Annotated in this window: 47 protein-coding genes and 2 tRNA genes (1 of these 49 running past the window's edge); 15 read left to right on the plus strand and 34 right to left on the minus strand. The window is 64.6% G+C overall.

Going from position 1 to position 57,671, the window contains the following annotated elements; genetic code table 11:
- Window positions 1-111: 111 nt before the first annotated feature.
- Together R3P95_RS18225 and R3P95_RS18230 are read right to left on the minus strand one after the other, a co-directional pair.
- On the minus strand, window positions 112-1,041 hold the full coding sequence (locus R3P95_RS18225; RefSeq protein ID WP_317549083.1) for a rhomboid family intramembrane serine protease: 930 nt from the start codon (window positions 1,039-1,041) through the stop codon (window positions 112-114).
- A gap of 24 nt (window positions 1,042-1,065) precedes the next feature.
- Window positions 1,066-1,602 carry a peptidylprolyl isomerase gene (locus R3P95_RS18230; RefSeq protein ID WP_149408198.1) on the minus strand — a complete coding sequence of 179 codons (537 nt, stop codon included), beginning with the start codon at window positions 1,600-1,602 and terminating at the stop codon, window positions 1,066-1,068.
- A 94-nt stretch (window positions 1,603-1,696) separates the two neighbouring features.
- On the opposite strand from R3P95_RS18230, the gene R3P95_RS18235 reads away from it, so the two are divergent.
- Complete coding sequence (locus R3P95_RS18235; RefSeq protein WP_149408195.1) at window positions 1,697-2,077, plus strand: hypothetical protein; 381 nt, start codon at window positions 1,697-1,699, stop codon at window positions 2,075-2,077.
- On the opposite strand, the gene R3P95_RS18240 is transcribed toward R3P95_RS18235, so the two are convergent.
- The 15 genes from R3P95_RS18240 to dnaA form a co-directional block, all read right to left on the minus strand.
- Window positions 2,072-3,703 (minus strand): alpha/beta hydrolase, encoded by a 1,632-nt coding sequence (locus R3P95_RS18240; RefSeq protein WP_317549084.1) that lies wholly within the window; start codon window positions 3,701-3,703, stop codon window positions 2,072-2,074. The two genes, R3P95_RS18235 and R3P95_RS18240, sit on opposite strands and share 6 nt — an antisense overlap.
- Before the next feature lie 119 nt (window positions 3,704-3,822).
- Window positions 3,823-4,788: a GGDEF domain-containing protein gene (locus R3P95_RS18245; RefSeq protein WP_317549085.1), complete on the minus strand. Its 966-nt coding sequence runs from the start codon at window positions 4,786-4,788 to the stop codon at window positions 3,823-3,825.
- A 238-nt stretch (window positions 4,789-5,026) separates the two neighbouring features.
- The gene (locus tag R3P95_RS18250) at window positions 5,027-5,977 is read right to left on the minus strand and encodes an acyl-ACP desaturase (RefSeq protein WP_068047542.1); all 951 of its coding nucleotides are present in this window, start codon (window positions 5,975-5,977) and stop codon (window positions 5,027-5,029) included.
- A gap of 409 nt (window positions 5,978-6,386) precedes the next feature.
- Window positions 6,387-6,459 (minus strand) — tRNA-Ala (locus tag R3P95_RS18255).
- Window positions 6,460-6,649: 190 nt separating this feature from the next.
- A tRNA-Ile gene (locus R3P95_RS18260) sits at window positions 6,650-6,723 on the minus strand.
- Window positions 6,724-6,832: 109 nt separating this feature from the next.
- Complete coding sequence (locus tag R3P95_RS18265) at window positions 6,833-8,224, minus strand: DUF3566 domain-containing protein (RefSeq protein WP_317549086.1); 1,392 nt, start codon at window positions 8,222-8,224, stop codon at window positions 6,833-6,835.
- Complete coding sequence (gene gyrA / locus R3P95_RS18270) at window positions 8,225-10,768, minus strand: DNA gyrase subunit A (RefSeq protein ID WP_068047539.1); 2,544 nt, start codon at window positions 10,766-10,768, stop codon at window positions 8,225-8,227.
- A gap of 68 nt (window positions 10,769-10,836) precedes the next feature.
- The gene (gene gyrB, locus R3P95_RS18275; protein WP_094638409.1) at window positions 10,837-12,879 is read right to left on the minus strand and encodes a DNA topoisomerase (ATP-hydrolyzing) subunit B; all 2,043 of its coding nucleotides are present in this window, start codon (window positions 12,877-12,879) and stop codon (window positions 10,837-10,839) included.
- Window positions 12,880-13,136: 257 nt separating this feature from the next.
- Complete coding sequence (locus R3P95_RS18280) at window positions 13,137-14,234, minus strand: PDR/VanB family oxidoreductase (protein ID WP_394855443.1); 1,098 nt, start codon at window positions 14,232-14,234, stop codon at window positions 13,137-13,139.
- A gap of 32 nt (window positions 14,235-14,266) precedes the next feature.
- The gene (locus R3P95_RS18285) at window positions 14,267-15,184 is read right to left on the minus strand and encodes a metal-dependent hydrolase (RefSeq protein ID WP_317549088.1); all 918 of its coding nucleotides are present in this window, start codon (window positions 15,182-15,184) and stop codon (window positions 14,267-14,269) included.
- A 169-nt stretch (window positions 15,185-15,353) separates the two neighbouring features.
- Window positions 15,354-15,917, minus strand: coding sequence for a DUF721 family protein (locus R3P95_RS18290; RefSeq protein WP_269596185.1), 564 nt, complete (start codon window positions 15,915-15,917; stop codon window positions 15,354-15,356).
- Complete coding sequence (recF, locus tag R3P95_RS18295; protein ID WP_317549089.1) at window positions 15,914-17,164, minus strand: DNA replication/repair protein RecF; 1,251 nt, start codon at window positions 17,162-17,164, stop codon at window positions 15,914-15,916. Before recF ends, R3P95_RS18290 begins: the two co-directional genes overlap by 4 nt.
- A complete protein-coding gene (gene gnd, locus R3P95_RS18300; protein ID WP_068047712.1) occupies window positions 17,165-18,091 on the minus strand; it encodes a phosphogluconate dehydrogenase (NAD(+)-dependent, decarboxylating) in 927 nt (308 codons plus the stop codon).
- 65 nt (window positions 18,092-18,156) lie between these two features.
- Window positions 18,157-19,341, minus strand: a complete 1,185-nt coding sequence (dnaN, locus tag R3P95_RS18305) for a DNA polymerase III subunit beta (RefSeq protein ID WP_317549090.1) — start codon at window positions 19,339-19,341, stop codon at window positions 18,157-18,159.
- Between the two features lie 584 nt (window positions 19,342-19,925).
- Entirely contained in the window at window positions 19,926-21,458 is a 1,533-nt protein-coding gene (dnaA, locus tag R3P95_RS18310) for a chromosomal replication initiator protein DnaA (protein WP_068047705.1), read from the minus strand.
- Window positions 21,459-22,079: 621 nt separating this feature from the next.
- On the opposite strand from dnaA, the gene rpmH reads away from it, so the two are divergent.
- The 9 genes from rpmH (at window position 22,080) to R3P95_RS18355 (ending at window position 30,225) form a co-directional block, all read left to right on the plus strand.
- Window positions 22,080-22,223 (plus strand): 50S ribosomal protein L34, encoded by a 144-nt coding sequence (gene rpmH, locus R3P95_RS18315; RefSeq protein ID WP_026347786.1) that lies wholly within the window; start codon window positions 22,080-22,082, stop codon window positions 22,221-22,223.
- Window positions 22,224-22,253: 30 nt separating this feature from the next.
- Window positions 22,254-22,634, plus strand: a complete 381-nt coding sequence (gene rnpA / locus R3P95_RS18320) for a ribonuclease P protein component (RefSeq protein ID WP_149408166.1) — start codon at window positions 22,254-22,256, stop codon at window positions 22,632-22,634.
- A complete protein-coding gene (gene yidD / locus R3P95_RS18325) occupies window positions 22,631-22,960 on the plus strand; it encodes a membrane protein insertion efficiency factor YidD (RefSeq protein WP_068047696.1) in 330 nt (109 codons plus the stop codon). The genes rnpA and yidD overlap by 4 nt, the downstream gene beginning before the upstream one ends.
- Before the next feature lie 4 nt (window positions 22,961-22,964).
- A complete protein-coding gene (yidC, locus tag R3P95_RS18330; RefSeq protein ID WP_317532991.1) occupies window positions 22,965-24,056 on the plus strand; it encodes a membrane protein insertase YidC in 1,092 nt (363 codons plus the stop codon).
- Between the two features lie 25 nt (window positions 24,057-24,081).
- Window positions 24,082-24,756, plus strand: a complete 675-nt coding sequence (locus R3P95_RS18335) for a Jag family protein (RefSeq protein WP_317532992.1) — start codon at window positions 24,082-24,084, stop codon at window positions 24,754-24,756.
- 1,703 nt (window positions 24,757-26,459) lie between these two features.
- Window positions 26,460-27,137: a 16S rRNA (guanine(527)-N(7))-methyltransferase RsmG gene (rsmG, locus tag R3P95_RS18340; RefSeq protein ID WP_317532993.1), complete on the plus strand. Its 678-nt coding sequence runs from the start codon at window positions 26,460-26,462 to the stop codon at window positions 27,135-27,137.
- Window positions 27,138-27,218: 81 nt separating this feature from the next.
- Window positions 27,219-28,229: a ParA family protein gene (locus tag R3P95_RS18345; RefSeq protein WP_094669609.1), complete on the plus strand. Its 1,011-nt coding sequence runs from the start codon at window positions 27,219-27,221 to the stop codon at window positions 28,227-28,229.
- A gap of 4 nt (window positions 28,230-28,233) precedes the next feature.
- Window positions 28,234-29,310 carry a ParB/RepB/Spo0J family partition protein gene (locus R3P95_RS18350; protein ID WP_317532994.1) on the plus strand — a complete coding sequence of 359 codons (1,077 nt, stop codon included), beginning with the start codon at window positions 28,234-28,236 and terminating at the stop codon, window positions 29,308-29,310.
- A gap of 234 nt (window positions 29,311-29,544) precedes the next feature.
- On the plus strand, window positions 29,545-30,225 hold the full coding sequence (locus R3P95_RS18355; RefSeq protein WP_269596181.1) for a GNAT family N-acetyltransferase: 681 nt from the start codon (window positions 29,545-29,547) through the stop codon (window positions 30,223-30,225).
- Between the two features lie 34 nt (window positions 30,226-30,259).
- On the opposite strand, the gene R3P95_RS18360 is transcribed toward R3P95_RS18355, so the two are convergent.
- The 8 genes from R3P95_RS18360 to R3P95_RS18395 form a co-directional block, all read right to left on the minus strand.
- A complete protein-coding gene (locus tag R3P95_RS18360) occupies window positions 30,260-31,453 on the minus strand; it encodes an N-acetylmuramoyl-L-alanine amidase (protein ID WP_068047669.1) in 1,194 nt (397 codons plus the stop codon).
- A gap of 136 nt (window positions 31,454-31,589) precedes the next feature.
- Complete coding sequence (gene trxA, locus R3P95_RS18365) at window positions 31,590-31,922, minus strand: thioredoxin (protein WP_068047667.1); 333 nt, start codon at window positions 31,920-31,922, stop codon at window positions 31,590-31,592.
- A 34-nt stretch (window positions 31,923-31,956) separates the two neighbouring features.
- Window positions 31,957-32,946: a thioredoxin-disulfide reductase gene (gene trxB / locus R3P95_RS18370; RefSeq protein ID WP_094638551.1), complete on the minus strand. Its 990-nt coding sequence runs from the start codon at window positions 32,944-32,946 to the stop codon at window positions 31,957-31,959.
- A 126-nt stretch (window positions 32,947-33,072) separates the two neighbouring features.
- Window positions 33,073-33,801, minus strand: coding sequence for a hypothetical protein (locus tag R3P95_RS18375; protein ID WP_317532995.1), 729 nt, complete (start codon window positions 33,799-33,801; stop codon window positions 33,073-33,075).
- A 59-nt stretch (window positions 33,802-33,860) separates the two neighbouring features.
- Window positions 33,861-34,442 (minus strand): RNA polymerase sigma factor SigM, encoded by a 582-nt coding sequence (sigM, locus tag R3P95_RS18380; RefSeq protein WP_094687344.1) that lies wholly within the window; start codon window positions 34,440-34,442, stop codon window positions 33,861-33,863.
- Between the two features lie 99 nt (window positions 34,443-34,541).
- Entirely contained in the window at window positions 34,542-38,735 is a 4,194-nt protein-coding gene (locus R3P95_RS18385; protein ID WP_317532996.1) for a murein biosynthesis integral membrane protein MurJ, read from the minus strand.
- Window positions 38,732-41,143: a glycoprotein gene (locus R3P95_RS18390; RefSeq protein ID WP_317532997.1), complete on the minus strand. Its 2,412-nt coding sequence runs from the start codon at window positions 41,141-41,143 to the stop codon at window positions 38,732-38,734. Before R3P95_RS18390 ends, R3P95_RS18385 begins: the two co-directional genes overlap by 4 nt.
- Complete coding sequence (locus tag R3P95_RS18395) at window positions 41,140-41,700, minus strand: NUDIX hydrolase (protein WP_068047657.1); 561 nt, start codon at window positions 41,698-41,700, stop codon at window positions 41,140-41,142. The genes R3P95_RS18390 and R3P95_RS18395 overlap by 4 nt, the downstream gene beginning before the upstream one ends.
- Window positions 41,701-41,803: 103 nt before the next feature.
- Here R3P95_RS18395 and R3P95_RS18400 point away from each other — a divergent pair, with 103 nt between their 5' ends.
- Entirely contained in the window at window positions 41,804-43,270 is a 1,467-nt protein-coding gene (locus tag R3P95_RS18400) for a CCA tRNA nucleotidyltransferase (protein WP_317532998.1), read from the plus strand.
- 53 nt (window positions 43,271-43,323) lie between these two features.
- Here the strand turns inward: R3P95_RS18400 and R3P95_RS18405 are convergent, their stop codons facing one another.
- From R3P95_RS18405 to R3P95_RS18415, 3 genes are read right to left on the minus strand one after another with little or no spacing between them, the layout of a single operon-like run.
- Window positions 43,324-44,823 (minus strand): DUF4185 domain-containing protein, encoded by a 1,500-nt coding sequence (locus tag R3P95_RS18405; protein WP_317532999.1) that lies wholly within the window; start codon window positions 44,821-44,823, stop codon window positions 43,324-43,326.
- A 59-nt stretch (window positions 44,824-44,882) separates the two neighbouring features.
- Window positions 44,883-46,169, minus strand: a complete 1,287-nt coding sequence (locus R3P95_RS18410) for an MFS transporter (RefSeq protein WP_317549091.1) — start codon at window positions 46,167-46,169, stop codon at window positions 44,883-44,885.
- Between the two features lie 24 nt (window positions 46,170-46,193).
- Window positions 46,194-47,126 carry an NAD-dependent epimerase/dehydratase family protein gene (locus tag R3P95_RS18415; protein WP_317549092.1) on the minus strand — a complete coding sequence of 311 codons (933 nt, stop codon included), beginning with the start codon at window positions 47,124-47,126 and terminating at the stop codon, window positions 46,194-46,196.
- Between the two features lie 118 nt (window positions 47,127-47,244).
- Between R3P95_RS18415 and R3P95_RS18420 the strand changes: the two genes are divergently transcribed.
- Window positions 47,245-47,934 (plus strand): TetR/AcrR family transcriptional regulator, encoded by a 690-nt coding sequence (locus R3P95_RS18420; RefSeq protein WP_317549093.1) that lies wholly within the window; start codon window positions 47,245-47,247, stop codon window positions 47,932-47,934.
- 55 nt (window positions 47,935-47,989) lie between these two features.
- A complete protein-coding gene (locus tag R3P95_RS18425) occupies window positions 47,990-48,607 on the plus strand; it encodes a YqgE/AlgH family protein (RefSeq protein WP_068047637.1) in 618 nt (205 codons plus the stop codon).
- A gap of 11 nt (window positions 48,608-48,618) precedes the next feature.
- Here R3P95_RS18425 and R3P95_RS18430 read toward each other — a convergent pair whose 3' ends face one another.
- Genes R3P95_RS18430 through R3P95_RS18445 form a run of 4 tightly spaced genes read right to left on the minus strand, consistent with a single transcriptional unit; the run spans window position 48,619 to window position 52,417 of the window.
- The gene (locus R3P95_RS18430; RefSeq protein WP_317549094.1) at window positions 48,619-49,980 is read right to left on the minus strand and encodes a glutamate decarboxylase; all 1,362 of its coding nucleotides are present in this window, start codon (window positions 49,978-49,980) and stop codon (window positions 48,619-48,621) included.
- 36 nt (window positions 49,981-50,016) lie between these two features.
- Entirely contained in the window at window positions 50,017-51,018 is a 1,002-nt protein-coding gene (locus tag R3P95_RS18435) for a bile acid:sodium symporter family protein (protein ID WP_317549095.1), read from the minus strand.
- A gap of 9 nt (window positions 51,019-51,027) precedes the next feature.
- The gene (locus tag R3P95_RS18440) at window positions 51,028-52,008 is read right to left on the minus strand and encodes a DUF1648 domain-containing protein (RefSeq protein ID WP_317549096.1); all 981 of its coding nucleotides are present in this window, start codon (window positions 52,006-52,008) and stop codon (window positions 51,028-51,030) included.
- A 4-nt stretch (window positions 52,009-52,012) separates the two neighbouring features.
- Window positions 52,013-52,417 (minus strand): SdpI family protein, encoded by a 405-nt coding sequence (locus R3P95_RS18445; RefSeq protein WP_094611645.1) that lies wholly within the window; start codon window positions 52,415-52,417, stop codon window positions 52,013-52,015.
- A gap of 68 nt (window positions 52,418-52,485) precedes the next feature.
- Here R3P95_RS18445 and leuS point away from each other — a divergent pair, with 68 nt between their 5' ends.
- On the plus strand, window positions 52,486-55,308 hold the full coding sequence (leuS, locus tag R3P95_RS18450; protein WP_317549097.1) for a leucine--tRNA ligase: 2,823 nt from the start codon (window positions 52,486-52,488) through the stop codon (window positions 55,306-55,308).
- An 80-nt stretch (window positions 55,309-55,388) separates the two neighbouring features.
- The gene (locus tag R3P95_RS18455; RefSeq protein WP_317549098.1) at window positions 55,389-56,663 is read left to right on the plus strand and encodes a lipase family protein; all 1,275 of its coding nucleotides are present in this window, start codon (window positions 55,389-55,391) and stop codon (window positions 56,661-56,663) included.
- 20 nt (window positions 56,664-56,683) lie between these two features.
- Here the strand turns inward: R3P95_RS18455 and R3P95_RS18460 are convergent, their stop codons facing one another.
- Window positions 56,684-57,109 (minus strand): pyridoxamine 5'-phosphate oxidase family protein, encoded by a 426-nt coding sequence (locus R3P95_RS18460; RefSeq protein ID WP_317549099.1) that lies wholly within the window; start codon window positions 57,107-57,109, stop codon window positions 56,684-56,686.
- Between the two features lie 66 nt (window positions 57,110-57,175).
- Window positions 57,176-57,671: the 3' end of a TetR/AcrR family transcriptional regulator gene (locus R3P95_RS18465; protein WP_317549100.1), read on the minus strand. The gene runs 692 nt beyond the window's last position; the window shows 496 of its 1,188 coding nt (coding positions 693-1,188); its start codon lies off the right edge, out of view; it ends in the stop codon at window positions 57,176-57,178.

Genomic DNA, 57,671 nt, shown 5'->3' on the forward strand with positions numbered 1-57,671 from the left:
CCATCGCCCGCGAAATATTCGGCCTACTGAAGCCCACACCCAGCCCTTGACAGACATAGGAGCATCATTCAGTGGACTTTTGGGGGGTCAATGTCACATCGAGTGGACTAGCTAGAGGCCCATCTGGGCGCGCAGGTCGAGAACGCGGATCGCGATGATGCCCAGGGACACCAGAGCGACGGCGATGACCGAGAGCCATGCCATGGACAGGCCGGCCCTGGTTCGTTGTTGTCCCGTGTCTCGGGTTCGGTTGGACAAGAACACCAGACCGGCGGTGGCGGCGGCTCCGGCGACGAGTCCGCCCATGTGTCCCCACAGCGAGATGCTGGGGATAGAGATGCTGATGAAGATGTTCACCGCGATGATGACGAGGATGGGTGCTGGGCTTCGCTTGAGCCGCAGCAGGATCACGGCCTGTGCGCCCAGTAGACCGAAGACTGCACCGGACGCGCCGACAGTCAGCGTCAGTGGGTTCTCCAGCAGCATCACCGACGCGCTTCCTCCGAGCAAGGAGAGGAAGTAGACGACCAGGTAGCGGGTTCGACCGAGCACGAGTTCGACGTCACGGCCGATGATGTACAGCGCGAACATGTTCACGAGCAGGTGTATCGGCCCGTAGTGGACGAAGCCGCTGCCGATCAGCCGGAACACGTCGCCGTTCGAGACGAGCAGGCTGTTGAGAGCCCAACCGCGGGCGAGCGCGGATCCGGAAGTGTTGTTCATCGGATCGCCGGATTGCGCCACCGTGATGGCATAGACGATCACGTTGACGGCTATGAGGGCGTAGGTCAACGGAGTCTTGGCGGACCGTGCCATGGGTGCACCGGCGACGGTCTGCGCAGTGCGGACGTTCTTGTTGCCTTCTCGCACGCAGTCGACACAGTGCTGTCCGACCGCGGCGGCCTGCAGACACTGCGGGCACGCCGGCCTGCCGCAGCGAGAGCAGGCCAGGCCGGTGGGGCGATCGGGATGTCGGACGCACACCGACTGGGGTGGGTTGGGCTGGTCGCCGTACGCGCCACCCCAGCCGGGGTTCGTCATCTTGTCGAAAGTCCTTCGGTCAGATCAAGCGATGGTGACGTTGTTGATGACGACCTCGTCCACCGGGCGATCTCCGCGGCCGACCGGCGTGCTCGAGATCGCGTCGACGACCTTCTTCGACGCCTCGTCGGTGACCTCACCGAAGATGGAGTGCTTGCGGTTGAGGTGCGGGGTCTTGCCGGTGGTGATGAAGAACTGCGAGCCGTTGGTGCCGGGGCCGGCATTTGCCATGGCCAGCAGGTACGGGCGATCGAAGGAGAGCTCCGGGTGGAACTCGTCCTCGAACTTGTAGCCCGGTCCGCCTGCACCGGTGCCGGTGGGGTCGCCGCCCTGGATCATGAAGCCGTCGATGACGCGGTGGAAGACCGCGCCGTCGTAGAACGGTCCGCTCTTGGCACCCGACGCGTTCTGAGTCGTGTACTCCTTGGATCCGTCCGCGAGACCGACGAAGTTCGCGACGGTCTTGGGGGCGTGATTGCCGAACAGTTCGATGACGATATCGCCGCGGTTGGTGTGCAGCGTGGCCGTTTGGGTCTTGTTTGGTGAAGTCACGCCCTCCATCGTGCCATCTCGGGTGATCGGGCAGTTCACAACGGGCATCGAGTCGGGTGTATCGGGAGGGTTCAGCGGGGCCGTGTTGTGGAACAGTGAGGGTATGACGAGCACAACGAAGCCCGACCGGGTTCGGTCGACCAGAGGTACCGCAGCGTCAGCACTGCTCGGTGCCGCATCCGCCGCGAGCAAGGGCCCGGCCGGAGTCGGCCTGCTTCTGGCCAAACAGGGTTACGGACTGGCCCGCAAGCAGGCTGCGCAGCGGCGGGCAGTGACCGCGGAGCGAATCGCCCAAGCGAATCGCACCCGAGAGCTCGTCACGGTCGACTCGGGATCACGTCGGACCCGGCGAGTTCTGGTGTTCGGCGCCGTTGCTGCCGTTGCGGGAGGTGTCGTGTTCTTCCTCGGTCGCCGTCGCAACGAGGTGCCGCCGCCCGCCGATGTTCCGCCGAGCTTGGCCGACTACGACGACACGTCGTCATAGGTACAGCACCTCCTGCAGTAGGTCGAACAGCCCCGGCCTCGTTCTGATCACGGCCTCTGCGCTGCGGTCGGCGACGACCAATGCCGTGTTGTGGCCGCTGGCGGAGCTCTCGGTGAGATAGTCGCTGTGCCCGATCGAGCGGCCGGCACTGTCGGTTTGCTCCGTGGACAGCAGAGTGACTCCGTCCAGCGCCCCTGGATCGCGGCCGAATGCACCCAGGTCGGCGACGATGTCGCCCGTGGCCTCCGCCGCGAAGACGTGTCCGACGGGAAGCTGGAGATCGGCGAGGCTGTGTGTGCCGAGTCCCGGTGAACCGAGAGCCACGAAATCGTCGACCCCGGTGTCGTCTCGAAGTGCAGTTGCCGCGGTGAGCGATCCGTACGAGTGGGCCAACACCGACAGATGCGGATCGCTCGTCCGTGCGGCGTCGAGACCGTTCAGGAACGGGACCAGCCGATCCGCTCCTGCCTGCGCAGCCGAATCCGAGGCCACGGTCCGGTCCGGATCGAGCAAGCTCCACCCCAGCTGTGGTGCCTGGTAGTCCAGCCAGGTCACTGCAGCCGCAGACTGCGCCGGGTCCTGCGAAACAAGCTGCTGCACAGTGTTTTTGACGTTCTCCATGTCGTCGTCGTAGCGGAGCAGATTTCCGTGCACGGTCGAGCCGAGACCGGGCACGAAGACGGCGATATGGGTCGCCGTGTCGACATCTCCCACCGCGACGGCCGCCATCGTCTCTTCGTACGAGGAATTGTCGAGGACCAGGAGCTGCCGAGCCCCCAGCGCCAGCGTCGCGTCGATCGCATCGAGTGCTGCCAACCGAGTGCGCGTTTGTTCGAGCCCGGCGTCGGCGTCGCTTAAAATGCCGCCGAATACGTTGTCGGACAACTCTTTCTGTAGCTCTACCTCGACGGCGCGAAGGCGGATACGCTCTGCGGCCAACACCCGCCGATTTGCGCTGTCACGCACCCGACCCGGCAGGCCGTCGAGATTGCCGATCAGCGCCGGCTGTTCGACCAGCAATCTGGTGCGTGCCGCAGTCGAGAGTGCGCTCCAAAATGCAGCATTGGCCGCCGGTGTGCCGTCGCGCGGCACCCAGGCCGCAACTGCCGTCGCAACGGAGGCTGCGGAGGTTCCCCCGACGAGGCGTCGGGCAAGGACGGCGTCGAAATCCGTGGCCGTACGAATCAGCTGTGCGATTCGTTCGGCGAGCTCCTCACGGCACCGCCGTCGCTCGCGCATCGTCGACCACAAGTCAACCAGTGCAACCGAATACGACGCTGCAAGGTCGAACACCGAGCCGTCGGATGCGACCGCGAATCGCTCGTCCGCCGCCGTCCGCTCCACCGAGCGGAGCGCAGCGACCAGGCCGGCCATGTCGATCGAGGCATCCGCGGTGCATGTCGCTATCCGAAGCAACTCGGCTGCGGCGTCTGCCAGATCCGACCGGATACGTCTCATCGCCTCCCGCGCAGCCTCGGCCGCGGGACCGGCCCACCCGTCTCCCACGATGTCGTCGGTAACCGAGTCGTGCACGGCGGCAACCTCCCGCCACCGGTGCATCAGGCTGTCGGACGCCGCTACCAGCACGCGGCTGTCCCAAGATCTGAATTCGTTCAGAGTGACCATTGCGTATCCCCCGCAGCATCGTCGTTTCCGACGAGTCAACGCGAAAAAAGCACCGCGTCGGAAAATCTATCCCCAGCCTGTGGATCAAATCTGGGGATCAACGATGCGTCGAGTGAGCGCTACTGCGCAATTCTGCGAATGGGGCCGCTGTAACCGGCGTCGGGATCGGACGGCCGACTGGTCCTCGGCGGCCTGCTTCGCTTTGCCCGGTACAGATCGGCGTCGGCTGCCCGATAGATCTCGCCCCATCGGCGACCCGCGGGCATGCAGGCCAATCCGACGCTCCACTCCGCGCGGTGAGCCCGACGCAGACGCTCGATGATCTGCCAGGCCTCCTTCTCGAGAACCCCAGGCATGAACAGCACGAACTCGTCTCCACCGAGCCGACCCAGAACGTCCCGTTTGGTCAGCTGACCCTTCCAGGCCTTCGAGACGCGAGTGAGCAGGACGTCACCGGCAATGTGGCCGTACTCGTCGTTGATCTCCTTGAAATTGTCCAGATCGAGCACTGCCAGGCTGACCGACAATCCGCGAGCAGCACACGCGGGCAACATCTTCTCGATCTTGGACTCGAACCCGAACCTGTTGAGCAGACCGGTCAACGCGTCGTGCGTCGCGGAATACCGCATCCGACGCGCGAAGACACCGAAGACCTCCGTCGCGCCGACGATGCCGAGCGCGACGAGGATGTAACTGATGAACGGAGTTCCGTACGGCGCGATCGCCGCTCCGATGACCGCCGAAACAGCAAGCACGGCAACCCAAATGCCTGCGCTACGTTCTGACCAGAACGCGCCTATGTGCATACCGAGGAACATGGCCGCCTGCACGCAGATCAAGAACGCAGGCATGGTGTCGCTACTGCCCAACGCACAGGCGAGTGCCATCACCGACAACGCAGTCGCGAACCCCACCGCCTGTTTCGGGCTCGGCACACCCGCCCTTGCCAACACCACGATCGCCATCGGACCCAGCAACAGAGCCAACGCGGCCAGAACCTGCTGGGCACCGGTCAGATTCGACCACGACGCAATCGCGCTGGCAGCGTAGAGAACCGTCGTGACCGCAGCGAATACAGCAAGCATGCGGCCGGACTCGTCGAACCTAGGCCTGCTCACCGGTCGATTCCCACCGTGCAGGACCATGATTCGGCCGACCGGAGGCAGCGTTCACCGAAGAGAACACCACCACTCACCCGATACCCCCCAGGCACCATCGGCCCTCCCCACGCACTACGGCCATCGCCTCACATGACCCAACGATGCCCGGACTCTAACACCTCCGAGACCCGATCACGACTCTGGCCAGCGAAAGCGCAGCAGGTCAGGACGCCTTCTCGGCGCGCGCTGCCTCCCTGGCAAGTAGTCGATCACGTGACTCCTCGAACTTGGTTGCCTTCTCGGCCAAGTCCTCGACGAACGCTGCGAGACGATCACGATCCCGCTCGCCCTCGCCCGTGAAATCGTTGCGCTCGAAGATCTTCCACTTGCGCAGGACAGGCATCAACACCTCGTCCAGATGCTGCCGGAGATCGTAGATCCCGTGCTTGGCCAAGGTCATCGCGTTCTTGCGGAAATTGGGCATGTTCAGGCCGGGCATCTGAAAGTCGGTCGCGACATCGGTGATGGCGCGGACCATCTGATCGGGCACCAGATCCAGCGACGCCTCACCGAGGTTCCGATAGAAGATCATGTGCAGGTTCTCGTCGGCAGCGACACGAGCCAACATTCGATCCGCCACCGGATCCCCGCACGCCAGTCCCGTGTTTCGATGCGACACCCGTGTCGCCAACTCCTGGAACGTCACATACGCCACCGAATGCAGGAAATTGGCACCGTCCATCGGCGCATCGACACCAACCGTCATGTGGTGCATTCGAGCCCGCTCCAACTCGACGGGATCCACCGCACGAGTCACCACCAGATAATCGCGCATGACGATGCCGTGACGATTCTCCTCCGCAGTCCAGCGCCCCACCCACGTCCCCCAGGCACCGTCCAACGAAAAATTGTCTGCCAGCCCCCGGTGATACGACGGCAAATTGTCCTCGGTGAGCAAATTGGTGATCATCGCCGTGCGCGCCAGTTCCGACAGCGACGACTGCTCGAGCGACCAGTCCTGTCCACCCATCGCCGCGAAATTGCGACCCAGATCCCACGGAACGTAATCATGCGGATGCCATTCCTTCGCCATCGACAGATGACGATTCAAATTGGCTTCCAACGTGCCGTCGAGTTCCCTCAACAGCTCTTCATGATCGAGAACGCGCGTCATCTGCGGGACTCCTTCGAGATTCGAGATTCCCGAATCGCCGATCGATTCGAGACAGTGGCGAACACCGCCCGCCGAGATCGAACGACGGCACACCCCCCTGCGGTGCGCCGTCGCGACCATTCACGTCGATCCGAGAACCGACGTCCTTGCACAGCGACCACGCTAAGGACCGAACCATCGATACGACACCGAACCGACGACTGTCTGGACATGTGGGCGCCGAAACACAGATCGCCTTGGGTCCAATCACAACCGGTCAACCTGAGTGGCCGGGGAATCTCGCGGCTCGATGGCACTCAATGTGACATCCAGTGGACTTTTCGGGGGTCAATGTCACATCGAGTGGACTTGGGGGGTCGGCTGGAGAGACGAAAAAGGACGCCCACCGAAGTGGACGTCCTTTTCTTTGTGGAGCCTAGGAGATTCGAACTCCTGACATCTGCCTTGCAAAGGCAGCGCTCTACCAACTGAGCTAAGGCCCCGGGTGTTGCCGGTAATCGTGGACGAACTCTACACGTCCACTCCGAGCGATTGTCACGCGGTGGGGATGCTGTGCCAGACGCCATCCGAGCTGCGCTGCGAGCGCACCTTCGATACTGTCAGCACTGCGATCACCGCCGATGCGACAAGAAGAAGGATTTTCATGTCCTGCCTCTTTTCGTTCGTTCGGTGTGGGCCTAGGAGGACTTGAACCTCCGACCTCTTCCTTATCAGGGAAGCGCTCTAACCGCCTGAGCTATAGGCCCTCATCACTACTTCGGGCCGAAGAAAAGCTCTCCTCGAACCGAGGGATGAGGTTACCGTATCGGGCCGCTGTCTTCCAAAACGGCCCGATACGGCTCTCGATGGTGCAGGTCAGTCGCGGTCTGCCAGTGTCACTTCGACGCCACCGACCAGGTCCGACGACAGGTTGTAGATGAAGGCGCCGATGGTGGTGAGAGCAGTGAAGAGTACGACATTGATCACACCGATCACCGCTGCGTAGCCGAACACCTGCCCGGCACTGACGAGTCCTCCGCCGCCGGATTCGTTGACGATCTCGGTGAACGCACTGTTGAGACGTTCCCAGACGCCCATGCCGTCGAGCACGGCGTACAGCAAGCCGACGGACACCATCCACACGAAGAACAGTGACACTGCGATCACGAGGGCGATCTTGAGCGTCGACCAGGGATCGATCTTGCGGATCTGGATGGTCGCCCGCAGGGGGTCGCCGTCCGCACTGGCCACGGCCGTGATGGCTGCCGGTGCTGCGCGCTCGGACTGGGACGGCTCCGGGTGCCGGACGGCAGACAGGTCCGGCATGTCCTTCGCCAGATCCTTGCGTTCGATGTGCCGTGTCGGTCCGTCGATGACCGCAGCCTTCGACCGGGCAGCTTCTCGCCGTTCGGTCTTGTCCTCCGTCGACTCACGCTGAGTGGGCTCGGCGGCCGTACGTGCATTCCGGTCGAACTCACCGTTCGGTGGCAGTGCCGCTCCGCGTCCGGACAGATTGGTCTGCGGCTGATTCTGCGGCTGCTGCCGGTCCGTTCCCTGCGGTGCGGGCCGCTGCGCTGCTCCGCGCTGCCACGGCGAGGTTCCGGGGCCGGCCTGCGGATCGTCGTTCTGTTGAGCCGGCATCGCCTGAGTTGCTGCGGGACCTGCCTGATCCTGACCCCGAGCGGGCTCGGATGCACGAGATCCGTCACCGGTGGCAGCCGAGTCGGCGGATACCTGCGGTGTGCGGACGGTCTCGTTGGGCGAGGCCGAGGGCTGCTGTCCCGACGGCTGCGGTTCTGCCTGCCGAGGAGCTTGACCGGCCGGCGCCTGCCGCTGCGGCGGTTGGCCGTTCGGCGGCGGACCGACGGGCCGTCCGGGAGCCTGCTGACCCGGACCTGGCTGACGGCCGGGAGCCTGCGGCGGCTGGGACTGACCGGCAGGAGCCTGTCCCTGCTGGGGTGCAGGCGGACGCTGCGTGGCGGCCCCCGGCGGTCCCTGAGGTGCAGGCGGTCGCTGCGGGGGCGGGGGTCCCTGAGCCGGGCGTGCCGGACCGTTCGGATTTCCGGGTGCTGGTCTGATCGGAGGACGAGCACCCCCCTGCGGCGCCGGGCCACGGCCCGCGGCGGGCGCGGGACGATTGGCCGGCTGCGGGCGGCTGCCCGGGCGAGCTCCCTCGGGCGGCGCGGGACGCGCGGGCTGCTCGGCCTCCCGGCTGTCCGGTCCACCGCTGGGGCCGGGCCTGCTACCAGGCCGGTTGGGAGTGCTCACTTACGACTCCTTCGCTGCATCGTCTTCTGTGCCCAGAGAATCCGGTTCGATCTCGTCGGCGTTGCGCGCAATCGCGAGCAGGGTGTCGCCTTCACCGAGATTCATCAACCGCACGCCCTTGGTCTGTCGGCCGGCCTTCCGAACCTGCTTGGCAGCGGTCCGGATCACACCACCACTGGACGTGATGGCATACAGCTCGTCCTCGTCGTCGACGATGAGAGCTCCCACCAGCGTGCCACGCTTCGGGTCGTACTGGATTGTCAGCACTCCCTTTCCGCCCCGGCCCTGCTGCGGGTAATCCTCCATCGCGGTGCGCTTGGAATAGCCACCCGACGTCGCGACCAGCAAGAACTTGTTCTCGCTGACGACGTTGAGCGAGAGCAACGCGTCCTCGCCGTTGAATCGCATGCCCTGCACACCCGAGGTGGCGCGACCCATCGGGCGCAGCACTTCGTCGGTGGCCGAGAACCGGATGGACTGACCCTGCGCCGAGACCAGCAGCAGATCGTCGTCCGAGGATGCGAGAACCGCGCCGACCAACTCGTCGTCGCCGCGCAGGTTGACCGCGACGATGCCGCCGCTGCGGTTGGAATCGAAATCCGTCAGACGCGACTTCTTGACGAGACCACCCTTGGTGGCGAGCACCAGGTAGGGGGCATCCTCGTAGGTCTTGATCTGGATGACCTGGGCGATGCGTTCGTCCGGCTGAAAGGCGAGCAAGTTGGCGACGTGCTGACCACGGGCGGTTCGGTTCGCCTCGGGCAGCTCGTAGGCCTTGGCCCGGTAGACGCGACCCTTGGTGGTGAAGAACAGGATCCAGTCGTGCGTCGAGCAGACGAAGAACTTGCTGACGATGTCGTCCTGCTTGAGGCCCGCTCCCATCACTCCCTTGCCGCCGCGCTTCTGCGAGCGGTAGAGGTCGGTTCTGGTGCGCTTGGCGTATCCGGTCTCGGTGATCGTGACGACCACGTTCTCCCGCGCGATCAGATCCTCGTCGTTGACGTCCCCGTCGGCGGCGATGATGCGCGTGCGACGGTCGTCGCCGAACTTCTCGACGATCTCGGCGAGCTCGTCCCGCACGATCTGTCGCTGACGCTCCGGCTTGGCCAGAATGTCCTGCAGGTCTGCGATGGTGCGTTCGAGTTCTGCCAACTCGTCGATGATCTTCTGACGCTCGAGGGCTGCGAGGCGCCGCAGCTGCATGTCGAGGATCGCCTGAGCTTGGATCTCGTCGATGTCGAGCAGGTCGATCAAGCCCTGCTTGGCGAGATCCACCGTCTGCGACGCACGAATGAGCGCGATGACCTCGTCGAGTGCGTCGAGAGCCTTGACCAGGCCACGCAGAATGTGAGCCCGCTCCTCCGCTCTGCGCAGCCGGTACCGGGTACGCCGAACGATCACGTCGAGTTGGTGGGTGACGTAGAAGCGAATCATCTGATCGAGGCGAAGCGTGCGCGGTACGCCGTCGACGATGGAGAGCATGTTCGCGCCGAAGCTCGTCTGCAGCTGCGAGTGCTTGTAGAGGTTGTTGAGCACGACCTTCGCGACCGCGTCGCGCTTGATCGTGACGACGATGCGCATACCGACTCGGTCGGACGACTCGTCGTCGATCTTGGAGATACCGGACATCTTCCCGTCCCGTACCTGCTCGGCGATCGAGGTGATCAGGTTGTCCGGGTTGACCTGGTAGGGCAGCTCGGTGATGACGATCGTGGTGCGACCGTTGGAGTCTTCTTCGATCTCGACGACGCCGCGCATCCGGATCGAACCGCGACCGGTCGAGTACGCGTCCTGGATACCCTGGCCGCCGACGATGAGTCCGTGGGTGGGGAAGTCAGGGCCCTTGACGCGTTCCATGCACGCGGCGAGGGTTGCTTCCTCGTCCGCCTCGAAGTTGTCCAGGGCCCAGAACACCGCATCGCCCAGTTCACGCAGATTGTGCGGCGGGATGTTGGTGGCCATACCGACGGCAATGCCGTTGGAGCCGTTCATCAACAGGTTCGGCACCCGCGACGGAAGTACCGTCGGCTCTTGGGTTTTGCCGTCGTAGTTGGGGATGAAGTCGACGGTTTCCTCGTCGATGTCGCGCAGCATCTCCATCGCCAGCGGGGTCAACCGGGCTTCGGTGTATCGCATGGCTGCGGCACCGTCGTTGCCACGCGAACCGAAGTTGCCCTGGCCGTCGACCAGTGGGTACCGCATCGACCACGGCTGAGCCAGACGCACCAGTGCGTCGTAGATCGAGGTGTCGCCGTGGGGATGGTAGTTACCCATCGTTTCGGCAACGGGGCGTGCGGATTTGACGTAGCTGCGGTCAGGCCGGAAGCCCGAGTCGTACATCGCGTACAGGACGCGACGGTGCACCGGCTTCAGGCCGTCACGCACCTCGGGCAGAGCACGACCGACGATGACGCTCATGGCGTAATCGATGTAACTGCGCTGCATTTCCTGCTGGATGTCGACCGGATCGATCCGGTCTCCGCCCTCGGCGTTGGTGGTCGAACCCGGCGGGGGTCCTACCGGCGGTTCGGTGATGTCAGACATGCAAATCTCCTCGAGAAACGGTCACCTCCACGCACCGAGAAACCTCATCGATGCGTGAAGGGAAGTGACTAAACGTCAAGAAAGCGAACATCTTTCGCGTTGCGGGCAATGAAGCTTCGGCGTGCGGAGACGTCCTCGCCCATCAGGACGCTGAACAGTTCGTCTGCCGCGGCCGCGTCGTCGAGGGTGACCAGACGCAGCACTCGCACAGCCGGGTCCATCGTGGTTTCCCACAGCTCCTTGGCGTTCATCTCGCCGAGGCCCTTGTAGCGCTGGACGCCGTCCTCGACGTTGATCTTGCGCTTGTTGGCGATGCCGGCCTCGAGCAGTCCGTCGCGTTCACGATCGGAGTAGGCGAAGTCGGGTTCACCGCGGCTCCACTTGAGCTTGTACAGCGGCGGCATGGCGAGGTAGACGTGACCGTTCTCGATCAACGGACGCATGAACCGGAACAGCAGAGTCATCAGCAGCGTCGAGATGTGCTGACCGTCGACGTCGGCGTCGGCCATCAGCACGATCTTGTGATAACGCAGCTTGGTGATGTCGAACTCGTCGTGGATGCCGGTTCCGAAGGCGGTGATGATCGCCTGGACCTCGTTGTTCTTCAGGACGCGGTCGATGCGAGCCTTCTCGACGTTGATGATCTTTCCGCGCAGCGGCAGGATCGCCTGGAACATCGAGTCGCGTCCGGATTTGGCCGAGCCGCCTGCGGAGTCGCCCTCCACGATGTAGATCTCGGACTTGCTCGGGTCGTTGGATCGGCAGTCGGCGAGCTTGCCGGGTAGGCCACCGATATCGGTTGCGCTCTTGCGGCGCACCATCTCTCGGGCCTTTCGCGCAGCCATCCGGGCCTGAGCAGAGGAGACCGCCTTGTTGATGATCGTCTTGGCGTCGGCCGGGTTCGACTCGAACCAGTGCGAGAGGTGCTCGTTGCAGGCCTTGAGGACGAACGATCGGATCTCGGTGTTGCCCAGCTTGGTCTTGGTCTGACCCTCGAACTGCGGCTCACCGACTCGGACCGAAATGACCGCGGCGAGGCCCTCGCGAATGTCGTCGCCGGTCAGCTTGATGTCTTTTTCCTTGACCAGCTTCTTCTCGAGGGCGTACTTGTTCACCGTCGAGGTCAACGCGGTGCGGAAGCCCTCTTCGTGGGTACCACCCTCGTGCGTGTTGATGGTGTTGGCGAAGGTGTGCACCGACTCGGAGTAACCGGCGTTCCACTGCATCGCGATCTCGACCTCGTGGCCTTCACCCTTGCCGGTGAAGCCCACGACCGAGTTGTGGATCGCGGTCTTGGTGCGGTTGATGTGCTTGACGAAGTCGACCAAGCCGTCGGGGTAGTGGTACGTCCGCTTGCGGACCTTGGCCGGCTTCGCGTTCGCCGCATCGGCCTGCTCTTCCTCGGCGGTCTTGGGAGCCTCGGCGGTCTCGCCCAATTCCTCCTCGGTGGCGTCGGTCGCGGCCACTCGCTCGTCGGTGAAGTTGATGGTCAGTCCCTTGTTCAGGAACGCCATCTCCTGCAGGCGGCGGTGCACGGTCTCGAAGCTGTAGTCGAGAGTCTCGAAGATCTTGCCGTCGGCCCAGAAGCGGACGGTGGTGCCGGTCTCGTCGGTGTTCCCGACGGTTTCGAGCGGTCCGGGCTTGGCGTAGTCGTAGGTCTGGGTGTAGCGGTGACCGTCACGCGCGATCTGCAGTTCCACCTTGGTCGAGAGAGCATTGACCACGGAGATGCCGACACCGTGCAGTCCGCCGGACACCGCGTACGAATCGGAGTCGAACTTGCCGCCGGCATGCAGCTGAGTCATGACGACCTCGACGGTGGGGACGCCGGAGGAGTGCATGGCGACGGGAATTCCTCGACCGTCGTCGGTGACCTCGACGCTGCCGTCCACGTGAATGGTGACGCCGACGGTGGAGGCGTAGCCGGCCATGGCCTCGTCGACGGAGTTGTCGACGACCTCCCAGATCAGGTGATGCAGGCCTCGTTCACCGGTGGAACCGATGTACATACCGGGCCTTTTACGAACCGCCTCCAGGCCCTCGAGGACCGTGATGGACGAAGCGCCGTAATCCTTGCTGTTCTCGTTGTTACCTGACTTCTGGGCAGCCACGGTTAGCTGGTTCTCCTTCTACGCGTCCACTACCCCGCTCACACCCCGACAGGGTGCTACCGCAGGGGCGAGCGCAGTCGATTCCGGCCGCGCCCGGGTCCATGCGTTGTTCCGGGCTTGATGTCGTACCGGTCCATAGTACTGGTTGCCTGCGACAGCATGGGCACGATGACACCCCTAAAAGGCCTCTGATTGCTTCACAGGCGCATTTTCAGGGTGCCGGGCGACAAAGATGAAGGGTAAATGCAGCGGCTCGGCTAGAGATCGAGCACGATCCGTTCACCCTCGGAACGGGACACGCAGATCAACATCTCGTGTTCCTGCTCCTCGGCGGTGAGCCGGTTCTCCCGATGCTGCGGTGTTCCGCTGAGTACTCGAACGCGACACGTCCCGCAGAACCCCTGCTGGCAGGAGTACGCCACATCGGGCCTCAGACGCCGAATGGCATGCAACGCAGTCTCGTCCGGAGCCACTGCGATGATCTGTCCGGAATCGACGAGCTGCACCTCGAACTCGGCACCGTTCTTCACCGGCGGCGGTGAGAAACGCTCGAAGTGCAGATGCGTTGCGGGCAACGAGTCGAACGACGCCCGAACCAGATCGATCATGGGCGGGGGTCCGCACACGTAGACCGAACCGCCGGGCGCCGCGGCACCGAGCAGATCCATGCTCGACGGCATCCCGTCCACATCGTCGGTCCGCACCGTCACGCGGTCGGCGTCCCAGCCGGCGATCTCGTCGAGGAACGGCATCGATTCACGTGACCGGCCGCAGTAGACGAGGTGCCAGTCCATCCCCGTCTCTCGAGCGCGACGCACCATCGAGATGATGGCTGTGATGCCGATTCCTCCGGCCACGAACACCGCGTGCTCGGACTGTACGAACGGAAAACCGTTGCGCGGCCCGCGAATTGCGACCTCGGTGCCGACCTGCAGATCGTGCATCTCACGCGATCCGCCGCCGCCGTCGGGCACCAAGCGCACCGCGATGGAGTACGAGTCGGCATTCGGCTGCCCACACAACGAGTACTGCCGACGGCGTCCGGACGGGAGATAGAAGTCCAGATGCATTCCCGGTGCCCACGCGGGCAGCACCTCACCGTCGGCGGCCGAGAAGGTCAGTTGGACCACCTGCTCGTCGACGCACAACACCGTGCGCGAGACCAACGTCAACAACCGGGTCCGAGCCACGGGCGGCGCAGCGAACGACGCGTCGTAGTCGTCACCGTCCAGCAGAGCGAACCATTTGTCGAGCGCATCGGTCACCAGAGACACGGTCTGATCGGGCTCGTCGCGGCCGTACAGATTCTTCGGAATGGTGCGTCCCGCCCGGAACGAGTCCACCATCTGTGCCATTGCGCCGAGCTTGCTCCGCAACGTGCGTTTGGTCATCGATCGGCGGACCGAGCTGCCGGTGAGGTGGCCAGATACTGCACTGCCTGCGCCGTCGAACCTTCCTGGGAAGGGTGGTAGGTGCGCTTGAAGTAACGCAACGACGCCTTCACCATCGACATCGGGGTCGGGAACAGGCCGGCATGGGCAACTCGACGAAATTCTCGGAACGACGGTGTGCGCTGCTTGGGTGGCAGGTGCGCCAGCGTCGGGTCCTGGCTCATCAGAAAGCGAACACCGCGGGTCCAGAACCACACCAGGGTGGGCGCGATGACGACGTAGGTACGAATACGGCGGGCCGGGCGGACGTCGAAGTACCGCATCACCTCGTAGGCCACCGACCGATGCTCGACCTCCTCGGCTCCGTGCCACCGCAGCAGATCCAGCATGATCGGATCGACGTCGGCCTCGTCCAACTCCGAGGCATTGAGCACCCAATCGCCCAGGAAAGCGGTCAGGTGTTCTGCGGCAGCGATGAGGGCGAGACGTTCGACCAGACTGTTCTGACCGTGACCGGACCTGTTGCCGAGAGCACGGCCGAACAGGAATTTCATCTGATCGACGTACGGGTCGACATCGATGCCGTGTGCCCGAAGCTGATCGTGGATATCGGTGTGCGCTTGCGCGTGCATGGCTTCCTGACCGATGAACCCGATCACGTCGTCGCGCAGCTGATCGTCGTGGATCAGCGGCAACGCTTCCTTGAAGGTGCGCACGAACCATTCCTCACCCTCGGGCAGGAGCAGGTGCATCACGTTGATCAGGTGCGTCGCGAGCGGATTGCCGTCCATGTAGTGCAACGGCAGGGACTTCCAGTCGAACTCGACATTCCGGGCATGGAGAACGACTCGGTCTTCGGGGGTCCCGTCGACATCGACGGCCGCCGTCGATGCCTTCTTCGTTGGTGCAGACACAACTTCTCCTCGTCCGATGGCCGCGTAGAACATCTTCATCGATCCCCCGACCGCTGAGTGTCGCGAATCACGCTACGCACATCGACCATGTCACAGCAACACTGGCCCCAACATCTGTTGAGGATCACCTGGACCAGGCGCTTCGAGAAGCCTACGTTGGGACGTCTCACTATCCGTACGTGTCCCGCGGGCCCCGCCCGCGCACGTGACGCTCACCTTTTCTCCAGCTCTGCGTCGTCGGACCGGTGATGCGCAGAGACGTCACAACGCCGTGACCCACGGCGGCCGCGATCTTCGCCAGAATCTGCGACTGCATCAGCCTCAACTGCGTCGCCCACGCCGTGGACTCCGCCGAAATGCTCAACACACCGTCCTTGAGACCGGTGGGCTCCGCATGAGCCGAGATGTCCTCGCCGACCACGCTGGGCCACCGGCCCAACACCGCGCCCTCGGACACCTTGGCCGACCACCCCCGCTTGGACGCGATCGAGTTCGCCAACGCCCCGAACGCCTGCGGATCACGGTCGTCCGGCCCGGCTCCCGACCAACCACGTCGACGACGCCCCCGCAGTGCTCGAACCCCGCCGGTGGGAGACGACCGTCCCTGCCCCACCGATTTGCCACTGGCCTTGGCTGCGGCTCGGGCGTCCTCGAGTGCTCGACGCGCCAGATCGACACCTTTCAGTTCCGGTACCTCACCGTTGCCCGTGGGCGCTGCATCGTCGTCGGTCATCGAACCTCACCTTCCGAAGCTGCGGTGCCGGTATCGGCCGACAGGTCCGAGATACGCGAGATACGCCCTGCTGCACCGGAATCCGAATTCTGCGTCGCTTCGACCCCGTACCGCCGAGCATCGAGTTCGGGAGGTACGTCCTCCGGTACCGCCGCGGTGATGAGCACCTGCTCTGCACCGGCGGCCACCGTCGCCAACGCCGCGCGCCTCTTGCGGTCGAGCTCGGCGAACACGTCGTCGAGCATCAGAACCGGGTCGGTACCGTCTTCCCGCAGCAACGCGAACGACCCGAGCCGCAACGACAGTGCGTACGACCACGACTCACCATGGCTGGCAAAGCCTTTCGTCGGTTGATCACCGAGCATCAATTCCAAGTCGTCGCGGTGCGGTCCCACCAGACACACCCCGCGTTCGATCTCGCGCTGTCTCATCACCGAAAGTTGATGCAGGAACGCAGCTTCCAGCACCTCGGTGTCATCGGGTTCGGGTGCGCGATCGGCATCGGAGAATTCCGGTGGGAGCGCATCGGCCAGACTGCAGCGATAGGCGACTGCGGCCAACCGCGATTCCGGCGCGATCGAACTGTAGGCCTGCTGTACGAAAGGCATCAGCTCGTGCACCAAAGATATTCTGGCAGCGAGCAATCGAGCACCGTGCGCCGCGAGATGCCCGTCCCAGACGTCGAGGGTGGCAAGAGCGCTGGCGCCGTCACCCGACGACGAACCGCGGCGCAACGATCCACTCGCGGTCTTGAGCAGAGCCGATCGCTGCCGCAGTACTTTGTCGTAATCGGCACGGACAGTGGCCATTCGAGGAATACGACTGGTGAGCAGCTCGTCGAGATAGCGTCGGCGCTCACCGGGGTCACCGCGGACGAGCGACAGATCCTCGGGAGCGAACAACACACTCTGCAACACGCCCAGGATCTCGCGTGGGCGACGCAGCGGCGACCTGTTCATCCGAGCCTTGTTGGCCCGGCCTTCGAGCAGTTCGACGTCGATGATCAATTCGCGACCGTGATTGACCACAGCACTACCCACGAATGCTTTGGCTGCACCTGCCCGGATCATGGGACCGTCCGAGGACACACGATGGGAGGACAACGTCGACAGATAGTTGAGCGACTCGAGCAGATTGGTCTTGCCGTGTCCATTGGGCCCTACGAACACGGTCGAGCCCGGTCCGAGGTCGACCGTCAGGTCGTCCCAGGATCGGAAGTCGTGTAGCTGCAGAGACCGGACGAACACTTACTCGGTGTTCTTCGGCGCCGGGGCGCGCAGGGTCTCGTCGGCGTCGGCCTTCTTGACCGCATGCCCGCCGAACTGGTTCCGCAGGGCAGAGACAGCCTTCATGGCAGGCGAATCCTCTTGCCGCGAAGCAAATCTGGCGAACAGTGCCGCGGAGATCACCGGCGCAGGGACGGCATGACGGATGGCTTCCTCGACGGTCCAGCGACCCTCACCGGAGTCCTCCGTGTACCCGGAGATCTCACTGAACTCCGGATCCTGACCGAGAGCTTCGACCAGCAGATCGAGCAGCCACGACCGCACGACCGTGCCCTTGCTCCAAGCCCGCAGCACGCCCTGCACATCCTGCACGAGCTCTTCGGCTTCGAGGATCTCGTACCCCTCGGCATAGGCCTGCATCAACCCGTATTCGATACCGTTGTGCACCATTTTCGAGTAGTGACCGGCACCGACCGGGCCGGCATGCACGAAACCGTCCGCGCGCTCGCCCTCGGGACGCAACGCGTCGAAGATCGGCATCGCTCTGGCGACATGCTCGTCCTGGCCGCCGACCATCAGGCCGTAGCCGTTCTTCAGACCCCAGACGCCGCCGGATACTCCGGCGTCGATGTAACCGATTCCCTTGGCGTCCAACAATTCTGCGTTGGGCTTGTCATCGGTGAAGCGTGAATTGCCGCCGTCGATCACCAGATCGCCTGGTTCGAGCACATCCGCAAGGCCGTTGACGGTGTCTCGGGTGATCTGACCGGACGGGACCATCACCCACACCACCCGGGGCGCCGTCAACGATTGCGCCAGCCCGGCCAGTGACGGGGTATCGGTCACCTCGGGTCGGGGGTCGTAGCCGATCACCTCGTGACCGTGCTCGCGCAATCTCTCGCGCATGTTGAAACCCATTTTTCCGAGACCGACCAAGCCGAGCTGCATGATGACGCGTCCTTGTCTGTGTCAGGTGCGAAAATTCCCGCGGATTCAACAGTAACGAGGCAGGATCAGCCCGGCAGCCTGACGGGCATCAGCAGATACGTGTATTCGGACTTCGGCGCCGCGAACTTGCCTGCGTCGTCGGGCACGAGTTCCTCGTCGGAGGTCGGCCGCAGCACTGCGGGCCGGCTCGGCGTAGTGAATCCGAAGGTGACCTTCTCGCTGTGCAGCGAGGACAACCCGTCGATGAGGTATCCCGGGTTGAAGGCGATGGTGAGTGCCTCGCCCTGGAAGTCGGCAGGCAAAGCTTCCTCGGCGCGGCCGGCGTCGTCGCCACCTGCGGACAGCAGCACGCCGTCTGAGTTGAATTCCAGGCGTACCTGCGCGCCGCGCTCGGCAACGAGAGCGACACGCTTGATGGCCTCGACCAGCGAGGCGATGTCGAGGGTCGCCACCGCAGTGTGTTCGGCGGGCAGCAACTGACGGAACTTCGGGAACTCTGCGTCGAGCAACCTGGTCGTGGTGCGGCGCCCGTCGCTGACGATGCCCAGCAAACCGTCGCTACCGATGGACGAGCCGGAACCGAGGGCCAGTTCCACCGGTGAGCCGGAGTTGCCGCCCAGAGTCTTCGCCGACTCGGACAAAGTCTTGGCAGGGATGAGCACCGCGGTGGTGGTGTCGGCACCGGCGGGAGCCCACTCCACCTCACGAACCGCCAACCGGAAACGGTCGGTGGCCGCGAGAACGACGTTGGTGCCGTCGATCTCCACGCGGATACCGGTGAGCATCGGAAGCGTGTCGTCCTTGCCCGCAGCGATGGCGACCTGGGCGATTGCCTCGGAGAAGACATCACCGGCCAGCGAGCCGGTGTTGCCGGGCAACTCGGGGAGCTGTGGGTAGTCCTCCACCGGCATCGTGGGCAGTGAGAACTTGGCGCTTCCGCAGTTGACCAGAACGCGGGTTCCGTCGACCGTGACGTCGACCGGCTTGTTCGGCAACGACTTCGTGATATCGGCAAGTAGCTTGCCCGACACCAGAACTCGACCTGCAGTGGCAACCTCGGCCGACACCTTGACCTGAGCGGAGACCTCGTAGTCGAATCCGGAAACCGTCAGACCCTGCTCGTCGGCAGCGAGAAGAACTCCACCGAGAACGGGAACGGGCGGCCGAGACGGCAGGCTACGGGCTACCCACGCGACGGAATCGGAAAAATCTTCACGAGCAACGCGAAACTTCAAACTTCCAAGCTCCATCGCTCGGCATTTCCTCTCGTTCGGTGGTGTTCGGCGTTACGGCCGGAGCGGTGCAACCACGATGGTTGCGGCTCGAACCGCTGCAACGACGAGTGTGGCACATCCAGCGCAAGCACACCGTATGCCCTCCGGAGCGAAGACGAAAGCGCGAGGTTCGCGTCGAACGTGGGATTCGGGGGTTCTCGGAGGGCCTGTGAACGGATCGTTCCCCAACACCTGTTTTCAAAGAAGTTCTTTCAAGGAGAAAACAGAAGTATTAATAGGTCCTGTGGAATCTGTGCACGGACCGTTCGATCCGCTGGTGGCCGAGCGTGGTGTCGTGGGGATGAACTCGGGACCAATACGCGGTTGACGCGTGGCTGCCTGTGGACGAATCACATCGGTGCACAGGCGCCCACATTCCATCCCCAGAACTTCGATGTTGTCCACATGGTTATCCACAGGTGTGAATCAATGGTCGACGGCTCGAAAACTCGCCGAATCCGCGTCGAGAATCGGTCCGACGAACGACCGGAAACAGCAACGGCACCGAACCCTCGATGGGATTCGGTGCCGTCTTCTCGGAGTCCGTCCGTCTTCGGTGGCTACCGCTTGGAGCGCTGCTTGATCCGCGCAGTGAGCTCCTGCACCTGGTCGTACACCTTGCGACGCTCGGTCATCTCTTTGCGAATCTTCTTGTCCGCGTACATCACCGTCGTGTGATCCCGACCGAACGTCTGCCCGATCTTGGGCAACGACAGATCGGTGAGCTCGCGGCAGAGATACATCGCGATCTGCCTGGCCATGGCCAGTGCTCGGGCCTTGCCCGGCCCGCACAGGTCCTCGATGGAGGTGTTGAAGTACTCGGCTGTCACAGCCATGATCGTCGCCGCATTGATCTCGAGACTCGACGAGTCGGGGATGAGATCGCGGAGAACCACCTCGGCGAGAGTGAGGTCGAGTGCTTGTCCGTTCAGCGATGCGAACGCCGTCACTCGAATGAGTGCGCCTTCGAGCTCACGAATGTTGCGTTCGATTCGGCTGGCGATGAGCTCGAGCACGTCGTGTGGCACATCGAGCCGGTCCATCCGAGCCTTCTTGCTCAGAATGGCGATCCGCGTCTCGAGCTCGGGTGGCTGCACATCGGTGATCAGGCCCCACTCGAAGCGGGTACGAAGCCGCTCCTCGAGGGTGGCCAACTGCTTGGGTGGGCGGTCGGAGGACACAACGATCTGTTTGTTCGCGTTGTGCAGGGTGTTGAAGGTGTGGAAGAACTCCTCCTGGATGCCTTCCTTGCCCTCGATGAACTGGATGTCGTCGACCAGCAGCACGTCGGTCTCCCGGTAGCGACGCTTGAACGCCACTTTGCGGTCGTCACGAAGACTGTTGATGAAGTCGTTGGTGAATTCCTCGGTGGAGACGTACTTGACGCGCATGCCTGGGAACAGGCGCTGCGCGTAGTGCCCGGCCGCGTGCAGGAGGTGAGTCTTGCCCAGACCCGACGCCCCCCACACGAACAGCGGGTTGTACGCGCGAGCAGGTGCTTCGGCGATCGCCACCGCAGCTGCGTGGGCGAACCGATTGGAGGCGCCGATGACGAAGGTGTCGAAGGTGTACTTCGAGTTGAGGCTGTTGGCACCCGAGGACGGAGGCGTCGAGTCGGGAGGCTTCGTGAAGTACGTCGGCCACGAGTTCTGGACGCTGGCGAGAGCCTCGCGTTCGTCGTCGACCTCTTCGTAGTCGGCCGTCTCGGAGTCCGACGGCTCGTCGTCTCTGCTGGTCAGGACGCGGCGCCGGTACGTCGGAGAGCTGGCGGCATCGGGATACGTCGATCGCTCGGAGTCGATCTTCTCGTCCTCGGGAGCGGAGATACGCACGCCGAGTCCCTCGACACCCTGTCCCAGATGACGGCCGAGGGCGCCGAGGATGGGTTCGCGAAGATCTCGTTCGATCGCTTCCTGCGCGAAAGTCGACGGCACTGCGAGCAGCGCGAACCCCTGCGTCAAGGTCAGCGGTTTGACCAGAGCGAGCCAGGCCTTCTGGCCTTTGGTCAGCGGAGACCCACTGTGTCGGTCGGATGTGAGCTCCGCGACCACCTCGGGCCAGATGCGCGCGAGCGCATCCGGATCGTCGTTCACGTTGGGCCCTCCGTCGTCGAGCATTGGTCTCGGGCGGTGTTCGACGCAGGAATCCGCGCGCCGTTTCGTACCCGCGCGGCAACGTCGTCGGATAGCGTCGTCGTTCGTGCGTCGCTGCGGCCGAGACCAGGGTCCGTGGATGGACCCCGCAAGGTACGAATATGCCACCTGAACTGTGTTTCCACACAATTATCCACAGGTGTGGATAAACGACACCGATGTGACCCCAGAACGCGTTCCGGCTCGTGCTATGGCAATTACGCCAGTCTGACCTGCACCGATGCCGACTGTCTGTAGTGCGATCGGACGACGTGCGTCGGAGCGAGCGGCCGTCCGGTGGCGATTTCGACGTACATCACACCGTCTGCGGCCGGAAACCGACGCTGCCTGTGCATGAACGACGACACTGTCCGCTCGAGAGCGAGTTTGACCGGCGGTGACTCGATCAGTACTCTCGAACAGTCACCCAATAGCGAGGTGGCCGATGCTTGCTGGCTGCTTACAGTCTGTCTTCACTCGGATTTCTCGCTCGGGAGGCAAGCAAGTCCATCCGGACTCGCTGAGTACCTTTCCAGCAGGCGCCGACGAACGGCGTCTTTTCAATCTCGAGGAGTGTTGACCGTGGCCAAGGGCAAGCGGACGTTCCAGCCGAACAATCGCCGCCGCGCGCGCGTTCATGGCTTCCGTCTTCGTATGCGTACCCGTGCGGGTCGTGCAATCGTTTCCGCACGTCGCGGCAAGGGCCGTAAAGAACTCACAGCCTGATATCTGTTCGTCCGAAGCTTGGAGCTCGGGATGCTTCCTGAGCCGAATCGACTACACCGAGCACGTGATTTCTCCGTAGCGGTGCGTCGAGGACGCCGAATGGGTAGATCGGATCTTGTGGTTCACGCCGTCGTGCGTGACGAACAGGACATCGCATCGACTGTTCGTGGTCCACGATTCGGATTGATCGTCAGCAAGGCAGTCGGGCCGGCCGTAACTCGTCATCGAGTTGCGCGCCGGCTTCGGCATATCTGTACCGACGTCATCGGTGAACTCCCCGAGACCACCGACGTGGTGATCCGCGCACTGCCCGGAGCCGCGAGCGCGTCCTCGACAGATCTACTGATTCAACTGCGTTCAGGATTGAAGAAGCTCGGTCTTCTCGAAGCTCCGAAGGGTCCGCCGTCATGACATTCATGGGCAACCTTCGTTCCATTCCTGCTCGAACACTCGTCTACTTCATCGGGTTGTACCGGACGTACGTGTCCCCGATGAGGCCTCCCACCTGTCGCTTCTCCCCCACCTGTAGTGAGTACGCCATCGAGGCGCTCCAGGTGCACGGAATGACGAAGGGCTCGTTGCTGGCAGTCGTCCGCCTCCTCAAATGTGCTCCCTGGCACTCTGGAGGGTGGGACCCGGTGCCCGAACCCGGTAGGTGGCGCGCGACCGTCACCGAGCTGACCGAAACCGAAGAACACCACGATCTCGCGCGAGTGGAAGAACAGAGGAGTACATAGAGCCGTGCTCGACTTCATTTACTACCCGGTTGCCTGGATTCTCTGGGTGTGGCACAAGGTGTTCGGCTTTGTGTTCCAGGATCCCAGCAATGGGTTCGCCTGGGCACTGTCCGTCGTCTTCCTGGTCTTCACCCTCCGCCTGATTCTGTACAAGCCCTTCGTCAAGCAGGTCCGCACCACTCGGCAGATGCAGGAGCTACAGCCGCAGATCAAGGCTCTGCAGAAGAAGTACGGCAAAGACAAGCAGAAGATGGCCGTCGAGATGCAGAAGCTCCAGAAGGAGCACGGCTTCAATCCGCTGATGGGCTGCCTGCCGGTGCTGGCGCAGGCGCCGGTGTTCATCGGCCTGTTCCACGTGCTGCGCTCGTTCAACCGCACCGGTACCGGCTTCGGCCAGCTCGGATTGACTCCCGAGGAGAACCGCGAGCTGTCCAACTACGCGTTCAACGTGTCGGACGTGCAGTCCTTCTTGGACGCTCGTCTGTTCGGTGCTCCGATCTCGGCGTGGATCACGATGCCGCAGGACCAGCTCAACGCATTCGCCGTGGGACCGGGCGCAACCATTCCGTCCACCTGGGTCATTGTCGCGGTGTCCGTTCCTCTGATGATTATCGCGGCGATCATGACGCACATGAACTCGCGCGCGTCCGTGGCCCGTCAGAGCGCCGCTGCGGCAGCGAACCCGCAGTCCGCCATCATGAACAAGCTCGCCCTGTACGTGTTCCCGCTCGGTGTGCTGGTGTTCGGTGCCCTGCTTCCCATCGCCATCCTGCTGTACTGGGTCAGCAACAACACCTGGACCTACGCGCAGCAGCACCTGGTGTTCGGCAAGATCGACAAGGAAGAAGCTGCCAAGGCCGCTGCTGCAGTGGAGAAGCGTTCCGAGAATGCGCCGAAGCCCGGCGTGAAGCCTGTGTCGACCACCAAGCCGAAGCCCGGCGCTCGCCCGAAGCTCTCGAAGATGACGCCGACGAGTGATTCGGCGACGGCCGAGACCGGTGAGGGTATCGCTGGTTCGACGACCGGTGCCGCATCGCCGGCCAAACCGAGACCGCAGGCGAACCGGAACAAGTCGACCAAGCGCAAGCGGCGCTGACCGACGCGTCGAGAGAAGGACGAACATGACAGCGGACGTAGAAGAAGCTCAGAACGACGAAGTGCAGACAGCCGGGGCGGTATCCGGGGATGGAGCAAGTGACGTGGTGGTCGAGGCCGATCAGGTGAGTGCAGTCGACGTGGAGGCAGACGAGACTCCCGTGGTGGAGAAGTCCGAGGACTCGGGCGTCGTCGAGAACAAGACCGACGACGACTCGGATGACGACGACGAGGACGACGAGGACTACCTTGTCGAGGAAGGCGAGATCGCCGGCGATTACCTCGAGCAACTCCTCGACGTCCTGGACTTCGACGGCGACATCGATCTGGATGTGGAAGGTGACCGCGCCATCGTCAGCATCGACGGTGGCGACGATCTCGCCAAGCTCGTGGGCCGCAAGGGTGAGGTTCTCGATGCACTGCAGGAGCTGACTCGCCTCGCGGTCCAGCAGTCGACGGGTGAGCGCAGCAAGCTGATGCTCGACGTCGCGGGCTGGCGTGCGAATCGGCGGACCGAACTCGGCAACCTCGGTGCCGAAGCTGCGCGTCGTGTCCTCGAATCCGGTGAGCGCGAGGAGCTGACCCCGATGACTCCGTTCGAGCGAAAGATCGTGCACGACGCGGTCGCCAAGATCGACGGCGTCGCGAGCGAAAGCACCGGCGTCGAGCCGGCTCGACGAGTAGTCGTCGTCAAGGCGTAACAGAGCGTCCCCAGTCGATGGCCCCCACTTCCGTGGGGGCCATCGTCGTATCCGGATGTAGTAGATCCTTCGGTCGAATGTCATCGATGTAATTTGCTCAACGACGGCGGACGTCGGCGCGGGTGCGATCGATTTTCTCGCCGGATTCTCGAGATCAGTCATGCACTGCGCTTTCGTCACTGTGACGGCAAAGTCGATGGTGTCTTTCTTGCCTGTTGCTCGCGTCGGTCGCGTTTGTTTCACGTGAAACAGGCGGCATCCGAAGTGGGTGAATTTGTTGCCGATACGCCAGTGTGAGTTCTGGATTCGAGGACTGTCGTTCTATCCATAGGGTCGGGGTAGAACGATCTCCAGAGACCCCCTAGGTTCCGAGATCTGAGTGCCGGATCGACACGGTCTGGAGTCGGTGCAGTTTCACGTGAAACATTGCAGGCGATCATGGATGCCTCGAACTATCGACGAGCACGTGCGATCGAGTCGAACGTGGTCCGACTCAGGGAAGGATCGAATCTGACTCCAGTGGGTCTTGTCGGATTCGGCGCCGCTACCGAGCGGCGCTCGACGGTTCACGCAATCGAGCAGTCCGTGACTCTTCATCCGACGGACGACCGATGGAACTTGCGTCGGTCGGTAGTAGCGGTGAACGAAAAATCGACGACGCCCGATCGGGGTCATCTCGATGGTGGATGTATCCGCGAGGGTCGAGCTTCAGGGACCGCGCTATCGAAAGTCCGGACGTGTTTGTCTTCATCCGGGCAACGCGGCGGTCGACCTGACGTCACTACGACGGTCGCCGATCGAGAATCTCGTTCGTGCCGACTCGAAGACACGAGACGGCATGACGACGTATGTCCGGACGACGACACTTCCAGTGCCCGCATGTGTGGGACCGTCGAGCCCCGTCGAGAATCGAGGCGACCGCGGACCCGGAAGACGTGCGAAGTTCGGATGCGGCAAAAAGAGGCTCCGGCCGATCGAGACGCGATCGAGAATGGAGGCGAGTCTGCGGCTCTCCCCTGACTAGGTGTGTCATGGCACGCAGGTGCCCGGAGCGGCATACGTGGTCGACAAGTATTCGTCCAGATCTCCACCGGCTGACGGTTGTCGATCAACTCCTTCCAGAAACGTGGACTGGTACAGGCACGTAGTTTCACGTGAAACATCCACGAGCCGATCAGTCGTACTTCGCCAGCCGGACGGGGCATGAATGTGTTCGATTGCGAATGGCGTCAGCCGCTCGCGGTACAGGTTCGGTCGGTACTACGCACGTTGGACCAAGTCCCTGACTTGTGTGGTCGCTGCACTCAGACCGGTGCCTGCTGTCGAGAACCCGGAACGTCGACGCTGAATACGTCACCGAGTCGTCACGCGGCACTGACGATAGTGAGGCAATGGCAAAGCAGTTTCACGTGAAACAGCGCGGGGCATGAGACACCCCCCAGTCGCGGCCGGACCAACTGGCGGGGCCGCGGGACGGGCGGTCTGACGAACCGTGCGGGGTCGGCAGATCTTCGGACCGAAACAGACGGGAAGTCGATCCGGATGGTCTGACCGCGCCGAGAATCGGGACGGGTCCACTCGTCGTGGATCGCTGCGCCGCCGGCCACCTTTCGGTCGCGTTGGTACCGGATCTCGGCGGTTCGACGTCGATTCGATCGAGTTACAGCGATGTCGTTTGGCGTTCGGTGCCTGGGCACGGGAAGATGTTTCACGTGGAACAAGAAGGCTCGGATAGCAATCAGTTGACGGCCGTGGCGGAGCAGATCTTCGGTGATCGGCTCGAGTTGGCACGGAGGTACCACGACTCGTTGGCCACGGCCGGCGTCGAACGAGGACTCATCGGACCGCGTGAAGTTCCACGCCTCTGGGAGCGACACATCCTCAACTGCGCGGCGATCGGTGAGCTCATCGACGAGGGCGAGACCGTCGTCGATATCGGCAGCGGTGCTGGCTTGCCCGGTATCCCGTTGGCGATCGCGCGGCCTGACTTGCGGGTGACCCTCGTCGAGCCCCTCCTCCGCCGAACCGTCTATCTCGCAGAGTTCATCGAGGAACACGATTTGAACATCTTGGTCGTGCGCGGTCGCGCGGAACAGCCCGGCGTCAAGAAGGAAGCCGGCGGTGCCGATGTGGTCACGTCGAGGGCCGTCGCGCCATTGGAGAAGCTCGCCAAATGGTCGCTCCCTCTGGTGCACGAGCACGGTCGGATGCTGGCTCTGAAGGGGTCGAGCGCCGGCGAAGAGATCGAACGCGACCGGACTTCCCTCGCCCGGATGGGTGCTGGCAAGCTGGAGGTAGTGGAGTGCGGAGTGGGTCTGTTGCCTACTCCCACCATCGTCGTCAGAGCGGTGCGTGAGCCGCGGAGACTGAGTCGTCACTGATTTCGATCGTGGGCTCACACGTCCCGCGCTCGATCCGATCGATCGTATTGAACACAGTCAGTTCCGCACTAAGGAGCACATATGTCGGGTGGGTCCGATCCCGCTGTTTCACGTGAAACAGCGTCCAAGAAGAACGCGTCGAGCAACTCGGGGAAACAGTCGGGGGTGGCGGCCAGCTCCGGGTTCGAGTACACCAACGCGATCTCACCGAACGACACCCCGATCGGCGCCGCGGCACATCGAGCCAGCCAGGTTCTGCATCCCGGATCGGTGTCGCTGCCGAAGCCGGCGAAGCGACGCATGCTGACGATCGCCAATCAGAAGGGTGGCGTCGGGAAGACGACGACCGCCGTGAACCTGGCCGCCGCGCTAGCCCTCCAAGGACTGACCGTTCTGGTGGTCGATCTGGACCCTCAGGGCAACGCCAGCACGGCGTTGGGCGTCGAGCATCACTCGGGTGTGCCGTCGAGCTACGAGGTCCTCATCGGTGAAGTGAGCGCCAAGGACGCAGTGCAGAAGAGTCCGCACAGCGACAGGTTGTTCTGCATCCCGGCGACCATCGACCTCGCCGGCGCCGAGATCGAGTTGGTGTCGATGGTGGCCCGCGAAGGTCGCCTCAAGACGGCCCTGTCGGTGGAGGAACTCTCCGGTATCGACGCCGACTTCATCCTCATCGACTGCCCCCCGTCGCTCGGTCTGCTGACGGTCAATGCACTCGTCGCAGCGACCGAGGTCCTCATCCCCATTCAGTGCGAGTACTACGCGCTCGAAGGTGTGGGTCAGCTCCTCCGCAATATCGAGCTGGTGCAGTCGCACCTGAATCCCGAACTGCACGTCTCCACCGTGATCCTGACGATGTACGACGGGCGCACCAAGTTGGCAGACCAGGTCGCGGAAGAAGTACGCAAGCACTTCGGCGACGCCGTCCTACGCGCCGTGATCCCTCGCAGCGTGAAGGTATCCGAGGCCCCCGGATACGGCATGACGGTGCTGGATTACGACCCCGGTTCACGAGGAGCGATGAGCTACCTGGACGCCGGACGAGAGCTCGCTGCCCGATCGGCCGGCATCGACGAAGCACGGAAGAAGTGAACAGATGAGTTCCACACGTAAGGGTGGTCTGGGCCGCGGCCTGGCCTCACTCATCCCCACCGGACCTGATGCCGGACCACGCCTCGGCAATGCGGCGGCAGACGTGATCATCGGCGCGGATCGCAACGCCAAGGACCGCCCGGATACGTCCACCAAGCCGAAACGCTCCGCACCGGCGGATGAACTCACGGAGACCGCGACAGCACCCACACCGACCCCGCCGGTGCTGAACGGCGACGACCTCTCCCCCGTCGGTGCCGTCTACCGAGAGATCGCACCCGATCGAATCGAAGCCAATCCCAAGCAGCCGAGGCACGTCTTCGACGACGAATCGTTGGCCGAACTGGTCCACTCGATCCGTGAATTCGGGCTCATGCAGCCCATCGTCGTCCGTCTCGTGTCGGGTTCCGCTGGGGCCGGAGATGCAAAATATCAGCTCGTCATGGGCGAGCGTCGGTGGCGTGCAAGCCAGGAAGCCGGCCTCGAGTCGATCCCGGCGATCGTTCGGGAGACCGCGGACGACGCGATGTTGCGCGACGCCTTGCTCGAGAACATCCACCGCGTCCAGCTCAATCCGCTCGAAGAAGCAGCCGCGTACCAACAGCTACTCGAAGAATTCGACGTCACGCACGAGGAACTGGCCGCGAAAATCGGTCGGTCGCGTCCGGTCGTGACCAACATGATTCGTCTGTTGAAGCTGCCGATTCCCGTGCAACGACGAGTCGCGGCCGGGGTTCTGTCGGCCGGACACGCTCGCGCTCTGTTGTCTCTGGACGCGGGGTCGGATGCACAGGAGTCATTGGCGGCGCGAATCGTCGCCGAAGGTCTCTCCGTCCGCGCGACCGAAGAAGCCGTCACCCTCGCCAACCGAGAGGACGGGAAGAGCCCGGAACCGGCGCCCCGGCGCAAGCCCATCCAGATGCCGGGCCTCCAAGACGTCGCCGATCGCCTCTCGGATTCGTTCGATACGCGGGTCACGGTCAGCCTCGGCAAGCGAAAAGGCAAGATCGTGGTCGAATTCGGATCCGTCGATGACCTTCAGAGGATCGTCGAGATGATGGAAGCACAGAAGAAAAAGTAGCCACGATTTTTCAGGACCAGTCATACGCGGTCGAAACGTCACTGTGACGTAGCTCGGTCGGAGGTGGTCCCGAAATCTCGAAATCTGCTCGAAAAGTACTGTGAAACAACACATTTGAATGATCGGCTCCACCCGACGGGTCAAGCGAATCAATCGCCTATCCTGATCGAGGGGCAGATCGGCTCCGATCGAGAATTCTCGCGGTGAACGAGTGCACGAAGGCTGAGGTAAGCGGTGTCGGCGATGGTGACCGGAGTGACGCTCGGTTCGTTCGAGCACTTGCCGACGCATTCGCGTCGGTGCAGCTTCTGGGTACTCGATCCCGCGTCGGAGAGTTCCTCGGTCGACCTCGAGTTCGAGAACGAAGTATGGCTGTCGACGATCATGCTCGAATGGGGATCCTGCGGACAGTTGCTGTCCGTCGACGGCAAGACCATCGGCTGCGCGCTCTACTGCCCACCCCGAGCAGTTCCACGAGCCGGCACGTTCCCGACGTCGCCGGTGAGCCACGATGCAGTTCTATTGACTCAGCTGCGAATCGATTCGCCGGATGACGCCGACATGCATTCGGCCACGTTGATCCAGGCCGTCGTGGGCGATCTCGTCAATCGTGGAGTCCGCGCTCTGGAAGCGTTCGGCATTCGACGCAACGCCGACGATGCTGCGCCGGTGGTTCCGAACGCCACGGCACAGCTGATGTGTTCGGCGTCGACGTGCATGATCGAAGCAGACTTCCTCGAGAAGGTCGGGTTCGAAGTGATTGCGCCCCACCACAGATTTCCGAGACTGCGGCTCGAGCTCGATCGCGATCACGGCTGGAAGCAGGACGTCGAATCGGCACTCGAGCAGCTACTGATCGCAGCCAGCATCTCCGTCGTCGACATCGAGCAGAAGTCGACGGTCGGGGCGCGGTGACACCTCACCCGCCGACGCGTTCGCGCGCGGTGGTTCAGGGGCGATCGGAAGCAGCAAGTTCCTCGGCGAGCAACTCGGCGAAGGTGAACGTTCCGGTCGGCTGATCGTCCTGACCGAGTAGGTACAGACGCTTGACGGCGATCAGAATCGCTTCGGCGATGATGTCGCGGAAGCGCGGATCGCTGAGCACCTCGACGTCGGACTCGTTGGTGAGGTAGCCGAGATCGATCTGGATGGTCGGCATGTTGGTCAGACGCAACAGATCCCACGTGCGGCCGTGGCTGCGACAGTCGAGAAGTGGTGTGCGAGCGACGATTTCACGCTGTACGTAGCTGGTCAGTACTTGACCGATCATCGAGGTGGAGCCGTGCGAGTTACCGAAGTGGAAGCTGGCGACGCCGTTGGCCACAGGGCTGGTGCTCGATGCGCAGCGCAGCGAGATCATCAGATCGGCACCCCAGGCGTTGGCGGTCTCGGCGCGGTCGGCGACCGAGGGGTTGGTGCCGCGCGCACGGGACAGGAAGGTCTCCATGCCGGTCGCGGCCATGCGGCCCTCGAGTCGGCTCGCCATATCCCACAGGATCTCGGACTCGGAGACGCGGCCGAACGTTCCCTCGACGATGCGACCTGTGTCTGCTCCGCCGAGATCGGGATCGATGACGATGCGCTTGCCGGTCAACTGCGGTCCCGATTTACGGACGAGTTCTTCCTCGCTCATGGCGTGCGGGGATCCACCGGTGACGCGCGTGCCGAGAAGGTCGAGAGAGCGCAGAGTTGCCGGTCCGCAGATGCCGTCCGGGGAGAGGCCGATCTCGCGCTGGAACGAGGACAGTCCCTCGTGCGTGCGGGGACCGAAGAAGCCGTCGACGCGCTCGCTGTAGAAACCGAGGTCCTGGAGTCTCGTCTGCAACGAGGCGACGTCGTCGCCGTACAGCGGAGCGGACAGCTGGTAGATGAGGGTTCGAGCGCCGAGGCGGTACGACGCTTCTTTGAGTGCGCGATATGTGGCCGGGCCTACGACGCCGTCGACCAACAGACCGCGGTGTTGTTGGAATGCGCGGACGGCACCTCCGAGGGCACCGTCGAAGACGGAGCCGGGAGCCGTCCAGTGGCCGTCGTCCATGGGACCGGGGGGAACCACCGCTTCGTGGAGAAAGCCGAGAGCCGACAGAGTGCCGCGGACCTCGGCGACGGCGGGTCCGGAATCGCCGTGACTGAGTTCCTGCATCCTCGACAAAGCCTCTCGATCGTTCCGACGGCACTCACACCTTGCGGCTGATGTGCCGATGCCGAAGCATCGGCACATCAGATGATTGTCGCAGAAAGACTGGCTTCCGCTGCAATCCACACTGTGTGCAGGTGAGTCAGATAACGCCTTCGAGGTCCTTGAGCAGCGCGGCCTTGCCCTTTGCGCCGACAATTTGCTTGACCGGCTTGCCACCCTGGAACAGGATCATCGTCGGAATCGACATGACCTTGAAGTCGCGAGCGGCCTGCGGGTTGGCGTCGATGTCGAGCTTGGCGATGGTGAGCTTGTCCTTGTGCTCGGCCGCGATCTCCTCGAGAACCGGGGCGACCATCTTGCACGGGCCGCACCAGGTGGCCCAGAAGTCGACCAGGACGGGCTTCTCACTGGTCAGGACGTCGTCGGCGAACGACGCGTCGGTGATGGTGACAGTGCTTTTGTCGTCGGACATTTTCTATCTCCTCGATGTGGAAGTTCGGTGCCTGTCAGGCGTTGACGGCGTCGACCGGCTGGTCGGCGTGTTCGAGCGTGTTGCTGGTGATGTCGCCCTGCTCGGCCAACCACCGCTCGGCGTCGATCGACGCGGTGCAGCCCGTACCCGCAGCGGTGATGGCCTGCTGGTATACGTGGTCGACGAGGTCTCCGGCAGCGAAGACGCCCTCGACGGACGTGGCCGACGTGGGCGACGCGACCTTGACGTAGCCGGCATCGTCGAGCTCGACCTGGCCCTTGACCAGCTCGTTGCGGGGATCGTGGCCGATTGCGACGAACATTCCGGTCACGTCCAGAGTGGTCTTCTCGCCGGTTTCGGCGTGCTCGAGCGAAAGCCCGGTGACGCTGGTGTCACCGAGGACCTCGAGCACCTTGGTGTCGGTGAGGAAACGAATCTTGTCGTTGTTCTTGGCGCGCTCGAGCATGATGCGCGACGCGCGGAACTCGCTGCGGCGGTGCACGATCGTGACGCTGCGTGCGAAGCGAGTGAGGAAGGTTGCTTCCTCCATGGCCGAGTCGCCACCACCGATGACGGCGATGTCCTGATCACGGAAGAAGAAGCCGTCACAGGTGGCGCAGGCGCTGACGCCGCGTCCGAGCAACTTCTCCTCACCCGGGATGGACAGATAGCGAGCTGCTGCGCCCATGGCGAGGATGATCGCCCGAGCCCGGTAGGTCTCGCCGCCGGCGGACACCGTCTTGATCGGGCCCGTCAGATCGAGCTCCTCGACGTCCTCGGTCCGGATGTCGGCGCCGAATCGCGCCGCTTGCTCGCGCATCTGTTCCATCAGATCGGGGCCCATGATGCCCTCGCGGAACCCGGGAAAATTCTCGACCTCGGTGGTGGTCATCAGCGCACCGCCGAACTGTGTTCCCTCGAACAGGATCGGCTCCAGCTCCGCCCGTGCGGCGTAGACGCCGGCGGTGTAACCGGCCGGTCCCGAGCCGACGATGATGAGATCGTGAACCTTGGGGGTACTCAATGCAGACCTTCCGATCATGTGCGGCGTATACGTGCAGTCGACAACCGAGTGTTCAGCGCACACGCCGGTCGACGTACATCTGGTCAACACCACCCTAGAGGCAGTTGTTCCCCGGTGAGAGATCTGTCAGCCGATATCGCGACGCGTCAGCACGTCCGGGTTTGCAGTGCTGCAGTCGTTGCCCACCGCAAGGGCGATGAACTGTGAGGGCTGTTCTCCGGCGAGGACGAGCAGCGTTCCGTCTCGGCCGTCGACGCGCACTCGACTCGATCCGAGAACGGTGGTGGCCGGATCCACGTCGTTGGACTGCAGACAGGCAGCGAGGTCGGCCGGATCGGCCAATGCTCCGGGATCCCGCTTGCCGATGATGCCGAACGCGAAACCGGAGTCGAGGTCGGCGGAATCGAGCACCAGAGACGAATCCGGAGCCTGCGTGGGGTCGGCAACGATCGATTCGGGCTCGTCCGGAGTGAACACGGCCGCCGCGACAGCAACCGATCCGGCCGTCAGAAGCGCTGCGGCAGCGGCGGTTCCGAGAACCATACGACGTCTGCGCGGACGGAGCGGAACGACGACGTCCACCGGGGACGTCGATTGCTCGACCGTGTGCAGGGTGCGATCGATCTGTTGGGCGACGTCGGGCGGAATCGACAACGTCCCGGTGGGGTCCTCGCCCAACTCGTGCAGTCGAGCCGAGACGGCGTCGAGACCGGCGAGGATGCGCATCGAATCCTCGTCGAGGCGAACCAGTGGCCACAGTCGCCGACTGACGTCCTCGGGAAGTGCATCGGCATGCAGATCGGCGAGTAGCTCCGGCGAGAACGGGGCTTGTAGAGCGTCGGTGCTCGACGGCACGATCCTGCCTCCCTTCGCCGAGTCTGCTTTCTCTCTCACACGGTATAGACGCGAGGGGGTCAGATTCGGTTCCCTGCATCTTTCAAGTACGCGAGTTGCGTCGAGAGCTTGAGTCGACCGCGGGCGCATCGACTCTTCACGGTACCGGTGGGAACGCCGAGCAGGTCGGCAGCGTCGGCCACCGAATACCCCTCCATGTCCACGATGACGACGGCTGCACGTTGGTCGGGTGGCAACGTCATCAGAGCCTGTCGAACGAGAATGCTCGTCTCCGTCTCGGAAATCCGATCTCTGGGAGATACGGGCTCGTGACTTTCGTTCTCGCTCAACGGAACCGACGGGCGTGCCTTGTTCCTGCGGATGCGGTCGAGGCAGGCATTGACGACTATCTTGTGCAACCAGCTTCGGACCGCGGCGTCGGCGCGGAACGACCCGGCCGTGCGATGAGCGGAGAGCAACGCCTCCTGCAGAGCATCGGAGGCGTCCTCGGGCGTGTAGCTTGTGCGCCGAGCCGTCAGCCACAGGTGTTCGTGGTGTCGGTAGATCAGCGTGGCGAAGGCGTTCGGCTCTCCGGCCGCATGAGCAGCCAGAAGCTCCGCATCCGTGCGCTCCCCTGGCGCCGAATCGAAACGTTCGGTCATACGAAAACGGCTCCCCCCGTGTTAACGCATTGGGGGGAGCCTAGGCCATGAATACCGTGAAGTACGAAACGAGCCGGTATTGATTACCGAATGCCCGAATTAGGTGTCGAAACCGATCCCGGAGATCGAGGTGGCGATGCGGCCACCCTGTTCGCCGAGACTGGTGATCCAGACGAGGACGTTCCCGGTCGGCTCCGCGTCGTCGAGGGCGATGTCGGTTCGGCCGTTCTGCAACGTGGCCTCACCGAGCAGCGTGGTGTCGCTCAGGCTGGGTGAGTCGTTCGGGGCCGACCGGATCTCGACGACGGTTCCCGGAGACGTCGATTCGATCCATGCGTTCTGCAGCGTCGAGGACGGGATGGACACGAGCAGGCCGACGCCGTTCTTGAGAGCCGGGAACTGCTGGAAGTACGAGTCGGTCGTCCATGCGGTGCTGGGGTCGTTGTCGATCACGTTGGACGCGGTGCTCGGGTTGTCGGCGGAACCCTGGGGTGAGAAGACGCTGACGTCGTCCATCGCTACCGGGCCACCGGCTGGAGCCGGGGGGGCCGCGGAATCGGCTGCGGGCGGTGCCTCGGCCGGAGTCGTGAGTCCGAAGTCCTGGGTGTCGAGCGGAGTTTCGGTGTTGTCGCCTGCGATCGAGGTGAACAGCCAGAAGCCCGCGAACGCGAGCACGACGACCGTCAAGGCGCCGAGTACCGCGATGGCGATGTTGGTGCGCATCGACTTCGCCTTCTCGGCGGCGATCTCCTCGGGGTCGGCGAGCGAGTGCCCACTGGCGCCCGGTGCGCGTTGGCCCAGTCGCAGAGCCGGCATCAGATCCGTCTTGTCGTTGACCACAGCTGCTTGGTCCAGGACGTGCTGCACGGTGGCAGCGGTACGGATTCCGCTGTTCTGTTCCAGCGCCCGCACTGCGACGGCGGAGATCTCGAACGGAACATCCGGACGAACCTGCCTCGGCTCGAGCGGGGCACCCTTGTCGTCGCGGTCGGCCGGACGCATACCGCCGACGCTGCGTGCTGGAGCTGCGTCGCCGGGTACGACGGCGCCGCCGGTGGTGTCGGACAGGGGCCACTTTGCGGTGATCAGGGCGTAGAGCATCGCGCCGAGTCCGCGGACGTCCGAACTGGGGTCGGCGTCGGCCAGTGTTGCGGGGAAGGCGAGGACGGCATTGCCGCTGGAGCTGATGCGCACGCGATCGGGATGATCGATCGACAGCGCACCTCCGCTGCGGTGCGCGGCCTCGGCCGCTGCGGCGAGGACCTTGATCGCGCGTGCCGCGCCGGTGGGTGCAGGCACGGTGTCGGCCATCTCGCGCAGTGACCGGCCGGGCGTCCACTCCGCGACGACGATGCCGCCGGAGCTGCCACGCACCACGTCGAGCACGCGTGCGAGGCCGGGCGAATTGATCCGACCCAGACGCAGCGTGCGCGAGAGGATCGCCTGCGGTCCCTGAGTGCGGTCGTCGGTCGAGGCGGTGGATTGCTGGTCGGCGTCGACGAACGTCAGCGCGACCTCGCGATCGAGCTTGACGTCGTGGGCCTGCCAGAACTTGAGGCCGCGCGCGCCGCCGTGCGGTGCCAGCAGTCGGTACCGTCCACCGGCAACGGAGGCACCGGGAATGAGCGTCGGGCCGCGGAGCGTGCGCCCGGGAGCGCTCGCCGCAGCCGCTGCAGTGTCGACGTCGTCCGTGGAAGACGAGTCGTCGTTACCGGGTGTGGCCGGTACTGCTGCGGTCTTCTCGGAATCCGCATCCGCCGCGGGCTTCGAGTCCTGTGTGGACTTCTCGTCGTCGGTCTCGACCGGCAGATCGGCCTTGGAGATCGAGATGGTCTTGTCGGTCGGACGCGCCGCGAGAGCAGCCTTGGAGATGGAGACGGTCTTGTCGGCCGGCTTCGGAGCAGACTTGGCGGCAACGGGCTTGTCGACAGCGGGCTCGACGGCCGTTGGCTCGTCGGCGGACTTCTCGACGTCCTGCTCGGGAGCAGGTGCCTTCGACTCGGCTGCAGTCTTCGATTCGGACGCGGTCTTCGCCGGCGTCTCGGCGGGCTTCGGAGTCTTGGAGGAAGAAGCCTCGGCCTTCACGGGCTCGGTGCGGTCCTGGGTGTCGACCTCGACGCCGCCGCTCGTTCGGTCGGCTTCGCTTGCTGGAGATTGTGCCGGCCCCCCAGCAACTTCGTCGTCGGTCACTGTCACTCCTTCAGGCGAATATGCCCCGTGTTGATCTGCGAACGGTCGACCCTCATGAGCTTGTGCCCCCGGGTGCCGATGACCAGGGTACGGGAGCCGATCCCGCGCAGTGTCCCATGTGGGCTCGCTTCGAATAACCGGAATAACGCCGGTTTCTGCAGCGGCCAGATCTGCGTCCCGCGTGTCGGATCCGCCGCGGAACCTGCGGACGAGGCGGCTCAGGGCCACGGTGACCGCCAGAACTTCGGGAATCTTGCCGAACCAGAGGATCGAGAACGTGATGCCGAGCATGATGACGGCGTCGATCGCCACGCGGGCGAAGTTGCCTACCCAGCCGTTCATCATGGCGTCGAGCCCGAGGATCCGGTCGATCGCGAGCATGGCCGCGCCGCCGGCCAGTGAGGCGATGAGCACCAGCCAGACCGTCTTGCCGACGTTGGCCATCCGCAGACTGCCCAGGCTCTTGTGCAGCAGGTATCCGCCGATGATCGCGCCGACGGTGTAGCCCAGACCGGTCGCTGCGCCGAGGAGCAGCACCACCTGCTCCGGCGAGGACGCGACGATCGGGGCGAGCAACGACAGGCCGATCTTGACGGCAGTGATACCGAGGATGATCCACGTCGGCGTCCAGGCCTTCTCACGGGCGTAGAAGACACGCAGGTGGATCAGCACAAGGGCGTACGGGATGAGGGAGAACGCCGACCAGCTGACGGCCTCGCCGAGTCTGGGTGCGACCTCGGCGAACCGGCCGAAGCCGTACAGCGCCTCGCCCACCGACGGACCCGCGAAGGTCAGGAACACCACGATCGGCACCAGCGCGACCATCGTCAGGCGGGTCGCGACCGACAGATCGTCGACGACGGACGGAGTGTCACCGTTGGCGGCGTTGCGGCTGAGTCTGGGCATGATGGCCGTCAGTACCGTCACGCCGAGGATGCCGTAGGGCAGCTGCAGCACGATCCAGGCCTGCGAGTAGATCACGTTGCTCGCATCGTCGGTGCCCGACGCGATCCTGGTGGCGACGATCAGCCCGATCTGGCTGATGACGACGTAGAGCACGATCGCGGCGGCCATCGCGCCGAACTTCTTGAGTCGCTCGTCGAATCCCCAGAGCGGGCGCAGGTCGATGCGTTCGCGGCGCAAAGCCGGGATCAGAGCGAGAACCTGGGTGACGACACCCGCGGTCACACCGAGGCCGAGAACGAGGATTTTGGGGTTGCTCATCTCGATGGTGTTCGCGGTGATCTCGCCCGGGACGAAGGGGTACAGGGCGAACACCGCGAGCACGATCAGGTTGTTGAACACCGGTGCCCAGGCGCCGGGCTTGAAGTTCTGCCGGGTGTTGAGCACGGCCGTGAGCAGGCCGGACAGTCCGTAGAACATCAGCGCGGGCAGCACCAGATAGGTGAACGCGATGGTCAGGTCCTCGTTGACCTTCGGATCGCCGTCGAGCATCAGCCTCGCCAGCAGCGGGGCTGCGATCGTCGCCGCGAGCGCCACGGTTCCGAGCAGCGCCACTGCGATGGTGAAGAGGCGTCGCACGAATGCCCGCCCGCCGTCGGCGTCCTCCTGCTCGGCTCGGACCAACACCGGCACGACGATGGCTCCGAGCACTGCGCCGAGGACGAGCTCGGAGATCATGTTCGGCAGGATCGTCGAGACGGTGAACGCACTGGCCAGCGCCGCGCCGAGGGTGGCCGTCATGGCGACCTGCTTGGCGAATCCGGTGATGCGGCTGACCAGGGTCGCCACCGCGATCGAACCCGACGCGGCCAGCAGTGACTTCTGCGGCCGCGGCTCGGGCTGCGGTGCCGGGTCGGACCCGCCCGGCGGAACTCTCGTCGGCGGAACCGTTCCGGACGGTGCTGTGCTCGACGAAGGATAGGGGTAGTCCTCGTCCCGGAATCGCGGGATCATCTGCGTGACGGTGTCGTCGGCGGCCGGCTGACCGTCGAGCGACGGCGGTGCCGGGTAGGAGCGCAGCTCCGGCCGCGACTGCCGCTCCCAGGGGGCGGACCGCGGTGGCGTCGTGCGTCGGAACACCTGCGATGCGGGCATGCGTGACCGCGGCAGGTCGCCGTCGTACGGGACGTTGCCTGTCATGGTCTCTCGTACCCTTCGTCGGCCGGGTCGGGTTGACCTCTGAATCGGTGCCAGAGGCGTCGACCTGCAAGTAACAGTAGGAGAGCACCGGCGCAGGCGGTAATTATCGCCAGTGCCTGGCCGTATGCGTTCGATCGCACGGACACCGTCGAGACCTCACCGAGCCGGGACCCGTCGAGCGTCGTGACGGAGAAGTCGACCGACAGATTGCGCGTGTCGTCCACTTCGGCCGGCACGGTGATGGTCCGTGATCCACGGGCCGGAAGTTGGGTGACGCCGACGTCGCTGATCGTCATCTCCGGCGGCGCATCGACCCTGAGCAGCACGTTGACCGGGACCGGAAGGTCGTTGCGGGCGACGAGAAGCAGCGGACTCTGTTCCGAGGCGAGGGTGTAGACGCCGCCAGGGGCCAGCACGGTCACCGACCCGTAGATGGTGTCCAATCCGATGCGGATGGCGGCGAGTCGGTCACGCGCCATCACGCCGGTGTCGTCACTGGCGGCACTGGCACGACCGGCCGTCGACAGCGCTCGGAGCATGTCCTCGCGCAGCGGGGCGGTGTACAGGCGCGGGGTCAGCGCCGACTGCGGGTCCTCGACGAGTGATTGCATCAGAGTGTCGACCCGGGCGCTCTGCGATTGCACCAGGCCGATGGTGCCGGTATCGAGTTCGGTGGCTGCATCGATGCCGGTCACCGGAGGTCCGGACGTGGGCTCGGCGAGCAACTCGGCCAGTGGGCGCGGCGTGGCCAACCCCGAACGCAGCAGCGAGGACACCGTCGACAGAATGGCCGACGGTTCGTCGCCCCCCGCGGTCCAGTACTGCGGGGGCGCGACGGTGACGGTGCGCCCGGGCCGATCGGTGCCGACGAGCGCATGGAAGTTGACGGCTCCGAGCGCGTCCTGCAGGCGTGCGGTACGAGAGTCGGTGGCGAGGTCGAAGCGCTGCTCGGTGGGGGTCAGGGCGGGGGTGGACGGGGTGTCTCCGACGCCGGCCAGCGCCGCTGCGGTGGCGGCGTCGTAGTGGGTGGCGGCCAGCGTCTCGGTCTGCTGGGTGTCCGACGGTTGGGTCTCGGACGAGACCAGCAGCGATGTCGGGGCCGATGTCGGCGGGCTGATGCTGTTGTCGGCGACCAGTACGGTGCCGGTTCCTGCCGTGCGCAGGGCATCGGCGGTGTCCGCGTCCACGCCACCGGTGGTGCTCCAGGTGAAACCGCGCGTCGAGGTGATGCCGAGGATGCCGTCGACGATGTCTGCCGGGGCGCTGACCGCACTGCTCAGCAACGTGGGATCGCCGATGTCGGCCACTGCCCCCAGATCCGTCTGGGCGAACGGCATCGCCGTCACGCAGGTGCTCGACGCGACCGTCTCGAGTCGGGACAGCCACTGGCCTGCGGCTGCGCTTCCGGTGCCCTCACGCGTCGTGCTGGCGGGATCGGCCGGGTTGTCGACGACGAGGTAGCCGCGGGTCATGTTCGAGACGGTGACGAGCAGGTCGGGGTCCAGGCCGATACACAGGCTCGACGCCAGTCTGCCGTCGGGATCGAGGCCGGGTTGCGTCGCGAACTCGACGGCCTTGAGGAGGGTGTCGAGTCGCCCGCCGGTGGCGAGTTCGCCGGCGAGCTCGTCGTCGATCAGTCGCACACGCTCGTCGACGGATCCGGGAATTCCGGCAGCGAGGCGAGGGATGTCGGCGAGCGGCCACAGGACCGTCATCGCGACGGGGTTGCGGGTGTTCGGGGGCAGCGGCAGCGCGCCCGGTGCGGTCGGGTCCATCTCACCCGGGTTTCGGGGCAGTCCGACGACCGGGAGCAGGAAGCGAGCGTCGTCGAGTCGTGCGGTTCCGCCGTACTCGGGGGTGCCGTTGACGTTGAGCAGCAGCGGGTAGACGCCTGGCGCCTCGATTCCCAGTGAAGGTTCGGTGGTGCTGCGCAGCTGCATCGACATGTCGAACTGGCGGCTCTCGTCCTTCTCCAGTGAGTCGGCGACCGTGACGAAATCGCCCACCCGCTCGAATCGGTCCTGGTCGAGAGTCAGGGAGGTCCGCAGGCCCGCGGTGGTGTCGACGGCGGCAGCGGCCTGCATCCGGACACTGACGTCGTCGACGCGGCGGTCCCCGGTGTTCGTCACCGTGGCGCGAACGGTGACGAACGGGTCGCTGCTGGTGGTGACAGTGGAGGGGGCGACGGTCTCGATGCTCAGCGTCAGGAAGGGGTTGCCGTCCTGCGTCATCGGAGTGTCCGGAACGGCGCTGGTGGTGCCGGACGCATCGCCGACGGAGGAGTCGGGTTGGGCCGCGGCGTTCGGAAGCTGCGCGGGGACCAGTGCTGCGGAGCCGACCGACGGAGCCACCGCAAGAACGAACGTGGTCAATGCGGCGGCAGCGACCTTCCGGGCCCGCACGATCACTTCCCGCCGGGGATGGGTGCGCCCGAGTTGCCGCTGCTCATGTCCTCGATCAGACGGGTGGCGATGGCGGCGAGCTTGCGTTCGTCGGCGTAGGCGAGTCGAGAGGGCAGTTCGGTCAGCGGGACCCAGGCGACCTCGGTCACCTCGAGGTCCTCGTCCGACAGTTCGCCGCCCAGGAATCGGAGCAGGTAGTGGTGGACGGTCTTGTGGACGCGTCGGCCCTCGGTGACGAACCAGTAGTCGATGCTGCCCAGCGAGGCCAGGACGGTACCGCGGATGCCGGTTTCTTCGGCGACCTCGCGCATGGCCGTCTGCTCGGCGGTTTCGCCCTGTTCGATGTGACCCTTGGGCAGGGACCAGAGGAGGCGTCCGCGGCGGTCGGTGCGGCCGATGAGGGCGGCGCAGCGCTTGGCCGGCGGCCCGTCGAGGCCGTCGACCACCAGGCCGCCTGCCGAGGTCTCGCGGACGGTCCGCAGCTTGGGTGCTTCGGTGTCGGCGCGTGCCTGACGCCGCCGCGGGTTGCGGCGGCTCCTGTTCGCACGTTCGGCAGCAGACACCCGATCCATACTAGTTGCCTGTGCGCACTCTTCTACCGTGCCGCACCGCGGGGGGTGAAGGCCGGAACAATCGATCGGCTCGGCGCAAGTAGGCTCTCCCACCGTGGCCGATCAGTCCCTGTCCTCCGTTTCCGCCGAGCAGACCGATGCCCGCCGGGAGAGGTTGCTGGCGGGAGCTGCTGTGACGCTGCGCGAACTCGCTCCGGTGTTGACTCCGCTGGGCGCACTGTTCGCCGCGGCGGGGCACCAGCTCTTCCTCGTCGGTGGCTCGGTGCGCGATGCAGTTCTCGGTCGACTCGGAACCGATCTGGATTTCACCACCGACGCCAGGCCCGAGGACGTTCAGGCGTTGCTGTCGGGCTGGGCGGACCATCAGTGGGACACCGGCATCGCGTTCGGGACCATCAGCGCGGCCAAGGACGGCCAGACGATCGAGATCACCACCTATCGCACCGACTCCTACGATCAGGTCTCCCGCAATCCCGAGGTGCAGTACGGCAACAGCCTCGAAGAAGATCTCGCTCGACGCGATTTCACCGTCAACGCCATGGCAGTACGTCTCGGAGCGGACGGTGCCCAGGAATTCGTCGATCCGCTCGGCGGCATGGACGCGCTGCTCGAGGGCGTTCTCGATACTCCCTCGGCACCGGAGGTCTCGTTCGGAGACGATCCCCTGCGCATGCTGCGGGCCGCGCGGTTCGTCTCTCAGCTGGGGTTCACTCTGATGCCACGGGTGCACCGGGCCATCGAGGACATGGCGGAGCAGATCGACCGCATCACCGCCGAGCGAATCCAGGTGGAGCTGGACAAGCTGATCCTGGGCGAGCACCCGATCGACGGCATCGACGTGATGTGCGAGACGGGCCTGGCGCAGCGGATCATCCCCGAGGTGCCCAACATGAAGCTCGAGATCGACGAGCATCACCAGCACAAGGACGTGTACACCCACTCGCTGACTGTGCTGAAGCAGGCCATCGATCTCGAGGACGGCGATCCGGACCTCGTATTGCGTTGGGCCGCATTGCTGCACGACATCGGCAAGCCCGATACCAAGCGAAACGAGCCGGGCGGCGGAGTCAGCTTCCATCACCACGAGGTCGTCGGTGCCAAGTTGGTGCGAAAGCGCATGCGCGCCTTGAAGTATTCCAAGAAGATGATCGAGGACGTCTCGCATCTGGTGTTCCTGCATCTGCGTTTCCACGGCTACGGCAAGGGCCAGTGGACCGACTCCGCCGTGCGGCGCTACGCCACCGATGCCGGTGAGCTACTGCCCAAGCTGCACAAGCTGGTTCGGGCCGACTCGACCACCAGGAACAAGCGTCGAGCCGCCGCGCTGCAGGCCACCTACGACGATCTCGAAGAACGCATCGCCCGTATCGCCGAGCAGGAGGACCTGGCGCGGGTGCGGCCCGATCTCGACGGCAACGCGATCATGGAGTTGCTGAACATCCCGGCCGGACCCGACGTGGGCAAGGCGTGGAAGTTCCTGAAAGAACTGCGTCTCGACCGGGGACCGCTCTCCCGCGAGGACGCCGAGGCCGCGCTGCTCGAGTGGTGGCCCACGCAGTAGGAGCGGCTGCGCCGCATGTGAGTAGAACCTCGTAGCCTGCTACGAGTTTCCGCTCACGACGAGCGAAGCTCGGCCTTGACCAGATAGACGTTGTAGCTGTCCCATTCCGAGACGGTGAAGTACAGCTCGTTCGCCGTCGACCACGGGTGAACGAAGCCGCCGTAGGTCTTGGGGTACTCGGCGGTGTCGATCAAGGTGGTCGGCGCGGTCCACTGCCCTTGCGGTGAATTCGATTCGCGCAGAACGATATCGCCGCGCAGCGGATCGAGATACGTCATCCGCCAGAGGCCTCGGGCCTCGTCGTGATGGACCGACAGTTCCCCGGCCGTACCGTCGGCGATGGGGGTGGCCTCGTTCGATCCGACGGGAGCCCAGGTGCCGTTCACCCAGTACTGGTAGGCGGTCTTGTTCAACACCTCGGCCTTCGGGACGCGGGCGAGCCCGACCTGTCCGGCGCGTCCGTTGACGGTGCCGAACATGTAGACGTACTCCCCCGCCGGAACCATCGTCGACACCTGGAACTTGGAGAAGCCGAAGAGGTTGTCCCACTTGGCATGCTCGTCTTTGACCCAGGTGGAACCGTTGTCGTCCGAGTAGGCGATGCCGCCGTAGTTGGTCCACCACATGCCGGGAATCGTGCTCCAGCGCCTGATGGACATGTACGACATGTACTGCCGGTCGTCGATGGCGAAACCGGACGTGGGGATGACCGTCGTCTCCCAGTTCTTTATCTTGCGCGACGGCAGCAGTTCGGCTGCGTGACAACGGGAATCCTGCACCATGGAGTCCAGGGTCATGCCGTCGGACAGGTCGGTGTCGGTGCTGTGGCCGAGTGCGTTGGAACGCCAGTCGTCGCCGCCCACGACGCCGAACTCCCACCCCTTGCCGAAGGAATCGCCGAAGGCGACGGCGACCTCACCGGGCTTGCTCTCCCACATGATGCCGAGGTCGGTTCCGTTCACCTGCCAGCGCTTGTCGGTGCGGTTCTCCGATCCCGGTCCGGTCAGCTGGGAGACGACCTCGACGGTTCCGACGGCGGGTGCTCCTGGCGGGACCGTCGTGGGTCCTGGCTCCGCTGGGTTGACGGCGGGCGCGGGCGGCGGCGTTCCCGGGGCAGCGGGGCCGGGAATCGGGATCGGAATGGTCTCGGGTTGCGGGTCGATCTCGATGCGCGGGAACGGCAGATGGTCTGCCGAGCCCGTTGCCGGCGTCGGTGAATCGGTGTCGTCGGTGAGATCGGGGCACGGGTCCGCACACGGGTCGGTCAGCGGTTCGGCCTGTACGCGGGTGTTGTTCGGGGCCGGATCGGGAACCGGTACGAGTTCGATCGACGGATAGGGCACGGGGATCACCACACGATCCGGCAACGGCGGCAGCTGTGGTGGATTGCCCGGTCCGATGGGCTCGGGTGGGTAGTCCTTGGGGTCGAATCCTGTTTCGCCACAGGAGTTCACCGGCGGAGGCGGCGCCGCGAACGCCGGTGGCGCAGCGAGAACGGCCGTACCTGCGGCAACCGCGAGTATGCAGCCGAGTGACGTCAAGCGGCCGTGCATGCGGTGCCCCCGTGTTCTCCGACGAAACCCATCGGTCCGATACGGAAAGATACACCACGTCAGCGGCGTGTGCGCCCGGTGTTCACCACCGCTGCGGCCAGGCCGAGGGCGTAGATACCTGCCCCGACGAACACCAGGATGTGCGCGGTGGGGTCCTGGCTCAGATCGGTCGTGTCGGGGCCGACGGCGAAGGCCGCAGCAGCGAGGGCGGCGACGAAGGCGACGTTGAACACGGTGTCCTGCAACGCGAAGACGCGTCCGCGATGGGCGTCGTCGATCTCGATCTGCATGGCAGCGTCGCCACTGAGTTTGACGGTCTGCCCGGCGATACCCAGGAGGAAGGCTCCGAGCAGCAGGCTGGTCTGCGTCAGGCCCGAGACGGCACCGAGTTGCGCCACGATGGCGAGCACCAGAGCGGCAGCGATCGTGCGGGTGCGCCCGAACCGGGGAACGGCGAAGGGGGTGATCAGGGCGGCGAGGAACATGCCGACCGCCGAGGCACCGACGGCGATGCCGAAGCCGGCAAGGCCGCCGGGCAGGGTGCTGCTCGTCGTTTCGCGGAGAACCAACACCATGATCAGTGTGTTGATGCCGAACACGATGCGGTGCGCGCCGATGCCGAGCATCGCGGTCGTGACACCGGCGGAGCGCCAGACGGCCTGAGCACCTGATTTCAGTCCTGCAGCAACGTCTTTCAGTGGACTGTCGGTGCGGTTCTCGATGCCCGGTCCGAGGGATCGTGGTCGGAACCGCGCGGCGGCAACCGCCCCGACGACCGACCCGGTGGCCGAGAGACCCACGGCGACACCCGAGCCGAAATCCCCGGCACCGATCACTCCGATCACCGCTACGGCTAGACCCGCACCTGCCGCTGCGAAACCGGATCCGACGGTGGCCAGCACCGAGTTCATCGGTACCAGCCACGATTGCCGAACCACGTGCGGCAGCGACGCAGACGCTCCCGCGAGCACGAACCGACTGAGCCCTACGGTGGCCAGAGCCAACAGCAACAACGGTGTGGCATCCACCCCGGCGCACAGCAGGATTGCGGTGGCGACGATCAGCACCATACGAACGATGTTGGCCCACAGCAGGACCGACCGGCGATCCCAGCGGTCGAGAAGCGCTCCGGCGAACGGACCCACCAAGGAGTACGGGACCAGCAGCACCGCGAATCCGGCCGCGATCTCGGCCGGATTGGTCGCGCGCTCGGGGTTGAAGAGAATGGCACCACTGAGCGCGGCCTGAAACAACCCGTCGCCGAACTGACCGGCGAACCGAATGGTCGTCAGCTTGCCGACCCCCGGAGACTCACGCAGTCGGGTACGGAAGGAAGCGTCGCTCACCGACGGGACTTTAGCCCCCGCCCGTCATGCGGAGACGGCGGGCGTCGAGGCTGTCCACCACGCCATCGTTGCGGTTGTGCCGTCGGCGAGTGGGGTGGGCTGCTGCCCGAGGATCGCCTCGCTGCGACTCGAGTCGAGAAGGTAGGGGTAGCGGAACTGGTAGAGGGTGTCGCCGAGCTCCTTCATCGGACCGGGTACCGCGCTCAGCAGTCGCAGTGCCCAGGCCGGAATGGCTCCGACCTTCGGAGTCGGCAGATCTGCAGCAGCCGAGAACATCTCGATCATCGTGCGCTGCGAGACTGCGGGCGCGGTGGGTGCATGCAGGACGGTGTTCCACATCGACGGGGATGCCGCGGCCGTGAGCATGGCGGTTGCCAGATCCGGGACGTAGGTGAACGAGTGAGGAAGGTCGGCGGAGGCGAGGACGCGGACAGTATTTCCGGCGAGAATCGGCGCGATCACCCGCTCACCCATGTGCGAAGTGATCACCCGAGGTCCGTAGAAATCCGAGGCGGCGACGCTGACGGTGGGGGTCGCGTGAGCGTCGCGCGCGGCGAGGAGCTGGGTGCGCACACCCAGCTTGCGGAACGTCGCCTCGCGGGGTGAGTCCTCGCGGATCGGTCCGTCGACTCGGCCGTAGGCGTACAGACTTTCGGGAAACGCGACGACGGTGCCCGCGGCCGCGTCGAGCACGCGGTTCTCCATGGCGACGAGCTTGTTCCGCCACACCGTGTTCTCGTAGGCGACGTGGGTGCAGTGGTAGACGGCGGTGGCACCGTCGAGGTGTCGACGAAGATCGTCGGATTCGATGTCGACGGCGCGGCGTTCGATTATCGGGTGCTCGGGCCCGCTGCCGGATCGGGTCAGGACCCGCACCGAATGACCCTGTGCAGCAAGCTGTTCGGCAACTGTCCAGCCGACGGGCCCGGCTCCGGTGACGACGTGAAGTTCGGTCATGATCGCTCCATTCGAGGAAAACGAGAGCGGTGCTCTCTGTTATGAAGAGTGTGCACCCGCGGCGGCGATAATGCAAGAGCACTGCTCTCTGATAAGAGCAGCAGTTACAGTGGCAGCCATGGCGAGCACTCCCCGCACCCGGGCCCGCGTTCAGACCTTGGCCGATATCACGCGGATCGGCCGCGAACACCTGGCCGCCGACGGCGCCGCGGCCCTGTCGTTGCGCGCTGTCGCGCGGGACCTCGGTGTCGTCTCCTCGGCCGTCTACCGATACGTCGCCAGCCGCGACGAGCTGCTGACACTGCTCGTCGTCGACGGATACACCGAGCTCGGAGACACCGTCGACGCAGCGGTGGACGCAGCGGACGGACCCAAGGAGAAGTTCCTGGCTCTCGGCCGGACGGTGCGGCAGTGGGGACTGCGGGAGCCGGCGCGCTACGCGTTGCTGTTCGGCAGCCCGGTGCCCGGATATCACGCCCCTGCAGAGCAGACCACAGGGCCGGGCACCAGGGTGATCACCACCCTGGTGGCCGTCCTGCACTCGGCGTGGCAGACACGTCGACCGGACGTCGAGACCGACCCGCCCGAGTTGGCGTCACTGCACGGCAGCTTCGAGGACATCCGTGCGCAGATGGAGATGGATCTGCCCGACGGGCTGATCGCACTGGGCGTCATGGTGTGGGCGTCGCTGTTCGGGGCCATCAGCTTCGATGTGTTCGATCAGTACGGGGCCACGACGTTCTCCAGCAGGGACGCGTTGTTCGAGTACCAGTTGGGATTGTTGACGAAGATCGCCGGGCTCGATTAGGTCGCCAGGACTGGCCGCATCGCTTGCGCCACATCCGGCGGTGGGCGGTGCCACAATGACTAGCGTGGCAGCGCATGCGGAGGAACCCGAGGACCAGACGGCATCGGCCTTGCGCGATGTCCGTCCCGGCAGTCTGTTGGTGTCGTCCATCGAACTGGTCGAGCCCACGTTTCGGCGCACCGTCATCTACATCATCGAACACAACGATGCGGGCAGCCTCGGTGTCGTGATCAACCGTCCCAGCGAGACGGCGGTGCAGAACGTGCTGCCCAACTGGTCCGAGCTGGCAGCCAAACCGCAGGCGCTGTACGTCGGTGGCCCGGTCAAGCGCGATTCGGCTCTGTGCCTGGCGACGCTGCGGACCGGTGTGTCGATCGACGGAGTACCCGGTCTGCGCCGCGTCGACGGCCGAGTGGTGATGGTCGATCTCGATTCCGATCCTGCCGATATCGCCCCACTCGTCGAGGGCGTGCGCATCTTCGCCGGATACTCGGGCTGGACGTTCGGGCAACTCGAAGGTGAACTCGACCGTGACGACTGGATCGTGTTATCGGCTTTGGCATCCGACGTGATCGGTCCGCCGCGGATCGACCTGTGGGCGCACGTACTGCGTAGGCAGCCGATGCCCTTGGCGCTGCTGGCATCTCATCCGATCGACGTCGACCGCAACTAGTGCCGCAGGCACTAGTGAGCGAAAGCCTGCGCCGTCGAGTGTCCACCTGACTTCAGGCCGGCGAGCACCTCGTCGATGGCGATGCACAGCATTCGGCCCAGGTCCGCGCTGAAACCCTCTCGCACTACGACTCTGAGCACGGCGACGTCGGTTGCGTTGTCGGGCATCGTGTATGCCGGCACCTGCCAGCCGCGGGCGCGTAGTTCGTGGGAGACGTCGAAGACGGTGAACTCGCAGTGGTCCTTCAGCATGAACGACAGGACCGGGATGGCCGATCCGTCGGTGATGACCTCGATGTCGGGGTGTTTCGCGAGGTGACGGCTGACGCGAACTGCGGTGTCGCGCAGCGCTTTCATGATGTCGGTGTAGCCGGATCTGCCGAGGCGTAGGAAGTTGTAGTACTGCCCGATCACCTGGTTGCCCGGCCGGGAGAAGTTCAGCGTGAAGGTGGGCATGTCGCCGCCGAGGTAGTTGACGCGGAACACGAGGTCCTCGGGCAGGTCTTCCTTGGTTCGCCAGACGGCGAATCCGATTCCCGGATAGGTCAGTCCGTACTTGTGGCCGCTGGCGTTGATGGACTTGACGCGAGGCAGCCGGAAATCCCATTCCAGTTCCGGGTACAGGAACGGTACGACGAATCCGCCACTGGCTGCGTCGACATGGACCGGTACGTCGGGCCCGCCAACGCCCGCGATCTCGTCCAGTGCAGCGCAGATCTCCTGTACCGGTTCGAGTTCTCCGGTGAACGTGGTGCCGAGGATGGCGACGACGCCGATGGTGTTCTCGTCCACTGCATCTCGAACCTGCTCCGGGGTGATGACGTAGCGTCCGCGCTCGACGGGCAGGTACTTGGGCTCCACGTCGAAGTAGCGGCAGAACTTCTCCCACACCACCTGAACATTGCTGCCGAGCACCAGGTTCGGAGTGCCGGTACCTGCTCCCCTCGCTCGCCAGCGCCACTTGAGTGCCAATCCGGCCAACATGACGGCCTCACTGGAGCCGATGGTCGAGACCCCGGTGGCCGTCGACGGGTCCTCCCGGTCGAGTCCGGGGGCGTGGAACAGGTCGGCGACGATGTTGACGCAGCGTTCCTCGATGGCGGCGGTGGACGGGTACTCGTCCTTGTCGATCATGTTCTTGTCGAACGTCTCGGCCATGAGTTTCTCGGCCTGCGGATCCATCCAGGTGGTGACGAAGGTCGCCAGATTGAGGCGCGAGCTGCCGTCGAGCATCAGTTCGTCGTGGATGAAGCGGTAGGCGGCGTCCGGATCGAGCTGTTCCTCGGGAAGTCGCAGTGCGGGTACGGGATTGGTGGCGAGGCGGCCGGTGTAGGCCGCAGAGACGATACCGTCGGCATGGATTTTCCTGGTCATCGTCTTCTCCCGTGATCGGTTCGAGTGACACCCAATCTAGTCCGCGACGCTGCCCACCGGGCTCTGTTCCGATTGCGGTCGTCGCGCGAGCTGCTGGGCGATCACGGTGCACACCATCAGCTGAATCTGATGGAAGATCAACAGCGGCAGCACGATCAGTCCGACGGGTTGGCCGACGAACAGCACTGCGGCCATCGGCAGCCCGCTGGCCAGGCTTTTCTTGGATCCGCAGTACAGCAGCACCACCCGATCCTCGAAAGCGAAGCCCAGCCACTTGCCTCCGTACCAGGTGATCGCCAGCACCACCGCGAGCAGCGCAGCGCACACTGCGACGACGATGCCGATGCGCCACACCGGCACCGAGGACCACACGTTCTGGTTCATGGATTCGCTGAACGCGGCGAACACGACCAGCAGGATCGAACCACGGTCGACGAGTTTCGTCGGCGCGCTGTGCCGGGTGAGCCAGCCCGTCACCCAGGGCCGGATCAACTGTCCGACGGCGAACGGAAGCAGCAGTTGCAGGGCGATATCGAGTACGGAGCTGGGGTCGATGGTCACGGAACCGGTCGTGGTCATCAGGGCGATCACGAGCAGTGGGGTGACGAACACTCCGATGATGTTGGAGAACGAGGCGCTCACCACGGCACCGGCGACGTTGCCGCGGGCGATGGAGGTGAAGGCGATCGAGGACTGCACGGTCGACGGGACCAGGCAGAGGAACAGCATTCCGGTGTAGAGGTCGTCGCTGATCACGCCGGGGACGAGAATCCGCAGGGCCAGCCCGAGTGCCGGGAACAGCAGATACGTGCACCCCAGGATCACCGAGTGCAGCCGCCAGTGCTTGACGCCGTTCCAGGCGTCGCGCGGTGAGAGTCGAGCGCCGTAGATGAGGAACAGCAGGGCAATGGCGATGCGCGTCACCCAGCCCAGGACGTCCTCCGCTGTGCCAGTGGCCGGGAACAGGCTCGCCAGCGCTGCGACCGCGAAGATGCCCAACAGGAAGGGATCCAGCACGGTATCCCGCAACAACTTCACTTGGCTAATTTAATCCACCGTGGCGTTGCGAGTGCGGGCGGTCAGGGTGTTGAGCGTGCCCGCGATCTTCTCGGCGTGCACGGATCCGATGGTGAGCCGGTCTCCGTTGGCGAACGTGACGAAGGCTGCGGGGCCGGCGTCGGTGGCGACGGCGTAGTTCCCGCGGCCCTTGGCCCGAAGACCCCAGCCCCCGAACTCCTTCGACGGATCGACCGCCCGCACCGACGCACCGGTGATCTCGTCGATGTCGTAGTCGAATGCCGCCATGCCCAGGCTGGAGACGAAGAGGCCGTCGCTGTCGATGTGCACCGTGAAGCGCAGCAGGGACAGAATCAGAATCGTCAGTGGGGCGAACAGGAAGATCGGCCACAGTGAGCCGGACAGCCAGCACGTCAGAGCGGCTCCGGCCAGAGAGACTGCCACGACGGTGATGCCGGCGACCCGGCTGGCTCCGACGCGGACCACCAGCGGCAACTCCGGGCTGCAGCGCGGGAGATCTGCGTGCGGCGGTGATGTGGCGTCGACGCGTTCGCGGTAGTCACGCAGCCTGGACGCACCGAACAACCCGGCCGCGAATCCGACGACGGTCCCCACCGCGATCGCCCAGCCGGGGATGGTCACGCTCTGTTCGGACGCCATGTCCAGCTCTCGGACGAGGGTCGCGATCTGCAGAACACCGATCGTTCCGACGACGGTCAGCCCGATGATCAGCATGGTTCGACGCATGATCAGCAGCACCCGAGTCAACGACGCGACGGCACTGCACCCGCCGCCGACCAGCACGATCACGATCGCGAGGGTCCAGGCGTTGGAGAGTGGATTGGAGAAGTCGTCCGGTTCGGTGCCGCTGAAGTGAGTGGCGACCTGTTCGGGCAGACGGCCTTGCCACAGGTACGCCAGGACGAGTCCGAGTGCGGCGACGACAAGGGGGACGGCAACGCCGAACACGACCCCGGCCGGGTCGAACGTGCGTAGTGCCTTCGCCTTCATCTGCTCAGCTCGGCTGGCAGGCGTCCTTGAGGCTGCACGAGATGCACGAGCTTCCGCATCCGTCCGCCTCGGCGGGTGGCGGAACGGCCGCTGCTGCGCGGGCCCCGATGGATCCGCCGGCTGCGGCGATGAACAGCGCGGCCACGAGGGCAACGACGACGCCGACGACGGCGGCGATACCGCTCAGGGCGAGGGCGGCCACTGCGCCGATGGCCAGTACCAGCGCCGATGCGGCTGTGGTGGGACCGGCGACGCGATTGGCGAGGGTGAACGTCTCGTCGTCACGCATGGCCTCGGCGGTGCGGACACCGGCGAAGCGGTTGCGTGGGAGCCGACCCAGCAGCGACAGGGCAGCGACAGCGCCGACGACGAGCGCGAGCACGAACAACACAACCGAGACGATGACCACCTGGCCAGGATACGGCGCAGCGAGGTCCTGGTACCAGGCGGGCCGCGTCACACTTTAGGCTGGTAGGTGTGACCGATTCCGTTGAAGCACCCACCGAGTCCGCCCCCGAGTACCGCTACACGGCCGAACTCGCCGGGCACATCGAGGAGCAGTGGCAGGACCTGTGGGAGACACAGGGCACTTTCGACGCTCCCAACCCGGTCGGAACCCTCGCCGGAGAGGTCCCGAAGGACAAGCTGTTCGTCCAGGACATGTTCCCGTATCCGTCGGGCAGCGGCCTGCATGTCGGTCATCCCCTCGGCTACATCGCCACCGACGTCTTCGCGCGGTACCACCGCATGCAGGGTCGTAACGTGCTGCATGCGCTGGGCTACGACGCGTTCGGTCTGCCGGCCGAGCAGTACGCCGTGCAGACGGGCACGCACCCGCGCAGCACCACCGAGAACAACATCACCAACATGCGCCGCCAGTTGCGTCGGCTGGGCCTCGGGCACGATCGCCGACGGTCCCTGGCGACGACGGACGTCGACTTCTACCACTGGACGCAGTGGATCTTCCTGCAGATCTTCAACTCGTGGTTCGACGCGGACCTCGGTAAAGCCAGGCCCATCTCGGAACTGGAGGCGGCGTTCGCCTCGGGTGAGCGCACGTTGGACGACGGCCGCTCCTGGGAATCGCTGACCGTCGGTGAGCGGCGTGAGGTGATCGACGGCTTCCGTCTGGTGTACGAGTCCAACTCGATGGTCAACTGGTGCCCCGGTCTGGGTACGGTGCTCGCCAACGAAGAGGTCACCGCCGACGGACGCAGCGATCGCGGCAACTTCCCGGTGTTCCGAAAGAACCTGCGGCAGTGGATGATGCGAATCACCGCGTACTCCGACCGTCTTGTCGACGACCTCGAGTACCTGGATTGGCCCGAGAAGGTCAAGACCATGCAGCGCAACTGGATCGGGCGATCCCGCGGTGCGCAGGTCTCGTTCTCGAACATCGAGGTGTTCACCACTCGCCCGGACACGCTGTTCGGTGCCACCTACGTGGTGCTCGCCCCCGAACACGAACTGGTCGACGGGTTGGTTGCTCCCGAGTGGCCTTCCGACGTGTCCGACAAGTGGACCGGCGGAGCCGCAACTCCCGCGGAAGCCGTTGCGGCATACCGTGCTTCGATTGCCGCAAAGTCCGATCTGGAGCGGCAGGAGAACAAGGAGAAGACCGGCGTCTTCATCGGTGCCTACGTGAGCAACCCGGTCAACGGCGAGCAAGTTCCGGTGTTCATCGCCGACTACGTGCTGACGGGCTACGGTACCGGCGCGATCATGGCCGTCCCCGGACACGATGCCCGAGACTGGGAGTTCGCCACGGCATTCGATCTGCCTGTGCGCGAGGTCATTTCGGGTGGAGACGTCACCGAGGCCGCGTACGTCGGCGACGGTGCCCTGGTGAACTCCGACTTCCTCGACGGTATGCCGGTGGACGAGGCCAAAGCCGCCGTCATCGCGCGGTTGGAGGCAGACGGCACCGGCCGCGGCACCATCCAGTACAAGCTGCGCGACTGGCTGTTCGCTCGCCAGCGCTACTGGGGCGAGCCGTTCCCGATCGTCTGGGACTCCGAGGGCAACCCGCACGGATTGCCGGATTCTGCTCTGCCGGTGGAACTCCCGGAGGTCGAGAACTACGCACCGGTCTCGTTCGATCCGGACGACGCCGGCTCCGAGCCGTCCCCACCGCTGGCCAAGGCGTCGGACTGGGTCGAGGTCGAACTCGATCTGGGCGACGGGCTGCAGACCTATACCCGCGACACCAACGTCATGCCGCAGTGGGCGGGCAGTTCCTGGTACCAGCTGCGCTACATCGACCCCACCAACTCCGAGGCCTTCGCGGACCCGGAGAACGAGAAGTACTGGGTCGGACCGCGTCCGGAGATCCACGGACCTCACGATCCCGGCGGGGTCGATCTCTACGTCGGTGGCGTCGAGCATGCGGTGCTGCACCTGTTGTACTCGCGCTTCTGGCACAAGGTGTTGTTCGATCTCGGCCATGTCAGCTCGAGCGAGCCGTACCGTCGCCTGTACAACCAGGGCTACATCCAGGCCTTCGCCTACACCGATGCTCGCGGGGTCTACGTGCCCGCGGCCGAGGTGATCGAGCGCGACGGCGGCTACTTCCACCAGGACCAGCCCGTCAACCGTGAGTACGGCAAAATGGGTAAGTCCCTGAAGAACTCGGTCTCCCCCGACGAGATCTTCGCCGAGTACGGTGCCGACACCCTGCGGTTCTACGAGATGTCGATGGGCCCGCTGGACACGTCGCGGCCGTGGGCGACCAAGGACGTCGTCGGCGCGCAGCGATTCCTGCAGCGGGTGTGGCGACTGGTGCTCGACGAGGTGACCGGCGAGGTCCGCGTCACCGACGCCAAGCCGACCGAGGACACACTGCGCGTGCTCAATCGTGTGATCGATGGTGTGCACGCGGATTACGCTGCGCTGCGCGACAATACGGCCGGTGCCAAGCTCATCGAGCTGACCAACCACATCACCAAGGCGTACCCCGACGGTGCGCCGCGCGGGGTCGTCGAGCCGCTGATCCTGATGCTCGCTCCGCTGGCTCCGCACCTGTCCGAGGAACTGTGGAGCAAGCTCGGCCACGAGAAGTCGCTGGCACACGGTCCCTTCCCGCGCGTGGAGAAGAAGTGGCTCGTCGCCGATACCGTCGACTACCCCATCCAGGTCAACGGCAAAGTACGCAGCCGCATCACCGTCCCGGCCGATGCGACCAAGGACGACGTCGAGAAGACTGCACTGGCCGACGAGAAGATCGTCGCCCTGCTCGACGGCAAGGCCCCGACCAAGATCATCGTGATCCCGGGTCGAATGGTGAACATCGTCCTGAAGTAGGCCCCGTCGAGCTCGAAGTTATGGATGAAAATCTGGCGATTTCCGTCCATAACTTCGAGGTCGGGGCTTTAATTTGTTCCATGTCACAGGTCGGTAAAGGATTCGTGGTGAGGCTGGTGGCCTCCGTCGTCCTGGTTCTGGGGTCCGTCACGCTCGTGAGTGTCCCTGTTGCACAAGCAGATCCGGGGCCCGGCTCACCGATTCCGGCCGACGATCCGTTCTACGATTGGGACGGCGGCCTGGACGTCTCCCCGGGGACGGTGCTCCGGTCGAGGCCCATGACCTTCCGAACGCCGAACCAGCCGACGCCGGTCACCGGTAGCCGGGTCCTGTACAGGACTACCGACCAGCAGGGCGACGCCGTCGTCACGGTCGCCACGGTGCTGCGGCCCCTGATCCCCGGCCCGACGCGAATCGTGTCGTACCACATGGCATACGACGCCCTCGGGTCCCAGTGCAATCCCTCGTACACCCTCAGCGGCGGGTCCACGAGTCCTATTGCCGGCGCGGAACAGGTGGTCATTGCCGGTTATCTCGCAGCCGGTTACACCGTCGTCGTGCCGGATTACGAGGGCGAGGAACTCGAGTGGACGATCGGACGGCAGTCGGGGTACGCAGCTCTGGACGGCGTTCGCGCGGCACAGTCCTTTCTGCAGCTTCCGTCGAACACCCCCGTCGGCATGGTCGGATACTCCGGAGGCTCCGTCCCGACGCAGTGGGGTGCCGAGATTGCCCCCGAGTACGCACCCGAGCTGAACCTCGTCGGAGCGGCGGCCGGCGGGCTGCCGGTCGACCTGGCTCACAACCTGCCGTACGTCAGCGGAAGCAAGGAGTGGGCGGGCGTCATCCCGGCACTGATCGTCGCCTACCAACGCGCCTACGGTCTCGACCTGGACGATTTCATCTCCGACTACGGCCGCCAGGTGATCGATCAGGTCGATCAGGAGTGCATCGCCCAGTTCGCCGACGACTACCCGACGCTCACCGACGCGTCGATGGTCAAGGCTCCGTACACCTCCATGCTCGACGTACCCGAGGTGGTGGCGGCGATCGACGACAACATCATGGGTAGCCAGGGCACTCCGCGGACGCCGATGTTCCTGGCTGTCGGGCAAGCCGATCCGATCGGCGATTCCGTCATGATCACCGCAGATGTACAAGGACTGGCGTACGAATACTGCGGCCGGGGCGTCGATGTGCAGTACGCGCAGTACGACGGCTTGTCGCACAGCGAAGCCTTCCCGGCTTTCGAGGCTCAGAGTCTGCAGTTCCTGACCGAGCGGTTCTCCGGTGGGCCGACGCGCAGCAATTGCGGAACCATCCCGCCTGGAAACAGCCTGGCACCGACTCCGTAGTACGCACCCGGGTGGTTCTGTCAGATCGCGCCCAGATCGGCCGACAGCCAATGCTCCGGCTGCAGGTAGAACACCACGTTCTCTTCGTGCTCACTGTCGGCCATCTCGAGGTAGCCGTCGACCTTCTCCGGCGGTAGATAGCGCGCTGCCATGGTGCGCAGTAACTCCGGTGTACTCGGCTCTTCCCGCGCAACGGGTCCGTCGACCGAGACGTACCTGATCCTCGGGTCCGACTGCTCGATCATGAGCGTGAATCGCCCTGCAGCTCTGATCAATTGAGCCTTCTTCGACGTCTTCCCGGTGAGGACCCAGGCCTGAGCGCCGGGGGTGTAGTCGTACCAGATGGGGACAGTCAACGGCCCGCGATCAGGGCCTGCAGCGACGGACAGCGCGGCGATGTGGGGTTCGGCCAGAAACTCTTCGCGTTCTGCCTTCGACAGTGCCATGAAACAACCGTAGGACTTTCGCAGACCAAGTTCTAGACCTGAGACGAACCCTGGGGCCGGGTGACGTCAGGGCGTCCTGGTCGAGATGCCGGGCATGAGTAGTCGGAGAACGCCGTCGGCAACGTCGGTTGCCGATTCGTTCGGCCGCGTCAAGCATCGGAAGAGAACGTTGTTGGTCAGCATGACTGCCGCCTCGATCGTCGGTGCCTCGTCGCTGAAAACGCCGGTTTCGCGACCGCGTTCGAGGATGGGGACGACGGCGGCAGGTAGGTACAGGTTCTCCATCACGGTCGTGATCGTGCTCGGCTGTTGGAACTGCTCGAAGCTGAGCGCGAGGAGCATCCCTGTGCTCATCGCGCGGTTGTCGATCACGAACTCGCCCACCGCAATCAACGTGCGCTGCAGAGCGATTGCGGGCTCGATGCCGAGGCGTTCGTCGGCTCGGCGCAGTCGTAGGACGCGATCGAACTCGGGTTTCAGTGCGGCGACGATGATGTCTACCTTGCTGGGAAACAGGCGTCGGAGATCCTCGACTCGAATCTTTGCTGCTGCGGCGATGTCG

Source organism: Rhodococcus cercidiphylli, from assembly GCF_033042225.1.
GTDB lineage: Bacteria > Actinomycetota > Actinomycetes > Mycobacteriales > Mycobacteriaceae > Rhodococcoides.

Coding starts and splice junctions, on each gene's coding strand:
- R3P95_RS18225 (WP_317549083.1), bottom strand. CDS start 1,041: ATGACGAACCCCGGCTGGGGTGGCGCGTACGGCGACCAGCCCAACCCA.
- R3P95_RS18230 (WP_149408198.1), bottom strand. CDS start 1,602: ATGGAGGGCGTGACTTCACCAAACAAGACCCAAACGGCCACGCTGCAC.
- R3P95_RS18235 (WP_149408195.1), top strand. CDS start 1,697: ATGACGAGCACAACGAAGCCCGACCGGGTTCGGTCGACCAGAGGTACC.
- R3P95_RS18240 (WP_317549084.1), bottom strand. CDS start 3,703: ATGGTCACTCTGAACGAATTCAGATCTTGGGACAGCCGCGTGCTGGTA.
- R3P95_RS18245 (WP_317549085.1), bottom strand. CDS start 4,788: ATGCTTGCTGTATTCGCTGCGGTCACGACGGTTCTCTACGCTGCCAGC.
- R3P95_RS18250 (WP_068047542.1), bottom strand. CDS start 5,977: ATGACGCGCGTTCTCGATCATGAAGAGCTGTTGAGGGAACTCGACGGC.
- gyrA (WP_068047539.1), bottom strand. CDS start 10,768: ATGTCTGACATCACCGAACCGCCGGTAGGACCCCCGCCGGGTTCGACC.
- R3P95_RS18280 (WP_394855443.1), bottom strand. CDS start 14,234: ATGGCACAGATGGTGGACTCGTTCCGGGCGGGACGCACCATTCCGAAG.
- R3P95_RS18290 (WP_269596185.1), bottom strand. CDS start 15,917: ATGACCGACGACGATGCAGCGCCCACGGGCAACGGTGAGGTACCGGAA.
- gnd (WP_068047712.1), bottom strand. CDS start 18,091: ATGCAGCTCGGCTTGGTCGGTCTCGGAAAAATGGGTTTCAACATGCGC.
- dnaN (WP_317549090.1), bottom strand. CDS start 19,341: ATGGAGCTTGGAAGTTTGAAGTTTCGCGTTGCTCGTGAAGATTTTTCC.
- rnpA (WP_149408166.1), top strand. CDS start 22,254: ATGCTTCCTGAGCCGAATCGACTACACCGAGCACGTGATTTCTCCGTA.
- yidD (WP_068047696.1), top strand. CDS start 22,631: ATGACATTCATGGGCAACCTTCGTTCCATTCCTGCTCGAACACTCGTC.
- R3P95_RS18335 (WP_317532992.1), top strand. CDS start 24,082: ATGACAGCGGACGTAGAAGAAGCTCAGAACGACGAAGTGCAGACAGCC.
- rsmG (WP_317532993.1), top strand. CDS start 26,460: ATGTTTCACGTGGAACAAGAAGGCTCGGATAGCAATCAGTTGACGGCC.
- R3P95_RS18345 (WP_094669609.1), top strand. CDS start 27,219: ATGTCGGGTGGGTCCGATCCCGCTGTTTCACGTGAAACAGCGTCCAAG.
- R3P95_RS18350 (WP_317532994.1), top strand. CDS start 28,234: ATGAGTTCCACACGTAAGGGTGGTCTGGGCCGCGGCCTGGCCTCACTC.
- R3P95_RS18360 (WP_068047669.1), bottom strand. CDS start 31,453: ATGCAGGAACTCAGTCACGGCGATTCCGGACCCGCCGTCGCCGAGGTC.
- trxA (WP_068047667.1), bottom strand. CDS start 31,922: ATGTCCGACGACAAAAGCACTGTCACCATCACCGACGCGTCGTTCGCC.
- sigM (WP_094687344.1), bottom strand. CDS start 34,442: ATGACCGAACGTTTCGATTCGGCGCCAGGGGAGCGCACGGATGCGGAG.
- R3P95_RS18385 (WP_317532996.1), bottom strand. CDS start 38,735: ATGACAGGCAACGTCCCGTACGACGGCGACCTGCCGCGGTCACGCATG.
- R3P95_RS18405 (WP_317532999.1), bottom strand. CDS start 44,823: ATGCACGGCCGCTTGACGTCACTCGGCTGCATACTCGCGGTTGCCGCA.
- R3P95_RS18415 (WP_317549092.1), bottom strand. CDS start 47,126: ATGACCGAACTTCACGTCGTCACCGGAGCCGGGCCCGTCGGCTGGACA.
- R3P95_RS18420 (WP_317549093.1), top strand. CDS start 47,245: ATGGCGAGCACTCCCCGCACCCGGGCCCGCGTTCAGACCTTGGCCGAT.
- R3P95_RS18425 (WP_068047637.1), top strand. CDS start 47,990: ATGACTAGCGTGGCAGCGCATGCGGAGGAACCCGAGGACCAGACGGCA.
- R3P95_RS18430 (WP_317549094.1), bottom strand. CDS start 49,980: ATGACCAGGAAAATCCATGCCGACGGTATCGTCTCTGCGGCCTACACC.
- R3P95_RS18440 (WP_317549096.1), bottom strand. CDS start 52,008: ATGAAGGCGAAGGCACTACGCACGTTCGACCCGGCCGGGGTCGTGTTC.
- R3P95_RS18455 (WP_317549098.1), top strand. CDS start 55,389: ATGTCACAGGTCGGTAAAGGATTCGTGGTGAGGCTGGTGGCCTCCGTC.
- R3P95_RS18460 (WP_317549099.1), bottom strand. CDS start 57,109: ATGGCACTGTCGAAGGCAGAACGCGAAGAGTTTCTGGCCGAACCCCAC.